The sequence below is a fragment of the Flavobacterium sp. R1_16 genome, assembly GCF_057652095.1.
On sequence record NZ_JBYFCG010000008.1, the window covers coordinates 1 to 57,671 of the forward strand.

Genomic DNA, 57,671 nt, shown 5'->3' on the forward strand with positions numbered 1-57,671 from the left:
TCCTAATCCATCAGTAACAAAACCAACTCCATTTCCTCCACTCTCAAAATCCCCATTTACAATAAGGTTTTGTGAATTTAAATTATGAGCCGAAAAAATGAAAGTAAAAACAAGCAGTAGTAAAAATTTTCTCATAATTCTGTTACACTTTTAATCCATAATTTATATTGTGCAATATAGTGTTTTTTTATTTTTTATAAAATATAAAAACTATTTGAAAAATATTTTGAATAACAGCACTGCCATTTTCAAGATGGAATAATTATTGAGTAACTAATTGGTAGTTTCTCCCATTATTTTAATATTAATTGTCCTGTAAATCATTAGATTTGCATACATTTAAGATTATGCTAGAAAAAGAAACTACAAAATTTGAAAAAACGGTTATTGTTGGAATAATCACTCAAAATCAATCAGAAGACAAACTGACTGAGTATCTTGATGAATTAGAATTCTTAACCTTTACCGCTGGTGGAGAAGTTATAAAACGGTTTTTTCAAAAAATGGAACGTCCAAATCCAAAAACTTTTTTAGGCACTGGAAAGATGGACGAAATTAACCACTATATCAAACAAAATAAGGTTTCCACTGTAATTTTTGATGATGAATTGTCTCCTTCTCAACAAAAAAACATTACTAAACTTTTAGATTGCAAAGTATTAGACAGAACCAATCTCATTCTAGATATCTTTGCTCAGAGAGCTGAATCCTCTTATGCCAAAACTCAGGTTGAACTGGCTCAATGTATCTATTTATTACCGAGACTTTCTGGAATGTGGACACACTTAGAGCGCCAAAAAGGAGGTATTGGAATGCGTGGACCAGGGGAAACAGAAATAGAAACCGACAGACGTATTGTTAGAGATAGAATCTCTTTATTGAAAGAAAAAATTAAAGTTATAGATAAACAAATGTCCGTTCAAAGAGGTAATCGTGGAGCAATGGTTCGTGTTGCGCTTGTGGGCTACACTAATGTTGGAAAATCTACTTTAATGAATGTCATCAGCAAGAGTGAAGTTTTTGTAGAAAACAAACTTTTTGCCACGTTAGACACTACAGTTAGAAAAGTAGTGATTAAAAACTTACCTTTCCTACTATCCGACACCGTTGGTTTTATCAGAAAATTACCTACTCAATTAGTAGATTCATTTAAAAGTACACTTGACGAAGTTCGCGAAGCTGATTTATTGCTACATGTTATAGATATTTCGCATCCTGATTTTGAAGATCACATTGCCTCTGTAAATCAAATTTTATTGGATATAAAAAGTAGTAATAAACCAACTATAATGGTTTTTAATAAAATTGATGCTTACAAACATCTCACTATTGATGATGACGATTTAATTACCGAAAAGACAAAAAGACACTACACTCTAGAAGAATGGAAATCAACTTGGATGAGTAATGTAGGCGAAGAAAATGCCCTTTTTATATCAGCCGTAAATAAAGAAAATATTGAAGAATTTAGAGAGCGAGTATATGAAGCGGTAAGACAAATTCATATCACGCGTTTCCCTTACAATAAATTTTTATATCCAGATTACAAAGATGCTGTAGATAAAGAGGAGTAAATAAATTAAAAATCAAATTTCAACTGCACAACTACAGTCTTCTTTATCTCTGTATTCAAATTATTTAATGAAATCCCTAGCAATCTAACAGAATCTTTCATTCGCTCTTGGTACAATAATTCTTTAGCCGTTTCAAAGAGCAATGCTTTATCAGAGATAAAATAAGGCAATGTTTTGCTACGAGTTTGCTGGGTGAAATCGCTGTACTTTATTTTCAACGTAACCGTTTTTCCAGCTATATCATACTTTTTTATTCGTTTTTCTAATTGTTGTGCTATAGTCTGTAACTTTTCTTCCATAAAAACCTCTGAAGTAAGATTTTCATTAAAAGTATGCTCGGCAGCAACTGATTTTGTTATTCTATCTGATTTGACTTCGCTGTTGTGAATTCCGCGAACCACATGATAATAGAATTTGCCTGATTTTCCAAAATGTTTTTCTAGAAATTCTTCTGATTTGTTTTTTAAATCCAAACCGGTAAAAATCCCCAATTGATACATTTTTTCGGTTGTGACTTTACCTACTCCATAAAATTTTCGTATGGGTAATTCTTCTAAAAAAGACAAAACCTCTTCAGGGCCAACCGTTTTTTGACCGTTGGGTTTATTATAATCACTAGCTACTTTGGCAATAAATTTATTGATAGAAATCCCTGCTGAGGCTGTTAACCCAATTTCATTCCATATCCTGTATCGAATCTCTTGCGCTATTAATGTTGCGCTTGGATTTCCTTTTTTGTTTTGAGTAACATCTAAATAGGCTTCGTCTAGTGAAAGCGGTTCAACTAAATCGGTATATTCATAAAATATTTTTCTAATTTTTTTAGAAATCTCTTTATATCTATCAAATCTGGGTTTTACAAAAATTAGTTCCGGACAATATTTCTTGGCTAAAACTCCACTCAAAGCACTTCGAACACCAAATTTTCTTGCTTCATAACTCGCTGCAGAAACAACACCTCTTGTTTCATTTCCTCCAACAGCAACTGGCTTTCCCCTCAAATTAGGATTATCCATTTGCTCTACAGAAGCATAAAATGCATCCATATCGATATGAATAATTTTTCTATTTGAATTGAATTCCTGCATCTCACAAATTTAAAAAGAGTACTCAAAACTATTTAATTTGCTTGAGATAAAATAATATCTTTGATAACAATCGAAATTAAAAAACTAATGGTCGAAATAGAACGAAAATTTCTAGTAACGTCTGAAAAATTTAAATTAGAAGCTACAACTAAGCATGAAATTGCTCAAGGTTATCTGAATTCTCATCCTGAAAGAACGGTTCGAATTCGCATTAAAGGAGAAAGTGGTTTTATAACCATTAAAGGCAAAAGTAATGAAACTGGAACAACGCGATTTGAATGGGAAACCGAAATTGCATTGTTTGAAGCAAAACCTTTACTATTATTATGTGAAAAAGGAATTATTCACAAAACGCGTTATGAAGTAGTTATTGGAGAACATGTTTTTGAAATCGACGAATTTCACGGAGAAAACGAAGGGCTTTTCATTGCAGAAATAGAACTTTCAAATGAAAATGAACACTTTAAAAAACCCGATTGGTTAGGGAAAGAAGTTACAAACGATATTCGTTATTATAATGCCTATTTAAGCCAAAATCCTTATAAAAATTGGTGATATTTATTCGGCAATTTCAATTTTAACTTTCATCGACCCACTATTCTTGTTGGAAGCAATATCCATAAAGGCTCTCCTAGATAAATCTATTTCTCTTCCTCTAGAAAAAGGGCCTCTATCTGTCACTTCCACTAACACAAATTTCCCATTAGCCTCGTTGGTAATTCTAAGTTTTGTTCCAAAAGGTAATTTTCTGTGTGCTGCAGAATATTTATTGTTGTCGAATTTTTTTCCGCTAGCCGTCCTTCTTCCGTTAAATTTATTAGCATAGTAGGAGGCTTGCACATCTTTCTTATACGGTTTGAACAAGCCTTTAATAGCAATTACAGAATCATTGAATATAACTCCTGGTTGAACTACTTTTTCATTTTTGACTGTGTCCTTTTGAACAGCTGCTTTTGGCTTCTCTTTTACAGCAATTTGACTGGTAACAATACCAATTATGGCAATTGAAAGAAATAATGTTATTGCTTTTTTCATTGGGTGTTTTTTAGTTGAATTCCATTCATTTTAAATTCTGAAAAATCGCAATGTGATTTCAACTCTAATTTAAAACCACAACGACCAAGGAATTCTACTTAAAATTAAAATTAAACCTAAACCATAAAAAAGAGCTATTGCTTTAAACTTTGCCGAAGATTCTACTGCCTTTTTATGTTTAGACCAACCGATTGTAATCAAAACAATAGCAATGATATTAATTAATGGGTGTTCTAATGAAGTTAATCGTAATGTTTTATCACTCATTAATCCAAATGATGCAGAACCGTAAGGTGAAACAAAATACAAAATAAATCCTACTAACAATTGAATATGAGCACCAATTAAAGCAAATAAGGCAATTTTTCTATCTTTAGCAGTAAATTCTTTCCCAGAAGATTTTCCTAAGAATGAATTTATAATTGCAAATACTAAAACTATTAATGCTAAATAAGCCCAACCAGAATGAAATTTTTGAATGAAAGTATACATGCTTTTATTTTTTTGAATTTCAAATATAAGAAAAAAGGATAAAAAAACCTCAAATAACTTTGAGGTTTAAAATATCGATGGGCATTTTTTATTTATTCTTCAAAAAATGCGACAACAAAAATGTTGTTGAACTATCATGCTGCTTTACTTCTCCTGAGTTGATTTCACTCAAAATGGAATTGGCTAATTGCTTCCCTAATTCCACTCCCCATTGGTCATAACTGAATATGTTCCAAATTATTCCTTGAACAAAAATTTTATGCTCGTATAACGCAATTAAAGAACCTAAGTTTTCAGGGGTTAGCTTTTGAATTAAAATAGTATTTGTGGGTTTGTTACCAGAAAACACTTTAAAAGGCAATAAAAATGCTGCTTTTTCTTTAGACAATCCTTGTTTATCAAACTCCGCCTGAACTTGAGCTTCAGTTTTCCCATTCAATAAAGCTTCTGTCTGTGCAAAAAAGTTTGACATCAATTTATCATGATGGTCTTCGTCTCCATACAAGGGGTTCACAAAGCCAATAAAATCAGTTGGTATAAGCTTTGTCCCTTGATGAATCAATTGAAAAAAGGCGTGTTGAGAATTAGTTCCTGGTTCGCCCCATATAATAGTTCCCGTTTGATAATTTACGGGTTTCCCATCGCGTCCAACACTTTTACCGTTACTTTCCATAATTCCTTGTTGCAAGTATGGCGCTAGTTTTTGTAAATATTGTGTGTATGGAATTAAAGCCTCACTTTCAGCACCAAAGAAATTGTTATACCAAATGCTTAATAATGCCAAGACTACTGGGATATTTTGGTCAAAATCGGCCGTTTTAAAATGATTGTCCATCTTGTTGGCACCACCAAGCAATTGGTCAAAATTGTCAAAACCAACTGCTAAACTAATTGATAATCCAACAGCACTCCACAATGAGAATCTTCCTCCAACCCAATCCCACATTGGGAAAACATTATTTTCATTGATACCAAATTCGGTCACGTTTTTGATATTAGTAGAAACCGCTACAAAATGTTTGGCTATATCTTCTTGACTTGTTCCAAAAGCTGGAGATAAAAACCATTTTCTGATGGTTTCTGAATTTGTCAAAGTTTCTTGAGTTGTAAATGTTTTAGAAACAATTACAAAAAGAGTTGTTTCAGGATTTAATTTCTTGATAATCTCATGTACATGGTCTCCATCGACATTTGAAACAAAATGAAGATTCAAATTATTTTTATAAAACTGCAACGCTTCCACAACCATAGCGGGCCCAAGGTCTGAACCTCCAATTCCTATGTTGACAACATCTGTAAATGCTTTTCCTGTGTATCCTTTTCTATTACCATTAATAATATCTGAAGTGAAATTTTTAATTTTATTCTTTACTTCAAAAATTTCAGGAATTACGTTTTCTCCTTCAACTTGCACTTCAGTATTTGATGGGGCTCTTAAAGCGGTATGTAAAACAGCTCTGTTTTCTGTTTGATTGATGCTATCTCCAGTGAAATATTTTGCAATAGCATCTTTCAATTCTAGTTCATTTGCCAATTCAAGCAACAAATTAATCGTTTCCTGATTGATTCTATTTTTTGAATAATCTACTAGAAAATCATTCCATTTTATATGAAATTTTGCTGTTCTGTCTTTATCTTCTTCAAACATTGCTGGCATAAATGCGTGTTGCATCTGATCATAATGCTTGTGGAGTTTTTGCCAAGTTGTTGTTGTTGTTGGGTTTGTATTCTTTAAAGCCATTTTTTAAAATTTTGCGCAAATTTACAATTTTAGTTTTTAAATTCTCTAAAGATTGTTTTAGTTAATCGTTTACTTTTTGAACTTTAAATTAGAAATGCTATCTAATTCTTGTTTCAGTGGTTTCATTTGGGTCATAAACCTTGGTAAGTTTCTTTTATCCATAGGTTCTGAATTGGGTAATTTAAGCTTAAGAGCATCCACCTGTTGCCCATTTTTCCAGAATCGATAACAAACATGTGGTCCAGTTGCTAATCCGGTGCTTCCTACTTTTCCAATAATATCTCCTTGATTAACATGTTGCCCTCTTCGTGCCAAAATTTTTGACATGTGCAAATACTGCGTAGAATAGGTTCTGTCGTGTTTTACTTTTACAAAATTCCCGTTTCCTGCTGTATAACCGGTTTGTTCAACGATACCTGAAGCGGTGGTCATAATAGGTGTGCCTGTTGGGGCAGCATAATCGGTTCCTTTGTGCGCCTTCCAAATTAATTGCACAGGATGAAATCTATTTTTTGCGAAATGAGAAGTAATATTAACGAATTTGAGTGGCGCTTTAAGAAAGAAATTTTTTAAAGCTTTTCCTTCTTCATCATAATAATCTACTTTTCCTGAAGCTTCATTTTGAGCAAATGGGAAAGCGTAAATTCTTTTACCTTTGTATTCGAAAAAGGCAGCTTTGAGGCTATCCACTCCGTCATAGATGGTGTCGTCGATGTATCTTTCGGTAAAAGTTATACCAAACTTATCGCCTTTTTTTAGTTTGAAGAAATCTATTGACCAAGCATATACCTTTGTCAATTTATTGGCTAGAGCATTATCTACTCCTTCTTTACTCAGAGCTTCTGACAGTGAACCATCTAAGCTTCCTGCTATTGTTCTTGTTTTGATTAAAATTGGTCTTGTTTTTTTGTAGACTGAAATAGAATCTCTAAAATCAATTACATAATAAGTTCCTCTGTCAGGCTGATAAATAAATGCTTGAAGTTTTTTGTACCTGTCTTTTGAACGCAATAGGGTAAAAGGTTTACCGATTCTGACTTTTCTTACATCAAAACTGTCTTTGACCTTATCAATTATGTCATAGACCTGATTGTCGCCAATATTTTGTTTTTCGATTAAACTCCCAAAAGTGTCCCCTTTTTGAATGGTATCATGATAAACATTGAAATCATTAAACTTGAATCCAAATTGTTCGACGATACGTTGAGGTTTTGCTTCAACTGCTGCTGTTCCATTTTCAGATTTGTTGCACGATAGCAATAAAACGAATGCGACAATAAGTACAACTGCTTTTTTCAAAAGTTTATTTTAGAATAATTAAACTACTTTTATTTTACAAATTATGGCTTAGCGCACCATTATTTAGAGTTTATCTTTAGTAAAATGCTATTTTACTTTAACTCTAAAGGAATATTTAAGCCCTTTAAAAGCATCTAAATCCGCTTTTATGGAACCAACGGCTAAACTCGCTTGAATCCTAACTGGAATTTTATTATCATCGTCTGAAATCCATACTGTTAGACTTTCTTTTTCTTTAAAAACTCTCCCAGATTGAACCAAAGGTCTAAAAATCATGGTTGGAACGACGCCAAATTTAGTTTCTAAATCTTCAGTACCAATGAATTTTAACTTAAACTTTGTAGTTTCATTATCAAAAAACATATCTACCGATACTGATTCACCCACTTTAAGCTTATCTATAGTGGGATAATTCCTCAAGTAGTAAAACGTTGACATTATATCCTGAGTGTTTTCAGGAATTAGAAAAGTGTTCTCTGATTTATTTTTATAATCTTTGACTAAAATCCTATTGGTAGATTGATTGAAAAAGCCCTCCTGATTTTTAGTATAGCCTCCTTCGTCAATTTTTCTAACAAATTGGTAAGGATTTCCTGTTTCTTTATCAAAATAACTCTCATAATTGTCATCCACCTTAAAAAAGAATCTAGACATTCCTGTTGTATATCCCTTGCCTATGGCATGATACACTTTTTTATTATTTCGAACTGCTTCCTGAACTTCCAGTGTGGCATAACCCGCATTGATCAGTCCATAATGTATTCTAAATTTAAACCATTCTCCGGTATCAAATGCTCTTTCTTTTTGAGAACTGAATCCCAAACTGGTACTAACCAAGACTAATATAATTAATTTTTTCATTATTTTTTTAGTTGATACACTACCAGATTACAATATTCATTCCAAAAGTATTAAAACAAAAAAACCCAGTCAAATTAATGACTGAGTTTTTATGCTATTAACCAACCAAAAAACTATAAATTATGAAAATTTATATAAAAATTAAAGGAAACCACTCCTTCATTTTTGATACTGCAAATATATAGCTTTTTTTGAATTTTTTTTAACGAAAATTGGACTTTAACACGTTTTAGCACACTTTAACATCACTATAACGATATATTTTGAAGATTATTTAAAAAAATTAACATTTTATTTAGAGTGTTTTTCTCTTACTTTTAACCTCAAAGTCATTTTATGTGTAACAAAAAGACATTTTGATGCTTGTAGTAATGAAATTCTATTATCGCAAAACCGTAACAAGAAACTCTTATTATGTTTGAAAAAAAAACACCACAATCTGAATCAATCAAATTGTGGTGTTTTTTCTTTTTTAAATGATGCTTATCTCACTTTTTTAAAACTGTAAGCGTATATTAAAGCATGAACTGCGGCAAACAACAAAGAAAAATAAAACAAGAAATGGTCGTCTATTGCGGGATCATTATGATGAATAAAAGCAATGATGATTAATGCTAAAACCATTACTAATCCTGAACCTGCCACTGTTTTATAATTATTTAAACTAAAATTACCTACATTTAAAATACTGTTTTTCATACCATAAAACAAATACAAATCAAATCCTATCATCATCCAAACTATCAAACGAATCCATGTGTCAAGAGGTAAAAACACCATCATGAACAAACAAACAAAGACACCTGCTAATGGCACAAACGGCACGAATGGTGTTCTAAAAGCTCTTGGTGCTTCTGGCATTTTATTTCTCATTATTAATACCCCAATACAAACCAAAATAAAAGCAAACAATGTTCCTATACTTGTCATCTCTCCTACTACCCTTGCAGGTACAAATGCAGCAAATAAGCTAACAATTAACATGAATAACAAATTGTTTTTTGCTGGAGTTCTAAATTTTGAGTGTACTTCTGAAAATACTTTTGGCATCAATCCGTCTTTACTCATAGAGAAAAACACTCTGCTTTGCCCCATCAACATTACTAAAATCACCGAAGCGTAACCTCCTAAAATTGCCAATAAAATTGCATTGTTCAACCATGGATAAGCAGGAGTTATCATTCCGTCAGAACCCATTTCGCCCATGGATTGAACAGCTATAGCCACGGGAGCAATTCCATCTTTTCCTGCAAATGCCTGATAGTTTACAACCCCAGTCATAACGTGAGCAAAGAGAATATATAAAATGGTACAAATTCCTAATGATAATAAGATTCCTATAGGCATATCTCTTTTAGGATTTTTAGCTTCTTGAGCGGCGGTCGATACCGCATCAAATCCAATGTAAGCGAAAAATACAATAGCAGCAGCTCTGATTATTCCCGAGAAACCAAATTCACCAAATTTTCCTGTATTTTCAGGAATGTATGGTGTATAATTTTCTGGTCGAATGTATTTCCATCCAACAACTATAAAAACTAAAACTACAGCAACTTTTAACAGTACTATAATTCCATTTACAAAAGCAGATTCTTTGGTGCCTCGAATTAAAATTAATGACATTATCATAACTATAATAACTGCTGGCACATTGATTAAGCCTCCTTCAAATGGAGATAACATATAGGCATCATCGATATGTATACCATAGCCTCCTAAAAATTTTCCAAAATACCTGGACCAACTTATGGATACAGTTGCTGCTCCAACGGCATATTCAAGAACCAAATCCCAACCAATAATCCAAGCAATAAACTCACCCATGGTTGCGAATGAATAGGTATAGGCGCTTCCTGCAACAGGAATCATTGAGGAAAATTCGGCATAACACAACCCCGCAAAAACACAACCTAAAGCGGCTACAAGAAATGAAATTGTTATAGCTGGACCAGCATTCATAGAGGCTGCCAATCCTGTTATAGAAAATAATCCTGCTCCAATAATTGCTCCAATTCCTAGTGCTACTAATCCTGGAGCGGTTAATGTTTTCTTTAATCCTTTTTCAGACTCTGAAGCTTCATTCAGTAATTGTGATAGTGGTTTTCTTTTCCAAATAGACATACTTTTCCTAGTTTAATTTATTTTTAAAAATCAAATATATTCTTTTTTCCATAATATCATGCAAAAATATCAAAACCAAAAACCTATGTTGAACCACACTAATCCTTTTCCTGTTTCTGGAGACCATGTATATTTTAATTCAATTGGTCCAATAATTGTTTCTAGTCCGTATCCCAATGCATAGCCAGTATATTTTGGTGTCGTAATCCATTTTGTAGATTCAAACAGGTTGTCTTCGATATTAGCATAGTTTGCCGATACGTTAAAATGATTCTTTTTTAAAAACTCATAATCGAAAGTAACCGTTGATTTAATGTAACTATCGCCTGCTAGACTTAAAAAATCATATCCATAAAAATGTCTAAGATTATTTATCGTGTTATATCCATATCCGCCAAGGACAAAATCAAAATAGGGTACACTTTTCTCCCCAATGGCAAATCCTGCCTCAGTTTGCAAGTTAATCGACAATTTCTTGAAAAAAGTTTTGGCAAATCCTACATCTCCTTTTACAATTGAGAAATTATTAAATTGTTTTGAGTAGTTCGTTGAATAGGGAAAATATTGAAAATCGCTGGTAAGATACCATCCTGTTTTAGGAAAATACTTATTGTCAAAAGAATCGTATTTAAGATACCCAAGCAAACTTATATAATCACTGTTTTCGAATACTGGTTTTATATTTTCTGTTGTTTTAGAATTTATTTTTAAATGCTTGTATTCGACACCTGCTCCAATCAAAAATTTTTGAACGAAAATTGTTTGTGCATAAAGTTGATTTGAAAAATCTGAAAAATCGATATTAATAGACTTTATACCTAGCTGTTGCAGTAAATCACCATCATTAAAATCAGTCGAGACGTTCTTATTAAACCTATTGAGTCGCGATTTAAATCCAAAACTCCAATAAAACCCATTATCGATGTAATAATCTAAATTGTATCTAATATTGTCGCCTAGAACCATATCAAAAGAAGTTACATCATTTTTTATAAAGGTTTTCTTTTGTGTAAAATTTACTAAGAGGCCACTTTTATATAAGTCATCATAATGCAGCCCAAATTTCAAATAGGTCTTTACTGGATTTTCTGTCAAACTCACTACAAGATCATCTTTTGCCTCATTCTTTTCTAAAGTGTAGCTTATTGAACTGAAATTTTGTGTTGCTGTAAGGTTATCAATTCCTTTTTTTAAATCATCATACGAAATTTTCGAATCTTGCTTGAATCTTAATTTACCTATAATGTAGGAACGGGTATAATTTTCTAATGGCTTAATTATAATATTTTTAATTTCTAGGCTATCAGAAGATATTGGCAATCCTTTCTTAGCTTGATTTGTAATGTCTCCAAAACTCTTTATTTTTTCATAAACTGCAAATGCCGCTTCTTCACCGCTTTTTATTAAATCCGTACCGTCTTCAAATGAAATAACTCCGTATTTTTCGACATTAGGTTTTATATAAATATCGGTTTGTTTCACCTTTTTTTTCATTTTTTCAATAGATTGCATGTTGGTGATTTGAACCAGTATTTTTGTAGCGCCTTTTAATTTATTTCTATCCAATAATTTGTCTTGAACGTCAACACCAATAACGATATCGGCACCCTTTTTACGAACAGCTTCTATTGGATAATTATTGGTTACACCTCCGTCAACAAGTAATTTATTATCAATTTCTACGGGGGAAAACAAGGTTGGGAAAGCTGCGCTTGCTAAAATTGCTTTGGCCAAATACCCTTCGTTCAAGAGCACTTCTTCGCCTGTTTCTATATTAGAACCAATACATATAAAAGGAGTTGGTAAATTGTTAAAATCTCTTACGTGCCTTACATTTTTAGTAAGTCTATTTAATAAATTGTAATTGTACAATCCTTTTGAAAGTGCTGTCGGAATTCCTATTCTAAATTTATTGAACGGTAGCACAAAAGCATACAGCTCATCGTTTTTCTTTTCGTAAAAATTCTTAGACGAACGAGGAATAAAGTCCTTTATTAACTCATCAAAATTGGTAGCTTTAAAAATAGAATCCAATTGATGAGCATTATATCCCGAAGCGTATAAACCGCCTACAACAGCTCCCATGCTTGTACCACCAATATAGTCAATTTTTACTCCTGCTTGTTCCAATACTTTTAAAACTCCAATATGAGCAAATCCTTTAGCTCCGCCACCGCTTAGTACCAAACCTATCTTAGGTTTCACCGGTTTTTGCTCCTGCGAAAAGGTAGTTGAAATAGCAAAAAATGCAATAAATAGTAAAGCAATTTTTTTCATTTATGACCTATGAATTAGTTGTTTTGTAAAAGTCGACAATTTTTTTGGCTTTAGACGCACCTACAACCTCAGATATTTCATTTTCTGTAGCTAATTTCAATCTTTTAACACTTTTGAAATGTTGAATTAGGGTAAGCATTGTCTTTTCGCCTATTCCAGGAATGCTTTCTATGGAAGATTGTAAAGAGGCTTTACTTCTTTTGTCCCTATGAAACGTAATACCAAAACGATGTGCTTCGTTTCTTAGTTGCTGAATTACTTTTAAAGTTTCCGATTTTTTATCTAAATATAACGGCACCGAATCACCTGGATAAAACAACTCTTCGAGGCGTTTTGCTATTCCTATTATCGCGATTTTCCCTCGAAGACCCAATTCATCAATACTTTTCAGTGCCGATGACAGCTGTCCTTTTCCTCCATCGATAATAATTAATTGAGGTAAAGGTTGATTTTCATCAAGCATGCGTTTGTATCGTCTGTATACCACCTCTTGCATGGAAGCAAAATCATTAGGTCCTTCTACGGTTTTGATATTAAAATGCCTGTAGTCATTCTTACTTGGTTTTCCATCTTTAAACACCACACAAGCCGCAACAGGATTCGTCCCTTGAATATTCGAATTATCGAAACATTCAATATGCCTTGGCTCAACCGTTAGTCGCAAATCCTTTTGCATTTGTGCCATAATTCGGTTCGTGTGCCTATCGGGGTCTACAATTTGCAGTTGTTTGAGTTGCTCTATTCTGTAAAACTTGGCATTTCTAATGGATAAATCTAAAATCTGTTTTTTATCGCCCAATTGCGGAACTGTTACTTTAATTGTTGGCCCTAGTTCAACAGGAAATGGGACTATGACTTCTTTGGACAATAAATGAAACCGTTCTCTAAGTTCGATTATCGCCAATGATAATAATTCTTCATCGGTTTCTTCTAATTTCTTTTTGATTTCTAAAGTGTGTGACCGAATAATCGACCCATGCGAAATTTGTAAAAAATTGACATAGACCGAACTCTCATCAGATTCTATCGAAAACACATCAACATTCGTAATTTTTGGATTTACAATAGTAGAACGTGACTGATATTGTTCAAGAGTTTCAATTTTTTCTTTCATTTTTTGAGCTTCTTCAAATTGCATTTTCGAAGCTAAATCGTTCATCAATCGTTTAAACTCTTTCATGCTTTCTTTAAAATTTCCTTTTAAAATTTCGCGAATAGCATCTATTTGTTTTTGATAATTGGCTAATGATTCCAATCCTTCGCATGGCCCTTTGCAATTTCCAATATGATATTCTAAACAAACTTTAAACTTATGATTTTCAATATTGTTTTGACTTAAATCAAGCGTACAACTGCGAAGCGGATACAACTCTTTTATCAAATCTAAAATGGTGGATACGGTTTTAAAATTGGTATACGGTCCAAAATATTCTGAACCGTCTTTAATCATTTTTCTGGTTGGGAAAATCCTTGAAAAAGGTTCTTTTTTAATACATATCCACGGATAAGATTTGTCATCACGTAGCAACACATTGTATCTGGGTTGTAGTGTTTTTATAAGATTATTTTCAAGCAACAAAGCATCTGTTTCGGTAGGAACAACAATGTGCTTTATGGTAACTATTTTCTTCACGAGCACATTGGTTTTTGCTGTGTCGTGAATTTTATTGAAATAGGATGAAACCCTTTTTTTTAGATTTTTTGCTTTTCCAACATATAAAATCTTATCCTCCTTATCGTAATATTGATACACCCCAGGACTATCTGGAAGTGTTTGTATTTGAAGTTCTAAAGATGGACGGCTCATGAACAAGTACTAAATCTAAAGCTATTTCTTGACTGTGCGATAACTCTTGTGATGATGTATTGAACAAATTTAACTTTAAATTCATCACAAAACAAATAGGCTCTTTTTATTACTTTTACTTCATGAAAAAAAGTGAGTTACGAATTAAATACAAAAAGTTACGTCAATCGCTCTCAGAAGAAGAAATAGAGGAAATGAGTGTGGCTATTGCCAATAATTTACTTGGTTTACCTACCTTGCCTGACGGCAGGCAGGTTTGGAATAAAACCTATTTTCATGTTTTTCTACCCATCACTGAGCAAAAAGAAGTCAATACCGAATGCATTTTACATTTGTTATCTGGAAAAGACAAAGAAATTATTGTCTCGAAATCTGATTTTACCACCCGAAATATGACTCATTTTTTGTTAACTGATGGCACTAAAATCAAGAAAAATTGCTACAATATTCCCGAACCAGTTGACGGCATTGAAGTACCTGTAACTAAAATTGATGTGGTTTTTGTTCCACTTTTAGCCTATGATACTAAAGGAAATCGTGTGGGTTATGGGAAAGGATTTTATGATAAATTTTTATTGAATTGTAAACCCGAAACTATTAAAATTGGTCTTTCTTTTTTTGAAGCCGAAGAAGTAATTGATGATGTTTTTGAGAATGATGTCAAGCTAGATTATTGCGTCACACCTAAAAAAGTCTATGCGTTTTTGTGAAACGCTTTTTTATTAAAAACAATTAAAATCCCTACTCCAGTGGAAATTGCCATATCGGCAACATTGAAAATAGCGTTGAAAAATTTAAAATCATTTCCACCCCAGATAGGCACCCAACTTGGGAAAGTACCATCAATTAAAGGGAAATATAACATATCTACCACCTTGCCATGAAATAATTTTCCATAAGGTTGTTCAGAAAATAAGGTTGCTAAGTGATTGTGACTGTCGTCAAAAATTACCCCATAAAAAACAGAATCAATAATATTTCCGAATGCACCTGCAAGGATTAAGGCAATCGCTACAATTAAATAATTGGAGGCGTTTTTATGTACGGAATCCCATAACCAATAGCCTATGGCAGTAACGGCTATTAATCTAAAAACGGTTAAAAATAATTTGCCATAAGCACCCGGAATCTCTGTCCCCCATGCCATTCCTTCATTTTCAATGAATAAAATTTTAAACCAACTAAAAACATTAACTTCTTCACCAAGAACAAAATTGGTTTTGATGAAAATTTTAGAGGCTTGATCGACAAGCAATATGATGAAAATGAGAAAATAGGCGTTTCTTAATGACATTATGTTTGATTTTTTTAAGGCGCAAAAATACTATTATTTTCTAAAAAAAACGCCCCTATTGGAGCGTTAATTATATACTTAAAATTGATTATCGTTGTAAATTCTTAGCTTCAATACTCATTGTAGCATGAGGAACAATTAGCAATCGTTCTTTGCTAATCAATTTACCTGTAACTTTACAAATTCCGTAGGTTTTGTTTTCTACACGGAATAAAGCGTTCTTTAAATCACGAATAAATTTCTCCTGACGGATAGCCAACTGTGAATTAGCTTCTTTAGACATGGTTTCACTTCCTTCTTCAAAAGCCTTGAAAGTTGGCGAAGTATCGTCTGTACCGTTATTTAAGTCATTCATATAGGCACTTTTTATTAAATCTAAGTCTGCCTGTGCTTTACTAATTTTTTTAAGGATAAGCTCTTTGAATTCCGCTAAATCAGCGTCTGAGTATCTTGCAATTTCATCTACCATGTTCTTATTATTTTGTTATTGTTATTTTAGTTTTTATATCATCAAATTCAATTTCTATCCCATTATTCACATTCTCTTCAAAAAACAAAGATTCTGTCAATGTTTCCGATTTGATGTACTCTTCATTTGCTTGAACTGCTTTTTGTAGCGTTTCATTGCTTTGCAGATGCACTTGTATTTTGTCGGTTACTTCAAATCCTGAATCTTTTCTGATATTTTGAATTCGGTTTACTAATTCTCTTGCTATCCCTTCTTGTTTCAATTCTTCGGTTATGGTAATATCCAAAGCCACTGTTATTCCGTTTGAATTAGCAACCAACCATCCTTCTATATCTTGGGACGAAATCTCGACATCATCTTGTGATAAAGTTATAGTATTTCCTGAAATATCAATACTTAAGAAGCCTAAACGCTCTAATTGATTGATTTGTTCTGGAGAGAACTCCTGTATCTTCTTGGAAATCAATCCCATATCTTTACCAAATCGAGGGCCTAACGTCTTGAAATTCGGTTTGATTTGTTTGACTAAAATTCCAGAAGCATCGTCTAAAAGTACGATTTCTTTTACATTAACTTCAGCTTTAACTAAGTCAGAAACAGCCTCAATTTCAACACGTTGATTCTCGTCAAGTATAGGAATCATAACCTTTTGCAACGGTTGACGTACTTTTATCATTTCCTTTTTTCGCAGTGATAAAACTAGTGAAGAAATAGTTTGTGCTTTTAGCATTTTACTCTCTAATGATTTATTAACAAAGTTTTCAACGAATTTTGGAAATTCTGCCAAATGCACGCTTTCCTCTTTTTTGGTATTTGTTGCTTGTGTTAAATCTCTGTAGAGCCTATCCATAAAGAAAGGAGCTACTGGAGCGCTTAATTTACTTACGGTCAACAAACAAGTATACAACGTTTGGTAAGCCGCTATTTTATCTTGTGCATATTCTCCTTTCCAAAAACGACGTCGACACAAACGAACATACCAATTGCTCAAATTTTCCTGAACAAAATCAGATATGGCACGAGTCGCTTTAGTTGGTTCATAATCAGCATAAGCCTCATCCACCACTTTTATAAGCGTGTTTAATTCTGATATAATCCATTGATCAATTTCGGGTCTTTCGTTTAATGGAATTTCTGCTTCTGAATAGTTGAATCCGTCAATATTAGCATATAAACTAAAAAACGAATACGTATTGTACAACGTTCCGAAGAATTTACGACGCACCTCAGCAACGCCTTCAATATCAAATTTCAAATTATCCCACGGATTCGCATTGGATATCATGTACCAACGCGTGGCATCTGGACCGTATTCTTTTAATGTTTCAAAAGGATCTACAGCATTACCCAAACGTTTGGACATTTTTTGTCCGTTTTTGTCTAAAACCAAACCATTAGACACAACGTTTTTGTAGGCAATTTTGTCAAAAACCAAGGTTCCGATAGCATGTAACGTATAAAACCAACCACGTGTTTGATCGACACCTTCTGCAATAAAATCGGCTGGAAACGCTTTATTTTCGTCGATCAATTCTTTGTTTTCAAATGGGTAATGCCATTGCGCATAAGGCATAGCGCCCGAATCAAACCAAACGTCAATCAAGTCACTTTCGCGTTTCATAGGTTTTCCTGATGGCGAAACTAGAATGATGTTGTCGACCACATTTTTGTGTAAATCGACTAAATCGTAATTTTCTTCGCTCATATTTCCAACTACAAAACCTTGGAACGGATTTACTGATTGGAAACCAGCTGCGATTGATTTTTCGATTTCATTGTAAAGTTCTTCAACAGAACCAATCAATACCTCTTCTGTTTTATCCTCGGTACGCCAAATTGGCAATGGAATTCCCCAATAACGCGAACGCGATAAGTTCCAATCGTTGGCATTTTTCAACCAATTTCCAAAACGACCTTCACCGGTTGCTTTGGGTTTCCAATTGATGGTTTCGTTCAAATCGAACATTCGGTCTTTGATTTCGGTTACTTTGATGAACCAAGAATCTAACGGATAATATAAAATTGGTTTATCCGTTCTCCAACAATGTGGATAACTGTGAACGTATTTCTCGACTTTAAAAGCTTTATTTTCTTCTTTTAATTGAATGGCGATTTCTACATCGGCAGAGCGTTCTGGCGCTTCACCATCATTGTAATATTCGTTTTTAACGTATTTTCCAGAATAGCTTCCTAAACCTTGAATGAATTTACCTTGTAAATCCACCAAAGGAACAGGATTCCCATTTTCGTCTAAAACCAACATTGGTGGTACTTCTGGCGTTGCTGCTGCCGCAACTTTAGCATCATCTGCACCAAAAGTTGGAGCTGTGTGTACAATACCAGTTCCATCTTCAGTTGTTACGAAATCACCAGAAATTACTCTAAAAGCATTTTCAGGATTTTGATAAGGCAAAGCCAATGGCATCAATTGCTCGTAACGAATTCCGACTAAATCGGCACCTTTACATTCGGCTAGAACTTGAAATGGAATTTTTTTGTCTCCTTCTTTGAAATTTTCAAAATCAGAAGCTTCTGCAGATTCAAAAAACGTTTTTCCAAATTGTTTTCCGACTAAATTTTTAGCCAAAATGACTTTCACTGGTCGGAATGTATATTGATTGAAGGTTTCCACCAAAACATAATCAATTTTTGGACCAACGGTCAAAGCGGTATTGGATGGCAACGTCCATGGAGTGGTCGTCCAAGCCAAAATATGAACTTCTCCAAAACCTTGCAAAAAGCTCGGTAAGGTTTCAGGTTTTGTTTTAAATTGTGCGACAACCGTTGTATCCGTAACATCGCGGTAACTTCCGGGTTGATTTACTTCGTGCGAAGACAAACCGGTACCTGCTTTGGGCGAATATGGCTGGATGGTGTAGCCTTTATAGAGTAAATCTTTGTTGTAAATTTGTTTCAACAACCACCAAACCGATTCCATGTATTTGGATTTGTAGGTCACATACGGATCTTCCATATCTACCCAATATCCCATTTTTTCAGTCAAGTCGTTCCACACATCAGTGTAGCGCATTACGGTACGTTTACACGCTTCGTTGTATTCTTCTACAGAAATGGTTTTGCCGATATCTTCTTTGGTGATTCCTAATTCTTTTTCAGTCCCCAATTCAACTGGTAAACCGTGAGTATCCCAACCCGCTTTACGCTTAACTTGAAATCCTTTTTGAGTTTTATAACGGCAAAAAATATCCTTAATCGCACGAGCCATTACGTGGTGAATTCCAGGTAAACCATTAGCTGATGGTGGACCTTCAAAAAACACATATGGTGTGGCTCCTTCGCGCGAAGTTACACTTTGCTCAAAGATGTTATTTTTTTTCCAAAAATCAAGAACTTCTGAAGCCACTTTTGGCAAGTCAAGTCCTTTGTATTCAGTAAACTTAGTACTCATTTTTGTCGTTTTCTTAAATCAGTCTGCGAAAGTAAGGAATTTTGATAAAAGAGAATAGAAAATAGATAAAAGAGAGTAGACTTTTACCAAAAAATTTAGGATAACAATAGCTTTTTTGAATTTCTAGGAAAAAACTTCTTTTAAAACGTCTAGAGATTTTGGTTTTTTGAAGCCATCAAGGTGAATCGTATAGTAGTCTAAAAGTATTTTAAGTAAAATTTGTCGTTCTACTCCAGCAAATGTTTTTTGATTGTCATCAAATTTTAAATCGATGAGTTTTTTAAACAAATGTGTCTCGTGTTCAGTGAGACAACTTGTTCCTAAAAAAAGAGTAAAAACACCTTCTTTAGTTTCAAAGTAAGGGTAGTTCATTTCGGAAATATCAGGATAAAATCCAAGAAATTTTGTGATTTCTAACAATAAAATTAAATGAAAATTAGACGCTTCATTGTGAGTATCTAACCAAAGCAAGGCCGATTCTAAAAAAACAAATAGGTCTTCATTTTTTTCTTCTTCGTGTATGCTATGATGAAGGATTTCTGACAAGAAAATAATGATGGTACTTTTAACAATATCTGTATTTATGGATTGGTAGGCATGAGCCAATTTAATTTCTTTAAAATGTTCAAGAGTACCATTGTTTTTGTGTTTAGCCTCAATTTCAAGAATTGTCAAAGGCTGGAAATAAGCTATTTTTTGATTGTTTTTTCTGCCCGAAAAAGCACTTTGAACAAAATACGATTTTAATCCATCAGATAATGTAAAGCATTTTACTATCAAGCTTTTTTCTTGATATTTCAAGGATGAAAGAACTATGGCTTTGGTTTTGACTAACAATTTTGACCTATGAATTTTAAATTTTTAGTACTCTTCTCTGAAACTATTTTTATCGAATAACCATTACTTTTTTTACTTTAGTATCTAAACCATCTTCGGAAGAAATAAAAATGATGTACACTCCAGATGCTACTTTATATTTTCCAAAAGCGGTAGTATCCCATTCTATGGTTCCTCCTTCAGAGGTGGTTTCGTGAACTAGATTCCCTTCAATATCTGTAATTTTAACAGTTGCTCGGTCTATTAATCCGCTAATTTTTACTGTTCCTGAGTATTCAGGACGAACTGGGTTAGGGTAAACGTATACATTAGCTAAATTTTCATTGGCATCTGTAGCAATTCCTTTAAAAGAAACCATTCCTCGTGAGGTTGCTATAAAAACCTCACCTGTAACTCCATTAATATCAATGTCATTAATAGAGTTGCTAGGTAAAGGAGAATTTTTTATGGTGAAATGATAAATGGTCTTTTGTCCATCAGAAGAAACCAAAAACACCCCTGAATCTGCAGTTGCAATCCATTTATTATTAGCCCCATCAACAACTATATCCGTTATTAATTGTTGGTATAAAAGCTCCTGAGCTAAATTTTCTTCTATGATAATTATGGGCTGTGTTGTCAATTGTTCCGAAGAATTAAAACTATCCACACTAGGTAAAACTCGTAATCCATTTCTAGTTCCAATCCACATTTGATTCCGATTATCTATAGCGACTGCACTTGCATAATTATTGGGGAGATTACCAACATCAGAACCTTCTTTAATAGTTTTAAAGAGATTATTGTAATTTTCATTGAAACCTATAATACCGTCATTTTGAGATGTCAACCATTTGGTACCATTCCTATCAATAACCATTCTTCCAAAATTTAAAACCCCTAACCTTTGATATACTTTAGACATATCATAGGACTGCCACTGTCCATTTGCTTTTAACACTTTCAATCCCTTTGGATCTATACTACTAGTAAGCCATAAATTTCCTGATTTATCAAATGCAGTTCCATTAACCCTTATATCGTCTGGAACTTGATTTGGAATGGACTTCAAACCATCTGATCCAGTATTTGAAGCATTATAAAGTGTTTTTAATTCATCATTTTCAAACTCTAAAAGTCCAGAATAATATGAACTTACAAAAACTTGATTTTCATTATTTGGATTGACTATTATTCTTGATAATGCTTTTGCTTCTAAAAGATTTTTATATGGAATGTTTAGCCACCCTCCTTCTGAGTATTTACTGATTCCAAATTTTGCTGGAAGTCCTTGATAAAACGCATATGGATTGTAAAAGAAATTATACCCTCCATATACTGCCCACAAATCTTTTGATGTTGTGGCTATTGCGAAAATATTGTTCCTAAGTGGACCGCTGGGCGTGCTGTCTTCAATCACTGATGAATTAATTCCTCTTGTATAAACCCCATTTTCTAGAGTTCCCATTACAATTCTTTCATTAGTTACAGTAGCACAAGTGAACTGTGCTGAAACGTCAGGAATTTGATTGCTATTTACGTCAATTATTTGATTTAAAGATGTGTTGTAAACTAATACATGATTTGCCGTTGTAATTATTAAATACGGATTACTACTCCTCAAATCCAATGCAGGTTGTGCTAAGGTTGCTATCGACACAAAGGATTCCCCAACTATTTTCTGCAAATTTCCAACTGTAGTAATGGCTACTAATTCGGTTCCAAAAGCCTCGATTGCAGACCATCCTGAAGGAGCAATTGTAGTCCATTGATTATAGTCATTCAAATTTGGATTGGTTATATCAGCTCTTCGGATACCATTATTAAGAGTTGCTGCATATATTTTGCCGTTATAAATTGCCGTTTGATTAACCGCAATTTGAGCCCCTGAATCGCCTATAAAATAAGTATCACCAAATTGTAGTGTTTTTAAATTATATTGAACAATCCCAAAATCGCAAGAAATGTATACTATACCTTCGTATTCCATGAAGTGATTGATTCTCTTCATATTTGATGGTAATGCCTTATTAATAATATCGACTACATTTAACATCTTTCCATCATTTTCATCAATTACAATCATCAATCCATTTTCATGGCCTACTATCGTTTTTTTAAAAATTGGACTATGATAAATGGAACTTATTGTTTGTCCAGAAAGGCCATCGATAGTATTCGTGGTCTTAATTTGTCCCGTAATTACATTTTTTGAAAACAATGCATTCTCTGAAGCGGCAAAAAATGTTGCTGTAGACTGTGATAGATCTTTTATCTCGTTATAAGAAAAATAGCCTTTCCATAAAAAACTATTTTGAGAAAAAGTAACCTGAAAAGCAAATAAAAAAAGAAAAACGATATTGGATTTTTTCATTTTGTTTTGAAAAATTGTGAGACAAATATACTATAAAACGATATTATTTAATTTTTAATATAGTTATCAAAAAAAACGCCCTCAAAATGAAGGCGTCTTTCTAAATTAATAATACCATTTCCCTTTTATACCACTCCTTGAGCTAACATTGCATCTGCCACTTTCACAAAACCTGCAATATTGGCTCCTTTCACATAATTAACATATCCATCATCCTCAACACCGTATTTTTTACATTGGTTATGAATTCCAAGCATAATATCTTTCAATCTTGCATCCACTTCTTCGCTAGACCAGTTTAAACGAATAGAGTTTTGAGTCATCTCTAAACCTGAAGCCGCGACACCGCCTGCATTAGCAGCTTTACCCGGTGCATAAAGAACTTTATGATGTAAAAATTGTTTTATAGCATCTAAAGTGCAAGGCATGTTAGCCGCTTCTGTAACACAGATAACTCCATTAGCTATCAATTTTTTCGCATCTTCTTCATTCAACTCATTTTGGGTTGCACAAGGAATAGCAATATCTACTTTTACTTCCCAAACTCTTTTCCCTTTGTGGAAAACTGCATTTGGATATTTTTCAACATACATTTCAGCTCTGTTATCTCCACTTGCTCTCATCTCAAGCATGTACTCGATTTTCTCTCCTGATATTCCTTCCTCATCATACACGTAACCATCTGGTCCAGAAATTGTTAAAATCTTTCCTCCCAATTCATTTACTTTCAAAGCGACTCCCCAAGCTACATTTCCAAATCCCGAAATAGCAACTGTTTTACCTTTAATTTCATGACCTATAGTTCTTAGCATTTGCTCTGTAAAATAAACCACTCCATATCCCGTTGCCTCTGGACGAATTAATGAACCTCCGTAGGCAATTCCTTTTCCAGTTAAAACTCCCGTAAATTCGTTTCTGATTCTTTTATATTGTCCAAATAAATATCCTATCTCTCTGGCTCCAACTCCTATATCTCCCGCTGGGACATCTACATCAGGACCTATGTGTCTACACAATTCGGTCATAAACGATTGACAAAAACGCATTACCTCAGAATCTGATTTTCCTTGTGGATCAAAATCAGATCCTCCTTTTCCTCCTCCCATAGGAAGCGTTGTTAAACTATTCTTGAATACTTGTTCAAATGCAAGAAATTTAAGTACCGATAAATTAACAGAATGATGAAATCGAATACCTCCTTTGTATGGTCCTATGGCTGAATTCATTTGAATTCTAAAACCTCTATTTACTTGGATTTCTCCTTTATCATCAACCCAAGGAACGCGAAAAATTATTGATCTCTCAGGTTCAGCAATTCGTAGAAGTAAATTTTTTCCATCGTATTTTTTCTTGGTAGCGATAAAAGGGATTACCGTTTCTGCAAACTCTCTTACTGCTTGAATAAATTCAGGTTCGTTTGGGTTTTTTGACTCTACAAGAGCCATAAATTGATTTATTTTGTGTTCCATTATGAAATAAATTTTTCAATTAAATTAATAAAACTGTTTCCAAAACGCTTACTCATTAGCTTGTTTTTTGATTTTAAGAAAACGTTTTCGTTGGCTGATACAAATATACATTTAATAAGAATATTGAGTCGCTTTTTTTATCGAACTTCAAGAGAATTATCATTTTATTAATCTATTTTCAAGAAATCTGTAATTACAATATTATCTAACACGAAAACGTTATAGTTTTCGTAAATAAATTAGAAATAGACTACTATTCTTTTAATTTTTAATTTTTTTAAATAAATGAATGATGTTTTTATATATTTGTCGTTAATTGATTTTATTTAAATGCGAATCCCTAAATGCTTTTCAATAATCTTCCTACTTTTATTGGGCTTTTCCAATGAGATTATTGCACAATTTGGTTTTTCACATGAAGTTGGTCTTATAACTGGACCTGTTGCATTTCAATCCGATTATGGCGAAAGACACGATTTTTCTACAAATGCTGGAAATACAGGATACGGCATTGGTATTATCCATTATTTGAATTTTTCATATAAAGCCGATTGTAATTGTTATACTCCTGAAACGTATTTTAATGACCATTTTAAATTAAGAAGTGAATTATCTTATAATAAAACGGAATTGAAACACTTTGGAGAATGGGTACGCCCTGAAAGAAAAAAATTGTTCAACGAACAATTAAGAGGTATGAGAGGAAGTACAGCTGTAACCAACATTGGGATGCAATTGGAATTTTTTCCTATGAGTATTCGAGATTTTACAGCCACTATAGGCTCTTGGGGACCTTATTTAAGTCTAGGTGGTCAATTCAGTTTTTATGATCCAGTAGCTTATTCTACTCTCGGGAAACTGAATACTCCAGCAACAACACCCATTAAATATTACAATGCAACCGATAATGCTGGAGGAACGGTTTGGTCAATTGTAAGTAGCGTTGGAACTCGTTATAAAATGTCACCTCTATCTGATTTGATGGTCGATTTGCGTTTTCAATATTACTTTTCCAACTGGGTCGACGGGTTAAATCCTGACCCAAAGATTTATACTGAAAACCGCTCGAACGATTGGTTGGTTTGGTTTAATTTTGGTTATATTTATTACATACAATAGAAAAAACTACTAAAAAAGTCGAAATCTATTTTTTTTTAGTTCTATAACAGCGCCTGTTCCAAATCTTCTATTAAGTCTTCAATGTCTTCAACTCCTATGCTGAGTCGAACCATGTCATCAGTTATTCCTATTTCTTTTCTTTTATCCTCTGGAATAGAAGCATGAGTCATCAATGCTGGGTGATTGGCTAGAGATTCTACTCCACCTAAAGATTCCGCTAGAGTAAACACTTTCAACTTTTTCAAGAAACTGATAGCCTCTTCTTTTTTACCTGATGCAAAAGTAAATGAGACCATTCCTCCAAATCCATTCATTTGTTTTTTTGCTATTTCATGAAAGGGATGACTGACTAATCTAGGATAATATACCGTATTTATTTTTGGATGATGACTTAAAAATTCAGCTATTTTTTCACCATTTTCACAATGTCTTTGCATTCTCAGGTGTAAGGTTTTAATTCCTCTCAAAACCAAGAAACTGTCCATGGGGCCCAGTGTAGCCCCAGTAGCAAACTGCTGAAAATGTAATTGTTCTCCTAAAGCTTCATCTTTAACAATTAATGCTCCCGCAATCACATCAGAATGGCCACTCAAATATTTTGTTGCAGAATGCATAACAATATCAGCTCCTAAGTCTAGTGGCTTTTGTAAATAGGGCGTTGCAAACGTATTGTCAACTGCAAAAAGAATATTTTTTTGCTTCGTAATTTTAGCTATCTCCTGAATATCAGCTAACTTCATCAAAGGATTCGTTGGTGTTTCTACCCAAATTAATTTTGTGTTTTCATTGATTAAGGACTTGAATTTCTCTATGTCATTCATATCAACAAAATGAAACTTTATTCCAGAATCCTTGTAAATACGTGTAAACATTCTGTAAGTTCCTCCATACAAATCGTCCATGGCGACAACCTCATCACCTGCTTTGAATGATCGTAAAATACAATCTGTAGCTGCCAGTCCTGACGAAAAAGCTAAAGCTCTCTTTCCGTTTTCTATACTTGCTAAAGCATTTTCTAAGGCTGTTCGTGTAGGGTTTGAAGCACGACTGTATTCATAATCACCCACTGGCTGACCAGGGCTTGTTTGAGCAAATGTTGATGTTTGGTATATGGGAGGCATCACAGCTCCTGTAGTTGGATCGTGATGTTGACCTCCGTGAATGGTTTTGGTATTAAATTTCATTCTTTATTTAATTTATTTTTTAAACAAACTTCCTAATGTTCATCATAAACCCCAGATGAATCGCTTCGTGATAATTATTAAATTCCATCGCATCTTTTAGTGATGCTAAATGAAATCCTGTACTCGTAGTAAATTCAGTATAGGTTTTAAATTTTCCGCTAGCGAAGTCCTCTTTAGTTTTCTCAATCAAGGTTATTAGCAAACCTTTCAATTGGTCAACTTCGGCTTGTGTGGTTACTCCCGTTGGCTTCGAACCATTTTTGTACACATTTGTCAATTCATCAGTTACATAAGTTGACAATCCTGATAGACGATAAACTAGACTTTGTTGCACCACAATAACGTGTCCGATATTCCAAATTAAATTATTGCTAAATCCTTCGGGTATTTTGTTTAGCTGTTCGAGAGTATACGCATCGAAAAACTTTAAATAATGATTTCTACTGGTTTCCCATATTTTGAATGTGGCTTCCATCTTTTCGAAATTTTTTATAAAAATACATATTATAAGTTGCAAATGATTTTCCTTTGCAAAAAGAAATTTCATGACAAATAAAATATATTACCTCGCTTCCTGCGACAGTTGTCGAAAAATTATAAAAGCCCTACCAGAAAACAACAACTTAGTTTTTCACGACATCAAGCAAAATCCTATTTCAGTTGAAGAATTAGAAGAAATGCATCAGCTTTCTGGAAGTTATGAAGCATTGTTCAGCAAAAAAGCGCAGCTCTATAAATCATTGGATTTAAAAAACAAATCATTAACTGAAAACGATTATAAAAAATACATTCTTGAACATTACACCTTTTTAAGTCGCCCTGTTTTTATAATCAATAACGCTATTTATATTGGCAATAGCCCAAAAAACATTCTTGAAGTAATGAAAGCTTTAGCCTAATGTCAAAAAGAAATCTTGCATTACTTGGTGCAACCCTAGTTTCTATCATTTACGGCGTTACTTTTACCATTGCAAAAGATGTTATGCCTCAATACATAGACGCTTATGGGTTCATCCTGATGCGAGTTGGAGGCTCTGTAGTATTGTTTTGGCTGTCGTGGTTATTTGTTCCTAAAGAGAAAATTGATTTGGCAGATTTCCCTCGTATCATCGCCTCAGCTTTCTTTGGTGTGGCTTTTAATATGCTCACTTTATTCAAAGGGTTGAGCCTAACTTCTCCGATTGCTGCAGCAGTAATTATGGTTACAACACCCATGATTGTGTTGATACTTTCGGCATTGCTAATAAAGGAACGATTACAAAAATCGAAAGTATTAGGAATCATTTTAGGATTAGTAGGAACAGCTTTTCTCATTCTCTACGGAAAATCAATTGGCAATGCAACAAACGGAAGTTTGGGAAATTTTCTAGTTTTTATCAATGCGGTCTCCTATGGTTTTTACCTCATCATTGTAAAAAGTTTAATGGATAAATACAATGCTTTTACCTTTGTAAAATGGATTTATCTTTTTGGTTTTTTGATGGTTTTACCTTTTGGCTGGAGCCAATTTACAGTTGTTGATTGGTCTGTAGTTCCCGTATCGATTTTGTGGAAAATTGGTTTTGTCGTTGTCTTCTCGACCTTTGTAACCTATTTGTTAAATTTACTTTCTATGAAAGAACTAAAGCCAACAACCGTAGCGGTTTTCATTTATTTACAACCCTTATTTGCAACTGTTTTCGCCATCGGATTGGGAAAAGACAACTTAAATTGGGTGAAAATAAGCGCCGCCATTTTAATTTTTAGCGGAGTTTACTTAGTCATCCTCAAAGGTAAAAAATCGTAATTTCTTTATCTTTTTAAAGTGAAAATTGAAACTTAGCACTGAAAACTTTTTCCTTATCTTTGAATTCTTTTACAAAAGTATATGATACAATCAATGACTGGATTTGGCAAAGCGACTTTGCAATTGCCAACCAAAAAAATAACCGTCGAAGTAAAATCTTTAAACAGCAAAGGTTTAGATTTAAATGTGAGAATGCCCTCTGTATATCGTGAAATGGAATTGGGTTTACGAAATCAAATTTCGACCGTTTTAGAACGCGGAAAAATCGACTTTTCCATTTATGTTGAAACATCTGCTGAACAAACCACCTCAAAAGTTAATGTCCCTGTAATTAAATCCTACATCAATCAATTGAGAGAGATACATGCTGATGCTAATGAAACCGAATTGATGAAAATGGCAATAAGAATGCCTGATGCCTTAAAAACAGAACGTGAAGAAATCGATGAAAATGATTGGACTCAAATTCAAATCGTAATTGATGAAAGTTTGGCGAATATCATCAATTTTCGAAAAGATGAAGGTATTTCTTTAGAAAAAGAATTTCTGTTGCGCATTGGAAATATTCTTTCTTTAATGAACGAAGCAGTAAGTTATGATGCAGAAAGAGTAGAAACTGTCAAAACAAGATTAAAAACCGCTCTTGACGAACTGAAAGTTACTGTTGATGAAAATCGCTTTGAGCAAGAATTGATTTTCTATTTGGAAAAATATGATATTACCGAAGAGAAAGTGCGCTTAGAAAATCATCTCAACTATTTTATTGAAACTCTTGCTGGAACTGAAGCCAATGGGCGAAAATTGGGTTTCATAACTCAAGAAATGGGTAGAGAAATCAACACAATGGGTTCAAAATCCAATCATGCACAAATGCAAAAATTAGTAGTGATGATGAAAGATGAATTAGAAAAAATTAAAGAACAAGTTTTGAATGTTTTATAAGTAATTGGTAAATAGTAACTGGTCAAAAGCGCTAATTACTAATCACTAATCACTAATCACTAAAAATAATGAAAAAAGGAAAATTATTAGTGTTTTCAGCACCATCTGGATCAGGAAAAACCACTATAGTTAGGCATTTGCTTAGCAAAGAAGATTTAAATTTAGAATTTTCGATTTCAGCGGCAACCCGTGAAGCTCGAAGTGAAGAAGTAAATGGAAAAGATTACTATTTCATGTCTATCGAAGAATTTAAAAAACACATTAAAGCAGATGATTTTGTTGAATGGGAAGAAGTGTACCGAGATAATTTCTACGGAACCTTAAAAACCGAAATAGAACGCATTTGGGCTAATGGTAAAAACGTGATTTTCGATATTGATGTGGCGGGTGGATTACGTATCAAAAAGAAATTTCCAGAAGAAACTTTGGCTGTTTTTGTAAAACCACCAAGTATCGATGAGCTAAAAATTAGACTAAAAAAACGTTCTACAGAAAGCGAAGACAAAATAAACATGCGAATTGCAAAAGCATCTGTTGAGTTGGCTACTGCGCCTCAATTTGATAAAATCATTAAAAATTACGACTTGGATATCGCAAAAGAAGAAGCCTATCAATTGGTTAAAGAATTTGTTCAAGATTATAGTAATTAGTGAATAGTAATTACTCTGACTATGAAAATCGGTCTCTATTTCGGCACCTTTAATCCCATTCATGTTGGGCATCTCATTATTGCCAATCACATGGCTGAATATTCTGGATTGGACCAAATTTGGATGATGGTTACACCTCATAATCCATTAAAAAAGAAAGACACTTTGCTGGATGATTACCAACGTTTACATTTGGTTTTCCTGGCAACAGAAGATTATCCAAAAATTAAACCCTCTGATTTTGAGTTCAAATTACCTCAACCCAATTATACGGTAAATACCTTAGCGCATTTGCAGGATAAATTTCCAAAGCATGAATTTTCATTGATTATGGGTGAAGACAATTTAAAAACCTTTCACAAATGGAAAAACTACGAGGTGATTTTGCAAAACCACGACATTTATGTTTATCCGCGAATTTCTTCTGAGGCTGAAAATCATGAATTTAAAAATCATCCCAAAATTCATCTTGTTAGTGCTCCAATAGTAGAAATTTCATCCACTTTCATCAGAGAAAACATCAAAAACAAAAAGAATATTCAACCGCTTTTACCTGCCAAAGTCTGGGAATATATTGACCACAATAATTTTTATAAAAAATAAAAAGCGCTCTCTTATTGATTTAAAGAACGCTTTTATAACTAACCAAAAACAAAACTAACACACTTAATTCATAAACAAACTAACCCTTAAATTCATGAATTATGACAACTATAACGAAGTTTTGTTTATCCATATTGTATTGAAAATCATAATTTTAAGTTAATTTTGGCCTTTGCAATACAATTGGTTTTTCTATCATTTTCAATCTTGCCGGATTTACTATTCGGTTTTGTCATTTTTTAGTTACTTTTGAAAAGTTAATCTTTTTAAGAAACTATTATTTAATTTATCATTTTTAACTCATTCTATTTTTAACAATCTTCGAAAGAAAGATTAAGAAAATAAAATAATTATGACAAACCATCCCAAATTTGCTGTTATAGGAGGAGGAAGTTGGGCGACAGCAATTGCAAAAATGCTATGTGCTAATCTTCCAGAAATTGCTTGGTATATGCGAAATGAAGATGCTATAGAACATATCAAAGAACAGCATCACAACCCAAATTATTTGAGTTCTGTTGAATTTCATGTTGAAAAATTGAAACTCACCAACGACATCAATGAGGCAGTAGCGTATGCAGATTATATTATCTTTTCGATTCCTTCTGCTTTTTTAAGCTCAGAATTAACAAAATTGACTGAAGGCCTTGACGGCAAAATTATTTTTTCGGCTATCAAAGGGATTGTGCCTGAAACGAGTTTAATTGTTGGTGAACATTTCAATAAAACATACAACATTCCCTTCGAAAATATTGGTGTAATAACTGGTCCTTGTCATGCTGAAGAAGTGGCACTAGAGCGATTGTCGTATCTTACGATTGCTTGTGGAGATGCTGAAAAAGCAAAAATAGTTGCTAAATGCCTATCCAGTAATTACATCAAAACAAAAATAACCGATGATATCATTGGCACAGAATACGCTGCCATGCTTAAAAATATTTATGCTATAGCAGCAGGTATCGCTCACGGATTAGGTTATGGTGATAATTTTCAATCGGTTTTGATGAGCAATGGCATTCGCGAGATGAAAAAATTCATCCGGAAAGTGCATAAAATGAAACGCAACATTAACGATTCGGCCTATTTGGGGGATTTATTGGTAACGGGTTATTCTGTGTTTTCTCGCAATAGAATGTTCGGAAATATGATAGGAAAAGGCTATACCGTAAAAAGTGCCATGATGGAAATGAGTATGGTTGCCGAAGGCTACTACGCTGCTAAAAGTGCTTGGGAATTGAATCAAAAATACGAAGCAAAAACCCCAATTATTGATGCCGTTCATGCGATTTTATATGAAGGAAAAGACGCGAAAAAAATCTTTAAAAAACTAACTGAAAAATTGGATTAGTTATGAGTAAACGATGGCAACACCAGATTTTTATAGGGCTCTTTTTTACACTTTTTATGACTTTTGGTTTTGCCTTATTGGAAATCTATAACACATCTTTAAAAGAAGTCTTGTTGTCAAAAACTATTTATATTAGATTCTTTACCTTTTTAACGTTTGGAATTTTTATTTTGGGTTATTTCAGTTGGAAAACGATTGTTGACAAAAAGAAAGATAAATTATTATCTAAATCTCAACGAAATTCTCCAGAATTTAGAAGAAGTAAACGATGGAAATATCAGATTAGCTCTGGATTTCTTTTTGCTATATATTTAACATTTATAACTTCGTTTATAAATAACAAAGAACCTTTTTTAGAACAAATAAAAAGTCTTAGGTTCTATTATCAGTTTTTTGGTAACTTATTATTAGGAATATTTATTATTGGATATTTAGCATGGAAGGGGAATGATGAAAAAAGTGATTGGAATAGTTGGTCAGCATTATTTAAAAGAATTGGGTTGAAAAAAAATACCTGAAATTAGTTTGGTTTATGAACTTTAATTGGAAAAATAGTGCTAAATGGGGAGCTTGCGTCGGTTTTGGATTCCTTCTAGTTAATACTTTAGGCGATTATATGCTGGTAGGAAATTCTATTTATAAAGATTTTTTGATATTAAATTTTTACAAAAAATTGGTTTTTACTATTGTTGCTTTTAGTTTATGTTGTGTTTTTTTTGACTGGTTAAGAAATTTGTTCTCAAATAAAAGAGGTGTTCACAAAAAAAGCCTGTAAATTATTTACAGGCTTTTTATTATATTGTACGTTTCTTATCCTAATACCCACTTCCTGCTCCACCAATTTGTTCAATAGGATGCCAAGTAGTTTTGGTTTCTTGAAAATCATAGATGTAATGTAGGTTCTCGTGTTTTTCATCAACATAATCGCTATTCTCACGAATAATAACTCGTTTAATATTATCAACTGCCAAATCTTGAATCGTTTTAATCACCGCTGCATCAGAGCCACAATACAATAGTGCATTTACATTCATATGAGAAGCAAATACAGCATTCAACTCCGCTATTTTACCTGTCAATATATTTACCACTCCATTAGGCACATCCGATGTAGCAATAACTTCTGAAAACGAAATGGCACACAATGGCAAATGCTCTGAAGCTAAGACAACACATGTATTTCCTCCAGCAATAATACTACATATTTGAGTTACTAATCCCAATAGACCGCTGTCTTCTGGTGCAAAAACTCCAATAACACCCATTGGCTCTGGTACAGAAAAATTAAAGTAACTTCCTGAAACTGGATTTACACTACTGTGCATTTGAGTGTATTTATCACACCATCCCGCATAATAAATCAAGCGATCAATACTTAATTCAACTTCTTGTGTCGCTTTATTTTTATTGACACCTTGTGTTTCTAATTCGCTTACAAACTGCGCCTTTCTTCCTTCTAAAACTTCTGCAATTCGATATAAAATCTGACTTCTGTTATAGGCTGTTTTGTTTGCCCAAGCACCTTGAGCAGATCGAGCAGCAACCACCGCATTTCTAAAATCTTTCACAGAGGATAAACACATGTTTGCAATTATTTTATTATTGTTTTTTAATGGATAAAAACGACCTGACTCCGTTCTAGGGAATTTTCCACCAATAAAAATTTTATACGTTTTTAAAACTTCAATTCTCGACATAGCTTATCTTTTTTAAACAAATTTTAAATATTCATTCAAACCGTGAACTCCACCTTCTCTTCCAAAACCGCTTTCTTTATACCCTCCAAATGGCGATGCAGGGTCAAATTTATTAAAGGTATTTGCCCAAACTACTCCTGCACGCAATTGCGAAGTCATATTGAAAATTTTCGAACCCTTATCGGTCCAAACTCCCGCTGATAAACCATAAGGTGAATTATTCGCTTTGTCAATAACCTCATCAATCGTTCTAAACGTTTGAATAGCTAATACAGGCCCAAATATTTCTTCTTGCGCAATTCGGTTGGATTGTGAAACCTTAGTAAACAAAGTTGGCTTACACCAGAAACCTTTATCAGGAACAGAACAAACAGGTTGATACATTTCTGCTCCTTCTTGCAAACCAATTTCAATATATTTTTGAATGGTTGTTAACTGTTTCTTCGAATTAATGGCGCCAATATCCGTGTTTTTATCTATTGGGTCGCCAATGGTCAAGGCTTGCATTCTATCTTTTAATTTTTGAACCACCTTGCTGTAAACCGATTCCTGAACATACAAACGAGAACCCGCACAGCAAACATGACCTTGATTAAAGAAGATTCCGTTTATAATTCCCTCTACCGCCTGATCTAAAGCTGCATCTTCAAAAATAATATTAGCCGCTTTTCCACCTAATTCCATTGAGGATTTCTTGTTGGTGCCAGCAATCGCTTTCATGATAATTTTTCCAACCGCTGTAGAGCCCGTAAAGGCTATTTTATCGACATCAGGATGGTTGACAATGAAGGAACCTGTTTGCCCTGCACCAGAAACAATATTTACAACTCCAGCTGGCAATTCCGCTTCCTGAAGTACTTCAGCTAATAAATAGAGTGTTAATGGAGTCGTTTCTGAGGATTTAATTACTACGGTATTACCTGCTGCTAAAGCGGGTGCAATTTTCCAAGCAGCCATTAATAATGGGAAATTCCATGGAATAATTTGACCAGCAACACCTAAAGGTTTTATTTTTCGATTAGGAAAAGCGTATTCTAATTTATCTGCCCAGCCTGCATAATAGAAAAAATGTGCTGCTGCTAAAGGAACATCTACATCACGCGATTCACGAATGGCTTTTCCTCCGTTTAATGTTTCAACTACAGCAAATTCTCTAGAACGTTCTTGAATAATTCTTGCTATTCTGTATAAATATTTTCCTCTTTCTTTTCCTGAAAGTTTCGACCAAGTCGAATTATAGGCTTTTCTAGCTGATTTTACTGCCAAGTCAATGTCATCTTCATTTGCTTCGGCCACTTTGGCCAACACTTTTTCATTTGCTGGATTGATGGTATCAAAATACTTTCCTGATTTTGGCTTTACAAATTTACCATTGATGAACAAATCATAGGTTTCTTTTAACTTAATTGTAGCTGTGCTTTCTGGAGCTGGAACTAAATTCCAATCAGAACTAAAATCTATATTATGTTGTTTTTTCATACGTAGCTTTTTATTTTTTTTAATGGTCAGTAGTTGCTTCGCCAATTCGCTAAAGCTCGGGTCGCATTTCACTTAATCGATGTTCTAATTCTTTAAAAGAATGCTCATTTCATTTCGCTTAAACTTTAGAAAAATAATCTCCTGATTGATAAACACCTGATTTTTGTTTCGCAATTTGCATTAAAACATCATTGGCCAAACTACTTGCTCCAAAACGGAAATACTCATTTGTAAGCCATTTTCCGCCAAGTGTTTCTTTAACCATTAGTAAGTATTGAAGTGCTAGTTTTGAATTAGAAATTCCACCTGCTGGTTTCATTCCTATCATAATACCCGTTTCATAATAGTAATCTCTAATGGCTTCAAGCATTACTAAAGTAACTGGTAAAGTAGCGGCTGGGCTTATTTTTCCGGTTGATGTTTTTATAAAATCTGCACCTGCATGCATGGCAATATCACTTGCACGGCGTACTTTATCTAATTCACCTAATTCGCCTGTTTCAAGAATTACTTTTAGTCGCACATCTTTTCCGCAAGCTTCTTTTATCATAGCTATTTCATCAAAGACGAAATTGTAATCACCACTATGAAATTTACCACGACTAATGACCATGTCTACTTCATGTGCGCCATTATCGACTGCTATTTTTGTATCTAACAATTTTACCTCAGCACTCGACTGTCCGCTTGGAAAGGCAGTAGCAACAGAGGCCACTTTTACATTGGTACCCTTTAGTTCATTAACTGCTGTTTTGACAAAATTAGGATACACACAAACTGCAGCAGTTGTTGGCAATCCTGGAATAGAATCATGAAGGTGATGTGCTTTATAGCAAAGTTGTTTCACTTTTTCTTCGGTATCTGCGCCTTCTAATGTGGTAAGGTCTATCATGTTAAGAGCCATCATAAGCCCCTGCATTTTAGCTTCCTTTTTTATACTTCTTGCTGTAATCCTACTAATTCTATCATCAACTCCAACTTGATCGATTACAGGAGAATTTAAATAATTATATTGTTTCATTACTATTGCTTTTTTAAGGATTTTAATTCCAAAATATCAAAGTTTAATTACAAAAATATAGTATTCTATCAAATAATTGATAAATTAATTTTTATTTTGATAAATTCAAGAAATAAATTAACACTATTTTATTTCACTATGACTCCGTCTACAAATAAAATAGGCACTTCTTCCACAAAGTCTTCATTTATGGAATGCGATTTAAAAATATATTTTTTGTCGTAAAGGGTATTTCCAATAAAAAAAGTAACCATAAATTCATTATTCAAAGCCAAAACGCTTTTTTCTACCATCTCAATTTTCACAACGGATACTGGAGGAATTTCAATAAAAGCATGACGCAACAAAGACGTCTTTTTCATATCTCCATCTATAGTTCCAAATGCTTTTGAAACGACCATGACACTGTCTAATTGAAAATCACTATCGTTTACAAGATAAACATACCAAACCTTTTCCATGAAATCGTCTTTCCATTCTTGGACTGCGGCAAGGAAAACATTTTCTACTTCTGGAATTTGAATGTCTTTTTTCACAAGATATTTCTATGGCTCAAAATAACTATATACTCGATTTAAATTGCTCCAAGAAACGAACATCGTTTTCATAAAACATCCTAATGTCGCCTATTTGGTATAACAACATAGCAATTCTTTCGATTCCCATACCAAAAGCAAAACCATTGTATTCATTTGGATTGATTCCGCAATTTTGCAAAACATTTGGGTCAACCATTCCGCAACCCATAATTTCTAGCCAACCGGTTCCTTTGGTAATACGATAATCGGTTTCTGTTTTTAATCCCCAATAAATATCAACTTCTGCACTTGGCTCCGTAAACGGAAAATAAGAAGGTCTCAAACGAATTTTGGACTTGCCAAACATCTCTTTTGTAAAGTATAATAGCGTTTGTTTTAAATCAGCAAATGAAACCTCTTTATCAATATACAATCCTTCTACTTGGTGAAAGATGCAGTGAGAACGAGAAGATACTGCCTCATTACGGAAAACTCTTCCTGGAGAAATGGTTCTAATAGGTGGTTTATTGTTTTCCATATAACGCACCTGAACCGATGAAGTATGTGTTCTAAGCAAGATATCTGGATTGGTTTGAATAAAAAAAGTATCCTGCATATCACGTGCAGGGTGGTATTCGGGTAAATTTAAAGCGGTAAAATTATGCCAATCATCTTCAATTTCTGGACCTTCAGAAACATTGAACCCAATTGAGGAAAAGATATCAATAATTTGATTTTTTACCAGTGAAATAGGGTGACGAGAACCAATGACAATAGGCTCAGAGGAACGTGTTAAATCTCCATAAAACCCTTTTATTTCCTCTTTACTTTCTAAAAAATCTTGAATCGATTTTACTTTTTCTTCGGCAGTAGTTTTTAGTAAATTAATGACTTGTCCAAATTCCTTCTTTTGGTCATTTGGCACACTTTTAAACTCAGCAAAAAATTCTTTCAAAAGTCCTTTGCTTCCTAAAAACTTAATTCGAAATGCTTCAAGTTCAGATGCATTTTGAGTCGAAAAATTGTTGGCTTCGTTTATGTATTCTTTAATCTTATCTATCATTTTGATACCCTAATTGAAAGTGCGAATTTAGGAAAAAGTTTTCAGTTTTCAGTCGCAGTTTTCAGTAGATTCATTCTGAAAACTGTCACTGCGAGTGCAAACTATGAAATAAGTTCTTTTTCTAAAAAATAATTCACAATAGCTTCTTTCATTAAAACCGATTGCTCGCCTGCTTTTAATGGAGGTAATGCTTCTTTTATCTTATAATGAGGCCAACCGTCTTCATCAAAATACTCAAATTCATAGAATCCATAAGGCTCTAATAATCTGCAAATAGCTATATGCATCAAATTCAATTTCTCTTCTTTTTTAAAAGACTGGTGTACTTTTCCAAGCTCCTGAACACCGATTAGATAAATAATAGCATCTAAATCTAAATCTTCTCCTTTAGAAAATTGATTGGAAAGTATAGTCACCAGCTGTTCCCAGCGTTCTTTAAGTTGTATATCTCTGGACATTCTTTGTTTGTGTGCGATGAATGGTGTGTATTTACAATTCATAAAATTAGAATACAAAGATAAGAACTTGGTGATTGACAATAACTAACCTGAGATATACTTTTGAATGTTTTTAACTTGTATTTATTATTTTCTTACATTCACGGTAAATTTTTAAAACAGAACAAATACATTAAATCTCCATTAATATAATATGAATAAAAAAGATTTTGATGCAATAATAGTAGGCTCTGGTCCAAATGGTTTAGCAGCTGCGATAACGTTGCAAAAAGCAGGTCTTTCCGTTTTAGTTATTGAAGGAAAAGATACTATTGGTGGTGGTATGCGGACTCTTGAACTAACTTTACCAGGTTTTAAACACGATGTATGTTCAGCCATACATCCTATGGCTATGGGGTCTCCTTTTTTTGCTAATATTCCTCTAGATAAGCATGGATTAGAATTTATTCATGCTCCATTAGCGGCTGCACATCCTCTTGACAATAGCGAGACTGCAATTTTATCAAAATCAATAAAAGAAACAGCCATTTCTTTAGGAATTGATCAGGATGCCTATCTAAGTCTTATAGAACCATTAGTGGAATCATGGCCAAAAATAGCCGCTGATGTAATGAGTCCTTTGCGTTTTCCTAAACATCCCTTTCTTATGGCTCAATTCGGATTAAATGCCATGAAATCAGCTAGTTGGATTGCCAATCGTTTTTCTACTGAAAAGGCCAAAGGTTTATGGGCATGAATGGCTGCCCATTCTATCCAACCATTAACCAATTATTCTACGGCCGCTATTGGTATGGTACTCTCCGCAGTGGGCCATATTCATGGATGGCCCATTCCTAAGGGCGGTTCACAATCCATTGCCAATGCTTTGGCTTCCTATTTTATGTCATTGGGTGGAAAAATAGAAACTGGCTTTATGGTTCAATCATTAAATCAATTACCTTCTTCAAATTCAGTTCTATTTGATGTTACCCCTAAACAACTACTGCAAATTGCTGGCGATAGCTTTTCACCTTTATACAAGTGGCAATTAGAAAGATATCGATACGGTATGGGCGTTTTTAAAATAGATTGGGCATTGAGCGAACCTATTCCTTTTGCTTCCCCTGAATGCAGAATGGCTGGAACTGTTCATCTTGGCAATACATTTAGCGAAATAGCTGCTGGAGAACAATTGTCATCGTCTGGAGGTCATCCAGAAAAACCTTTTGTTTTATTGGCACAACAAAGTTTATTTGATTCCACGCGTGCTCCAGAAGGCAAACAAACCGCTTGGGCATATTGTCATGTACCAAATGGTTCCACTGCAGATATGACAAAAGCTATTGAAAATCAAGTGGAACGTTTTGCACCTGGTTTTAAAGATATAATTTTGGAACGAAATATTATAAATTCCATGCAAATGGAGGCTTATAATCCAAATTATATTGGTGGTGATATCAATGGAGGTATCATAGATATTGGTCAATTATTTACTAGACCTGCCTTGCGCACTTCTCCATATAGAACCTCTGCAAAAGGAATGTATATTTGCTCTTCTTCGACACCACCGGGTGGAGGAGTACATGGAATGTGTGGTTTTCATGCAGCAAAAACTGCTTTAGACGATGTTTTTAAAATAAAATTGTAATAGTATTGATGTCTTTTATTGTTTTACTTCTCGGATAGCACTTTCTTCAATCCATCCTTCGGAACCATCGGTCAATTGTATTTTTTTCCAATTCTCCAGAGTTTCTTTCACAAAAACTTTGGTTCCTTCGTGAAGTATGAAGACTTCTGAACCAGACGCTCTTGGCTCATTTTTTACCGAAACTGCTTCAGCAAAAATAATTGCTGGTCTTTCATTCTCGTAATGGTTTTTTTCGAAAATTGCCGATAAAATACTGATTAAAAGCAAAAACACAAGAACAAACATTCCTATAAAGAAAACTCTTTTGAATACTGTAGTTTGAGAAAAATAGTATCCAATAAAAAACAATACAACTAAAAAAACAAAAGCTACAGCTATCCATGCCCAAGTATTGTAATGAAAGGTTCCTGTGAAATCTCTAATTAACTTTTCAAAACCAACTTTTGGCACTTCTTTAATCTCATCTATCTGTAATTTATGTGCAAATTTTAAATTGTTTTGGACTTCTTTATCATTGGGTTCCAGCACCAATGCTTTTTCATAATTATAAATCGCAGGGGCTACTTTGTTCATTTTATAATAACAATTCCCAATATTGAAATACAATTCTGCAGATTGCTTGTTCTCTTTTACAACACTTTCATAGGCCTTAATTGCTTGCGAGTAATTGCCTTTTTGGTACAGTTCATTTCCTCTATCAAATCCATTTTTGGAAAAGAGAAGTTGTGTTACTAATAAGAATATATAAACTGTTTTTTTCATTTTCTATTTGCCTTTTAGAATTTACATTACACGATTTGTTTTTCTAATTCTGAAAGTATTGTAACTGCCTTATCATAATCCTGCTGAATAGTAACACTTGATGATGGCGCATATCGAGCCAATTCACAATTTTCAGTTAAATCGATAAACGACTGAACGGTTTCTAAGCTCACATTTTTAGAGGTCAAAATTTCTTTTATTTTGTCCTTGCTCATTTCAGAAGTTTCAATGTAGAGTTTGGCTTTCAAAAAGTTGTGCATCGCTTTTTCCAAAGCAATATAAAACGGTTCTTTGTTATTGATTTGCTGTTTGGCTTCTGATAAATATTTTTTAGCCAATCGATTATTCATTTTTATTTTATTGCCATAAACGTCTGCATCAATGGCTTCTTTTTTCCTCTTAAACAAGACTATCATAGGGATAGCTAAAAAGGGCAAAATCATCAAAGCGTCGAATAAGGTTGAGCCAAAGAAATCATCTTTTTTGATATCCGTTAGACTTGTTTTTAATTTGATAAAATGAAATTGTTCTCCAGCTGAAACTCTCATCTTTGAAACACCAGAGTTAGTCACAACCGCGTTTTCAGAGGCAGAAGGCCCGTCTAAAACGTTAATCATAATTTCTGGTGAAGTTATCGTTTTGTATCTTCCCAATCCTAAATCAAAATAGGAAAACGACATGGGTTTGATGGGATATTTACCTTTAAACTGCGGAATAATCGTATACAAATCTGAAATTTGCCCATTCATTCCAGAAAGCGGAGTTTGTATTTTTTCGTTATGAACAGGGTCATACAACTCTATAGAACTTGGAACAACGGGTTTGGGTAAGGTAAATAATTTTAGATTTCCAGTCCCCGAAACCGCCACTTTCAAATCTAAAGATTCTCCATTTTTAAGATTCGTTTTTGATGGTGTGACGGTAAAATTAAATCTCCCTACTGCACCAGAAAAATCCTCAGGTTTACCCGTTTCTGGTAATGGCTTCACGGTAATAGTTTTGCTTCCTGCGGAAACTCTTTTGTTATCTTCTACAACTTGAACTTGTCCAAAAATATTTCTTCTGTTTGTTGGAACTTGAACATCGATGTCTAAAGATAACGGCTCAATTTCTAGCTTACCTGATTTTTGAGGATATAAAACGGTTTTTCTTAAAACAACATATCTATATTTTTCACCATTGTATCTTCCTTCCTCAGCCACCAATTGTTTGATGTCAATATTTTGACTCCAAAAATCATTGTATTTTGGTTTGTTGAGTTCTCGCCAATCGGTAATTCCAATATTATAACTGAAATACAATTTATAAACCACTGTTATTGGTTCGTTTACATAAGGATTCCCTTTTGAAATATCAGCTACAAGGTGGATGGCGTCGTCAGCAGAAATTTGAGGTTCATCATTGGGGTCTCTTGGTTGCTCTACAGCTGCGGTAACATTAATTCGTATTGGATTTGTTTTATAGATTTGTCCGTTAATCTCTACCGTAGCTTGTCGTATTGTTAAAGTCCCTTTTTGTGTTGGTAATAAAAAATAAGAATAGGATTTGTTGAATGAACTTCTACCATTAATCCACGATTGACTCACTTGTTGACTAGGTCCGCCAACGATTCTAAACCCTTCGAAGGAAGGCGGAGAAAAATTATCTCCATCAGCATTCATAGTAAAATCTATTCGGAGTCTTTCGTTGAGTCCAAGAGTGTTTTTACTGACCTTTGCTTCAAATTGTATCTGAGCAAAAAGTCCTTGAAAACTTATCATTAAAAGAAAAATATACTTTTTCATTGTTCTGTAATCATTTGTGAATGGTTCTTATACCTTTTACCAATCTTTTTCCGTTTGTACTGGTTTTCCCTTTACTTTTTGAGCGTTTACTTTATCTTGTATTTTCTTTTCTTCGTTGTTTACAGCATCGAGCAAATTTTGCAGACGTTCTTTAGAAATTCCACCTGGTTTAGGTTGTGGTTGTTGTGGCTGATCGTCTTTGCCTTTATCGTCTTTTTTATCTTTATCGCCCTGATTCTTATCTTTTTTATCCTTATCTCCGTCTTTTTTATCGTCCTTTTTATCTTTATTATCCTTGTCGCTGTCTTTCTTGTCCTCTTTTTTATTTTTATCCTTCTTATCCTTGTCTTTTTTATCATCGTTCTTAGGAGGATTTTCTTTCAACATCTTTTTTGCTAAAGCATAATTATAGCGTGTTTCTTCATCATTAGGGTTGTTTCTCAATGCATTTTTGTAGGCTTCGACCGCTTGTGAATAATTTTTTTCTTTCATAAACACATTGCCTAAATTATGAAATGCCTTATGTTTTTCAGACTGAGACATGGTATTCTCAATGGCTTTCAGATATGAAAACTTGGCCTCACTTGGCTGATTTTGTCTATAAATTGCATTTCCTAAATTGTAAGAAGCAGTACTGTTTTTAGCTTTTTTTGATTGCGATATTCTATAATTCGCTTCGGCATCGGCATACTTCTTTGCCTCAAATTCTTCGTTGCCTTTGGGTAAATTTTTATCTTTTTCCTGCGCAAATGTAACAAAGGAAATAAATAACAAACTATATATAATTAGATTTTTCATTATTCCTTTTCATTAAATAAATTCAACTTCTTAATCCAATTAGTGACTCTTTCTGATAGAAAAATGTCTAAAAACAATATGAAGAAAGCAATTCCCAAAAACCATTGAAACTGAGATTGAAAATCGGCCATTTGTGTCGCCTCAAATTCGGTCTTCTGAATATTTTCTAATGCTTTTTTTATATACTCTAGAACTTCTTTTGTGTTATTCCCGTTTACATACCCTCCATTAGTAGCCTTTGCTATTGTAGTGAGACTCTCTTGATTTAGCTTCGTAATAACTACTTCATTATTATTATCCCTTTTAAAGCTTTCTACAACTCCATTTCTTTTTATTGGAATTGGACCTCCTTTTTCGGTTCCTACTCCAATAGTAATAATTTTCATGCCATTTTTATTGGCTTCAGCCGCAGCGTCTTCTGCCCCTTCAGAATGATCTTCACCATCAGAGATTAAAATCAATAATTTACTGGTTTTATTTCCTTTGTCAAAATAGGTAGAAGATAATTTTATCGCTTCATCAAGTGAGGTTCCTTGCGAAGAAACCATGGTTGTATTCATGCTTTGCAAAAACATTTTTGCGACACCATAATCTGTAGTAATGGGTAAAACTGGAAACGCACTACCAGCATAGGCCACAATTCCAATTCTATCATTACCCAATTGATTGATGATTTGCGAAACAATTTGTTTGCTTTTTTCTAATCGGCTTGGAGCCACATCTTCGGCTAGCATACTTTTAGAAACATCCATCGCAAAGACAATATCGATACCTTCACGCTTTACAGTTTCCATTTTGGTGCCAATTTTAGGATTTACCAATCCAAAAACCAACGCAGCCAATGCCAAGAGAAAAATAATAAATTTTAAAACTGGTTTAAAAACAGATTTATCAGGACTCAATTTTCTGAGTAATTCTAAATCGCCAAATTCCCGTTGCTTTTTTCTTTTCCAAAATTGAATATACAAGAAAACACCAACTAAAATTGGAATGATAAACAAGAGATACAAATAACTTTTTTCTTCTAACTCGTACATTTTTCTTTATATAAAACTTCTGAAAATGGTATTTCTCAAACTAATTTCTGCTAAAAGCAATATTCCAGCAATCCAAACAAAAGGTCGGTATTTTTCGTCGTAATCATAGAATTTTAATTCTTCTATTTCTGTGGTTTCTAACTTATTAATTTCCTTATAAATTTGAGCTAATTTGTCATTACCCGTCGCTCTAAAATATTTTCCTCCTGTTTTTTGGGCAATGCTTTGCAACAATTTCACATCGATTTCCACCTGCATCATTCTAAAAAGAAATTGTCCATTTGGTGCTATTGCATAAGGAAATTCAGCCATTCCGTTGGTTCCAATTCCTATGGTATACACTTTTATTCCATATTGTTGAGCAATATCCGAAGCTGTTTCGGGCTCAATAAATCCTGCATTGTTTACACCATCTGTTAAAAGTATAATTACTTTACTTTTGGCTTTACTTTCTTTTAAACGATTTATTGCAGTTGTCAATCCCATGCCAATTCCTGTTCCGTCTTGCAAAACATTATCATACTTTATACTACTAATAGCATCCAATATTACTGCTTTATCACTAGTAACTGGTGTTTTTGTATAAGCTTCGGCGGCATAAACTACTAATCCTATTCGGTCGTTAGGTCTCTGTTGAACAAAGTCGGAAGCTACTCTTTTAAGTGCTTCCATTCGATTGGGTTTCAAGTCCTTGGCAAGCATACTTCCCGAAACGTCAACAGCCATAACAATATCAATTCCTTTAGTTGTTTTAGTTTTGTTACTTATATCTACAGTTCTAGGTCTAGCCATTGCTACAATTAACGAACTTAGCGCTAATAATCGCAAAACATGTAAAAACGGATACACCTTAGCTAAAATTGAATTTGTACCTTGAAAACCTTTTAGCGAACTTACTTTTAATGTTGGCGTTTGCTTATTTCTTCTCCTAAATAACCAAGCAATCGCTATTGGAATTAAAAGAAAGAGCCAAAAAAACTCAGGATTTAAAAAGGTAACGTTTTTCATTATTCGCTTGCTTTTTTAAGTTCGACAGAGTTTAAAATACGTTCTGATATTTCATTGGCATATTTATCGCCTTCTTTATGCATGGTTATAATTTGCTGTAAGCCTCCTTCTTGACTGAATAAAAGAATTTCATAATAGATTTTAGTGCTACTTTTATTAATCCCATCAATTTTAGAAAAAGTTCCGTATCCTTTTATTCCGTTCACACCTTCTTTTGTGTCAAACTCATCTTGCTTTACAATCATGTTTTGTCCTCCTTGCGATTCTATCATTTTTATAGAACCTTCTAATGATTTTGATAAGTCTATTTCGGATTCTTGTTTGAATTTAAAAGTCGAAACCATAACGAAAAAGTCATCTGTAAAGGTTCCAAAAGCGAATGATTGCATCTCCTTTATCAATGCCATTCCTTCTTTTGGCAAAAATTGGGTTAAATCCATTCTTTTGAGCACTTTTGGCGTCTCAATTCTAATACTTGGGTTGCCATATTCACTGTAAATCCATTCGCCTTCTAACAATTCTTTCGATTGATTTCCAAGAATAGTATCTTTTACAAAATCAAAGCCTTTAGTAACAACAAAGAAAATGAATAAGCCAACTATAGCTCCAACAACAATTCCAACAGAAGTGATGATTCTGTCTTTTCGTTTTTTCTGTAATTGTTTCTTTATTTGTTCTTGTCGTTGCAGTTCGTTTAGGAGTAATTCATCTTCTGATTCTACGACAACAGGAATCGATTTATCAAGTGTTATGATTGATTTTTCTATCTTTTTTCGATCTTCCGTAATTTCAAAGTCAAGCGGTTTTGATTTTGCAAATTTTACTAAATCTGCTTGTCGTAATACTTGTTCTAAATTTTCGATAGTTTCCTTAGAAAGTACCATTTTCTTTTTTAAAGAAGCTTGTCGAAGTCCATCTATTAACTCTGATGTTGTGCTTTCCATAGCAGGAATTTGTATAGCCTCTTCAATATAATTCCTAGCAATATCGGTTAGTTCACTATAATAAGCTTTGACTTCTCCTTTTTGCCACAACTCTTTTTTCTCGAGATTATTCAATAAAACCGTGGCTCTTTCTATTGGAGTTTTATATACTTCTTCTTCTATTACTTTCTTTTGTCTGATTTTAATCCACCAATAAACAAAAGCTCCTACTGCAGCAATCAGAATTAATACTAGTAATACTTTCCAAATCCAACTATTGCCTGATGAAGATTCGACAATAGGTTTGATGTCGTACATTTTTTGTTTCAACGTATCTACTGCCACATTGGCGACTTCCACTCGGATACTATCTGAAAAATAAGGTTTGTTATTAATCAATACTTTAATACTTGGAATGGTATATTTTCCACTATCAAACTGAGTCAAACCGTATTTTTTGATTAATTCATAGGTAGCTCCATTTTTGACAGTATCAATCTTGTAAGAACGAATAACTTCTAAAGGTCCGATGTTTTTAATACTTGGAAATACCACCTTAGATGTAGTGTCTACAGCTGTTTTCAAAGTGAGCTTAAACTCGGCGCCAATCTTATTTTTAGTAGTATCAATACTCGTAATGACTTGCTTTTGCTGAGCAAAGACAATGGTACAAAACAGCAAGAATAGTATGTAAAAGAAATTTTTCATTTTTATATTTTCGATTGAAGATTAACGATTTTTGATTTCAGATGTTCATATCTGATATTGTTAATCTTTTCATTCAAGAATTATTTTTTGATGTTTTTATACTTGAAACAAAAATTGATATTAATTCATTAGCTTCTTTTTTTGCTAAGATTAAATTTTCTAAATCTGATGATAAATTTGATTTTTCAATTATCCTTAAACAAACAAATGTTTCTCTTAATTCTTTTAGGCAAATTCCCATTTTATGAATAAAATCCTTTTTACTTTCAGCACTTTGAGCTTCACCATAATTTAAAGCTGGTGAAGTTCCTGATCGAATTATTTGTCCCGCGAGATGATTACCCGCATAGTTTTTTTCGAACTTATTTGCGACGGTAATTACAGTTGCAGCAAAATCTATCAATCTGTCTTCAAGCTCTTGTTTATTCATTTTAAATTTTTTCTATCAAAATTAACTCTCTTTACAACCAAATCTGAAATCAAAAATCGTTAATCCACAATCACCAATCCTTATCTTGATTTAAAATAACCTAATAATTTTGTCACATAACTTTCGTCAACTCGAGTATTTACAACTCCTGAGCCAGACTTACTAAACGTTTCTTTAAAATACTGTACTCTATCATGATAGTATTTTTCATAATTCAGTCGAACCGATTTAGAACTTGTATCGATTAATTGTGTTGCTCCTGTTTCTGCATCCAGCATCGCAACCATTCCCAAATTGGGCATTTTTTCTTCTCGAATATCATACACTCGAATTCCCGTAATGTCATGTTTTTTTGAAGCTATTTTCAAAGTATGTTCGTACTCATCAGACATAAAATCAGAGATGACAAATACAATAGCTTTCTTTTTTTGTGTTCCCGACAAAAATTTTAATGCCTGAGAAATATCTGTTTTATGACTTTGAGGCTGAAATTCTATAAGCTCACGAATAATCCTCAACACGTGTGAGCGTCCTTTTTTGGGAGGAATGTATAATTCTATTTGGTCAGAAAACAAAATCAAACCAATTTTATCATTATTTTGAGTTGCCGAAAAAGCCATTGTAGCTGCGATTTCAATAATGATGTCTTTTTTAAATTGATTCTTGGTTCCAAAACTTTCTGAACCCGAAATATCTACCATTAGCATCATGGTGAGTTCGCGCTCTTCTTCAAAAACTTTTACATGCGCTTCGTTGTAACGAGCAGTAACATTCCAATCAATAGCTCGAATATCATCGCCATATTGATAGGGACGTACCTCAGAAAAAGTCATTCCTCGTCCTTTAAATGATGTATGGTACTCTCCCGAAAAGATATGATCACTCAATCTACGGGTTTTAATTTCAATCTTACGTACTTTTTTGAGTAAGTCTTTTGTTTCCATTTTTCTTTTGTTTGTAGTTTTTGGTTTGCCGTTTATGGTTAACCACAAACTAAAAACAATAAACTATAAACATTAAGGCACTTCGATTTCGTTAACAATTTTATTTATGATGTCAACAGAAGTAATATTTTCCGCCTCTGCTTCATAAGTAATACCTATTCTATGACGCAACACATCGTGTACAACAGCTCGAACATCTTCTGGAATCACATAACCTCTACGTTTGATAAAAGCGTAACATTTTGCAGCATTAGCAAGATTGATACTTCCACGAGGTGAAGCTCCAAAACTGATTAATGGTTTTAAATTTTCTAATTTATATTTTTCAGGGAAACGGGTAGCAAAAACAATATCAAGTATATATTTTTCAATTTTTTCGTCCATGTATACTTCACGAACAGCCTCTTGAGCTCTAAGGATTTGGTCAACGGAAACAACGGGATTTACTTTGTCATAGCTTCCTTTAAGATTTTGACGAATAACTAAACGTTCTTCATCAATTTTTGGATATTCTATTACTGTTTTCAACATAAAACGGTCTACCTGAGCCTCTGGCAAAGGGTAAGTTCCTTCTTGTTCGATAGGGTTTTGTGTTGCTAAAACTAAAAATGGTTTGTCTAATTTGAATGTCGTATCGCCAATGGTAACTTGTTTTTCTTGCATGGCTTCTAACAATGCCGATTGTACTTTGGCAGGAGCTCTGTTAATCTCATCGGCTAGGACAAAATTGGCGAAAATCGGTCCTTTTTTTATTGAAAATTCATTGGCCTTAATATTGTAAATCATTGTTCCAATTACGTCAGCTGGCAATAAATCAGGTGTGAATTGAATTCTGCTAAATGAGCCTTGAACAGCTTGTGATAAGGTATTTATAGCTAATGTTTTTGCTAAACCTGGAACACCTTCTAATAAAATATGCCCTTGCCCTAAAAGTCCAATCAACAAACGTTCCACCATGTGTTTTTGACCCACAATTACCTTATTCATTTCCATGGTAAGTAAATCAATAAAAGCACTTTCTCTTTCTATTTTTTCATTAATTGCTCTAATGTCTAGAGTCGTTGCATTTTCTTCCATTTGTTTTATTTATTGTTTCGAATTGAATAGACTAATTTTAACAGTGCAAATTGAAATTTTTTTTAGTTGAAAGATGTTAAAAAATGGTTAAAACTTATCTTAATCCTTGAATTTTAAGGATGATTTGTGAAACAATTTTCATATTTTTAAGAACTAAAAAAATCTTCTTAAAAACTAGAGATACGCTACATTTATTAAAAGATAAGAACTATGAGTAAAACATCATTATCACCTATTGTTGCTGGAACAATGAGTTGGGGAATTTGGGATAAAAACCTCAATCAAAAAGACATGGAAAATATGATTCATATTTGTCTAGAAAACAAAATTACCACCTTTGACCATGCAGACATTTATGGTTCTTACACGACTGAAGCTGCTTTTGGAAAAGCATTTGCTTCAAGCAAAATTTCGAGAGAAAAAATGCAACTTATTTCTAAATTTGGTATTCAACTTATTTCAGAAAACAGAACCAATTCAATCAAGCATTATAATTACTCCAAAGAGTATATTATTTGGTCAGTTGAAAATTCATTAAAAAACCTTCAAACTGATTTTTTAGATGTGCTTTTACTTCATCGACCAAGTCCTTTGATGCAGGCAGATGAAATTGCAGAAGCGGTTTCAAAATTAAAAGCCGAAGGAAAAATCATCGATTTTGGTCTCTCAAATTTTACTTCTTCACAAACTGAATTGATTCGTCAAAAAACAGAAATAAGCTACAATCAAGTTCAATTTTCAGCAACTCACCATGAAGCAATGCTTGATGGTAGTTTTGATTATATGCAAATTCACAACATAAAACCCATGTCTTGGAATCCGCTTGGAACGGTGTTTAGAGAAGATATAGAACAAACAAGGAGATTAAAAAGAATTTTAGTCAAATTAGTTGAAAAATATCATGTTGGCTCAGACACGATACTGCTTTCTTGGATTCTACAACATCCTGCAAAAGTAATTCCTATAGCTGGGACTGTAAATGTAGCTCGCATTCAATCTCTTATGAAAGCTGTTGATTTACAACTCGAAAATGAAGATTGGTTTGCTATTTGGGCAGAAAGTATGGGGGTAGACGTGCCTTAAAAAAGTGTTCTGTGTTCAGTAATTAGTTGGCAGTAACTGAACACTAAACACTGAATACTTAATTTAACATGATAAATAAGCGTCTTCTAATAAAAAACCTTTTAGCTCACAACGACGAATGTAGTTTTTATGACAAAAAACGGCAGTTGAATTTACATACCCGTGAGGGAAAAGCAAAATTTTTAAAACACATTTGCGCGTTGTCAAATTCAAATCCTTCTAATAATTCCTATATTGTTGTAGGTGTCGAAGACCATGACAATGAAATTGTGGGTGATGATTTTTTTGATGATAGTCGGATACAGAATTTGGTAAATGCTTTTCTTGAAAACCCGCCAAAAATTCAGTATGAAAATGTGCCCTTCCCAAATTTACCAAAAGATAAAGTAATAGGTTTAGTGACTATTAAGCCCAAAAAAAGAACTTCTTTTTTTAAAAAGGGGATACACACTATTCTTCCTAACAGTGTTTTTATGAGAAGAGGGAGTAATACTGTTCCTGTTGAAAATGAATTCGAAAAAAATTATCAAAATACCGAAACAGTCATTGGTATCGAAAATAATTCAAGAAACAGTATTGCCTATACCCTTGATGGAGTAATTGATTTTATGAATTTCCGGCATAAAGACATGTCGCCAAAATACAAGGTTTTTAAAGAGTTATTTGTGATTTGCTGGGCTGGAATTCCCAAGAAAATTCACGACAAAACATTCCTGTCAAGAGTAGACATTGAATTGATTAACGAACAAATTAAGCTGTTTTATTCTGCATTAGACGAAGTGACAATTATTTTTGATGACGACAGCTTCACAATAACTGAATATGTGCCCTTGGGTTTAAACGATAAAACCACTTATTATCCTTTAGAAAAAAAAAACATTCGTTTTTTTGAAAATGGATACTACAAAATAGATCAAGAAATGCTGTTTCAGCCACCTGAATTCAATAAAAAAATGCTATTTCATATTTACAATTCCAACTTGATTTTGATAAATAAATTGCAAAGTGGTGTTGAACTTACCGAAAGAGAGCATCGAGATTTAATAAATTTGCCTTCTACATTTATGATTTGTTATCTAAATGGTTTTGATGAAGCCAAACAAAAACTAATTGATGCCAAAGATCTTTTAAAACCATTTACTCAAGTATATTTGTCGTTCAAAGAAGCGCTTCGAATTTTAAGAAAAATGAAATACAATGCCGAATAAAAAATACAACTTTAAATGAGAACACTCGTTATAGGAGATATTCATGGCGGTTTAAGAGCACTACACCAAATTATGGAAAGAGCTAAGGTGAGTCATGAAGATCAATTGATTTTTCTGGGAGACTATGTTGATGGATGGAGTCAATCTCCTGATGTTTTAGATTTTTTAATAGAATTGAATAATCGTCAAAACTGTGTTTTTATTCGAGGCAATCATGACGACCTTTTATTGTCTTGGCTCAACGAAAACAAGGATAATGTAATGTGGTACAAACACGGTGGTGAGGCAACGGTCTTGGCCTACGCAAAAGTAACCGAATCGATTAAGAAAAAACATATCGAGTTTTTAAAATCATTATCTAATTATTATTTAGACGAAGAAAACCGTTTGTTCATTCATGCCGGATTTACCAATATGAACGGAATTGATTTTGAGTACTCTCCGGAAATGTTTTATTGGGATAGAACCCTATGGGAAACCGCTTTAGGATTAAATAAAAACATAAAACCTACTGATTATAACTACCCCAAACGATTTACATTGTATAGAGAAATATTCATAGGCCATACTCCGCTAACAAGAATTGGAAAAACAGTTCCTTTACAAATGGCTAATGTTTGGAATGTTGATACAGGTGCAGCATTTACTGGTCCATTAACGATTATGGATGTTGATTCTAAAGAGTTCTGGCAAAGTGAACCGTTACCGCATTTATATCCCAATGAAAAAGGTCGAAATTAAATTTATTCAACTATTTTTGCGCAATAATTACTAACACATATACAATCATGAAAAAAATTATTACCCTATCATTACTTTTGTCAATTGGACTTATTAATGCACAAGCCTTCAAGGGCAAAGGTGATATTAAAGCACAAGTTGGAGCTAATATTCAAAATGGTGGAACAGGAATTCAACTATCGACTGATTTTGGTATTGGCGAAAATATGTCTTATGGTTTTACGGCATCGTATTTATTGTCAGTTGAAGAAAAATCAGGTGTTAAGCCTGAATTTGGCGATAGAATTGATGTAAAAGCGCGTTTTAATGCTAATTTAGGCAATGTTATCGGATTAGATAAAAAGATGGATGTTTATCCTGGATTAGACTTAGGTTTACGAAATTTTGGTGCGCATTTAGGATTCCGTTATTTCTTTTCAGAAGGTTTTGGGTTGTATACTGAAGCTGGAATTCCTATTGCAAAATACGACACTAACATAAATGATTTTGATAATTATAACAATCAGTTTACTGTTACTATTGGTGCTTCTTTTAATTTATAGAAAAACGTACCATTTCATAAAACAAAAGCCTTCAAAATTTGAAGGCTTTTGTGTTTTTAGTAATAAATTGTTTAGAATCCAAAGTTTATTCCTAAGCCCAACACTTGTCTAGTTTGTAACCCTCGAAAAGCATTGTCATCATATATGGCTTGAAAAGCTAAATTGGTTGACAAATATCTATTAATTCTCATTACAATTGCCAAGGAATAATCAATATCAACATTTTCAGGCTTATCTAAATAGTTAGTGTACATATTTAAAGTGTTTTCTGCTGAAACATTTGTCATTAAATTCAATTTATAATACAAGGATGCGTAAAAACCAAGTTCATATCGGTAACTCTTATTCGCATCTACACCAAAATAAGTTCCGTCAACATATCCATCCATAGAAGTGTTTGCTTTGTCTACGAACGTTATTTTTGACGTTAATGGCGCAAAGTTTAGTTTGAGATTATCACTTTTCTTCCAAAACATCCCTGGACCAAAAGTTAAATACCCTGGAGAAAACACGTTTGTATATTCTGTTCTTATCTCTTTTCCAAGGTCATCTTTACTATATATATAACCTTTAGTAAACTGAGTTCTGAAATTTAAAAACAAGGAATAATACCAATTCCCAAATGCCTTTTTCCCAAGAACAGAATTATATTCGAAACGGTCATCTGTTTTCTTTTCGAAATCAGCATTTTTAGTCTGTAATAAACCATAAGAAGCCAAAACTTTGTTGTCCCAGGTTAAATCATTTTTTTTGTAATTAAAGTCATAATTGATACTCAAATTACCAGATAAATTATCTTCACCACCAGCAACCCAGTTATTAAAATTAGATTGATTGAAAAGAAAAGAAAAATTACCTTTCCTCTTCCAGCCATTTCCTGAAGTGTCCACTAATATTTTAACAGCTTTCTCTGTATTTTGAATTAATTCCTTTTCTGAATTTTGTGCCTTAACCGAAATAATCGAGCAAAAAAGAGTTACTAATAATAGAATTTTTTTCATTTTCTTGTTTTAAAATTTACTCCACAAAGATACTAAAACAATTAAACTGTTAAATTTCTAGAGAAACAAACTCACTTCTTTGGAGATTTGTACAAGGGAACTGCTGAGCAAGCTTCGCCATACATAATACTTTTTGCAAAAGGCTGTAACTTTTGAGCGGCTATTATATAAGCACTTTTTGGAACAGGTTTCTTTGAACATCCTTTAATTATGACCGATTGATTTTTGTAAGGAGTGTAGTCTAGACGTTCTAAAATATCTTGATACATTACAATATCAATATCTTCTAAATTTCCGTTAACTATTTTTTTTGCAAAAGGGGCTAAATAAATAGTAACCAATACCGATGCCCAAGCAGGAAGTATCGCATCTGTGGAGCAATTAATAGCAACTAAATGATTTTGGTATTGTTCCCAGTTATGGTGTTTCAATGCTTCTCGAAATTCTTTTTCTTTTAACAAAAAACCTTCGATGAGCCATTGCGAAATATCTATTTGAGAGCGTATTTCTTTTGGATAATAATCTTCCAAATCGAAAACCTCAAGGCTTGAATTGGCAACTCTATTTATAATCTCATCCATTGTGATTATTATCTAAATATTATTTAGAGCATTCCTAATTCTAATTTTGCTTCTTCGCTCATCAAATCTTTACTCCAAGGTGGATCGAATGTAATTTCTACATCAGCATCTTTTACATTCTCTATCGATTTGATTTTTTCTTCAACTTCTAGAGGTAAGGTTTCTGCAACTGGGCAATTTGGAGAAGTCAATGTCATTAGAATTTTTACTTCATAATCCTCATTGACCATTACATCATAAATCAACCCCAATTCGTATATGTCTACAGGAATTTCTGGGTCGTATATGGTTTTCAATTTTTTTACGATTTCTTCTCCTAGTAAATTTGTGTCTATTTCTTGTTCCATATTTTTATTTTTTTGTGTTGAATGCTAAAGCATACATTTTAATGTTTTTTATCATCGATACCAAACCATTGGCACGAGTTGGTGACAAATGCTCTTTTAAACCAATTTTATCAATAAAACTCATATCGGCATCCAAAATATCACTTGCTTTCTGATTGGAAAAAGTGCGTATTAAAATGGCTATAATGCCTTTGGTTAATATCGCATCACTATCAGCTGTAAAAATAATTTTATCGTCTGCTTGTTCTCCTTTCAACCAAACTTTAGATTGGCATCCTTTGATTAAATTATCATCTGTTTTGAACTCTTCTTGAATAAGCGGAAGGCTTTTTCCTAACTCAATGATGTATTCGTATCGCTGCATCCAATCATCAAACATCGAAAACTCATCGACAATTTCGTCTTGTATTTCTTTTATATTCATTCTTTTTCCTTAACTAATGCATTTATTGTATCGACTAATTTCTTGATTTCAGAGGGCGGATTGCCATGGTCAAAAGAAGCCGATTCATAAACTTTATCTTTGTATGTAATTTTTAAATTGGCGATTGCTGCTCCATCATAAAACCGTTTTTTTGAAGGTGCTTCTAGATTTGGAAGTTTCTCTAAATCAACTTTCTGGAAAGCTTCAATAATTTTTTGCCAATCAGCATCCGCAATCTTTACAGGTGCAGGATTATCATCTCCTCTTCTGTCTTTAGAAACAGTAACTGTTTTATTTTGAACCACTATTTTTTTATAAAAGCCCCTTGTATTGGCTACATATTCAACCACAGTAGTTTCCAAATCTTCGTTCTTCTGAGCCTCGCATCCTTTTCCTAAAAAAAGAGTTAAAAACAATAGAGATAGTATTTTCATAAGATATAGTTTGTTTTTATGACAACATTAATTTTGCTTTTTTAACGGCTTCGACCATTATATCAATCTCTTCCTTGGTATTGTAGAAAGCAAATGATGCTCTTATCGTTCCAGGAATATTAAAGAAATTCATCACTGGTTGCGCACAATGGTGTCCTGTTCTGACCGCTATACCTAACTTGTCAATTATTGTACCAATATCATACGGATGAATGCCTTCTATGTTAAACGAAATTACGGAAGTTTTTTTTGATGCGGTTCCAAAAATTTTTAAACCTTCTATTTCGAGCAATCTTTTAGTTCCATATTCTAATAATTCCTTTTCTTGCTCTTGAATGTTTTCAATACCAATTGAATTGATGTAATCCACAGCTGTACCTAAAACAATTCCACCAGCAATATTAGGTGTTCCTGCCTCAAATTTATGCGGTAAATCGGCATAAGTCGTTTTTTCGAAAGTAACTTCTTTAATCATTTCTCCACCACCTTGATAAGGCGGAAGTGCATTCAGCCACGATTCTTTTCCATATAAAATTCCCGTTCCTGTTGGGCCAAACATTTTGTGTCCTGAAAAAACATAAAAATCACAATCCAACTCTTGAACATCGGGTTTCAAATGCGAAACGGCTTGCGCTCCATCAATCAAAACGGCTGCGCCCACTTTATGTGCGCTATCAATAATAGATTTAATAGGATTGATAGTTCCTAAAGCATTCGAAATATGATTAACAGTGACCATTCTAGTTCTATCTGAAAGTAATTTTTCAAATTCTGAAAGAAGTAACTCGCCGTTTTCATTCATTGGAATCACTCTTAACGTTGCGCCCGTTTTTTCACACAACATTTGCCAAGGCACAATATTGCTGTGATGTTCCATGGCAGAAACTAAAATCTCATCTCCTGATTTTAAAATAGAAGCAAAACCATTAGCAATAGCATTAATTCCATGAGTTGTTCCGGACGTAAAAATCACTTCGTGTGCAAACTTGGCATTGATATGATTTTGAATGGTATTTCGAGAAGCTTCATAAGCATCTGTTGCCAATTGGCTTAAGGTGTGAACCCCTCGATGAATATTGGCATTAATTTCTTGATAATATTTTGAAATCGCATCGATTACCACTTGTGGTTTTTGCGATGTAGCTCCATTATCGAAATAAACTAAAGGCTTTCCATTTACTTTTTGTGACAGAATAGGAAAATCAGCTCTTACTTTTTGAATGTCTAACATTGTTTATTTAGAATTTTTCTAAATACAAAAGTAATAAAATTGAAACTGAAACTTGTGAAACAGCTGTTAATAATTACTTTATTTTTCTACATTTACTACTATTCAATCTTTACCTCTTTTGTAATGAAAAAAATCATCAAACTTCTAGGAATAGCCTTATTAGCTTTTGTTATTTATTATGGTTTTACGACCTATCCAAAACTGGATTTAATATCTGGTTTTTCGGCAAAAAGTATTGCCTCTGGTCATTTTATCGACCATCGTTCTCAGGAAATGATTGAAAAAGGAGACAATGACATTCCAATGATTGATCTTGCAAAGAACAAAATTGACGACATCGGAAAATTTGCAACTGCTTCCGTTTACGGGCTAAAAGAGCGCAAAGCAATTTATCGTGAAGGGCTTGGTGCTACTTTAATCAATGATGATTTTGATGTTACAAAACGGTATGAAGTTCCTCAACGAAACAAATTAAACAACAACTTGCCTTATCCTTTTGGGAATTTAGAACCCAAAGACACGATTTTTGCAAACATAAATTATGACAAATTACAAAAAGCGGTTGCGGATGCTTTTGATAAAAAGGGAGAGAAAAACAAAAGAACTCGTTCACTTATTATTATTTATAAAGACAAAATTATAGCCGAAAAATATACCGAGGGTTTCGATAAAAACTCGAAAATTCTAGGTTGGTCTATGACCAAAAGTATTACTGGAACCTTGTTTGGAATTCTCGAAAAACAAGGAAAAATCAACATTATGAAACCTGCCCCTATTACAGAATGGCAAAATGATGAGCGTTCTAAAATCACCATCAACGATTTATTGCACATGAATTCTGGTTTAGAATGGGAAGAGGATTACACCAAAATTTCTGATGTGACTAAAATGTTGTTTCAAGCAGAAGACATGTCACAATCTCAAATCAATAAACCCTTAGTTGGAAAACCAAATGCCACTTGGAATTACTCTTCAGGAACCACCAAT

At 33.4% G+C, this 57,671-nt stretch carries 56 protein-coding genes (1 of these 56 running past the window's edge); 18 read left to right on the top strand and 38 right to left on the bottom strand.

The window, feature by feature from the left end:
• Positions 1 to 347 precede the first annotated feature (347 nt).
• Positions 348 to 1,574: a GTPase HflX gene (gene hflX, locus AC23L6_RS11600; protein ID WP_487562704.1), complete on the top strand. Its 1,227-nt coding sequence runs from the start codon at positions 348 to 350 to the stop codon at positions 1,572 to 1,574.
• A gap of 5 nt (positions 1,575 to 1,579) precedes the next feature.
• Here hflX and dinB read toward each other — a convergent pair whose 3' ends face one another.
• Positions 1,580 to 2,662, bottom strand: a complete 1,083-nt coding sequence (dinB, locus tag AC23L6_RS11605; protein WP_487562703.1) for a DNA polymerase IV — start codon at positions 2,660 to 2,662, stop codon at positions 1,580 to 1,582.
• An 87-nt stretch (positions 2,663 to 2,749) separates the two neighbouring features.
• Between dinB and AC23L6_RS11610 the strand changes: the two genes are divergently transcribed.
• On the top strand, positions 2,750 to 3,217 hold the full coding sequence (locus tag AC23L6_RS11610) for a CYTH domain-containing protein (RefSeq protein WP_487562708.1): 468 nt from the start codon (positions 2,750 to 2,752) through the stop codon (positions 3,215 to 3,217).
• Between the two features lie 3 nt (positions 3,218 to 3,220).
• Here AC23L6_RS11610 and AC23L6_RS11615 read toward each other — a convergent pair whose 3' ends face one another.
• The 8 genes from AC23L6_RS11615 to uvrC form a co-directional block, all read right to left on the bottom strand.
• Positions 3,221 to 3,697 carry a septal ring lytic transglycosylase RlpA family protein gene (locus tag AC23L6_RS11615; RefSeq protein ID WP_487562702.1) on the bottom strand — a complete coding sequence of 159 codons (477 nt, stop codon included), beginning with the start codon at positions 3,695 to 3,697 and terminating at the stop codon, positions 3,221 to 3,223.
• Between the two features lie 69 nt (positions 3,698 to 3,766).
• Complete coding sequence (locus AC23L6_RS11620; RefSeq protein WP_487562701.1) at positions 3,767 to 4,189, bottom strand: hypothetical protein; 423 nt, start codon at positions 4,187 to 4,189, stop codon at positions 3,767 to 3,769.
• Positions 4,190 to 4,277: 88 nt separating this feature from the next.
• A complete protein-coding gene (gene pgi / locus AC23L6_RS11625) occupies positions 4,278 to 5,930 on the bottom strand; it encodes a glucose-6-phosphate isomerase (RefSeq protein ID WP_487562700.1) in 1,653 nt (550 codons plus the stop codon).
• A 69-nt stretch (positions 5,931 to 5,999) separates the two neighbouring features.
• Entirely contained in the window at positions 6,000 to 7,229 is a 1,230-nt protein-coding gene (locus tag AC23L6_RS11630) for a peptidoglycan DD-metalloendopeptidase family protein (RefSeq protein ID WP_487562699.1), read from the bottom strand.
• A gap of 87 nt (positions 7,230 to 7,316) precedes the next feature.
• Positions 7,317 to 8,090, bottom strand: coding sequence for a DUF3108 domain-containing protein (locus AC23L6_RS11635; RefSeq protein ID WP_487562698.1), 774 nt, complete (start codon positions 8,088 to 8,090; stop codon positions 7,317 to 7,319).
• A gap of 483 nt (positions 8,091 to 8,573) precedes the next feature.
• Positions 8,574 to 10,211 carry an amino acid permease gene (locus AC23L6_RS11640; protein WP_487562697.1) on the bottom strand — a complete coding sequence of 546 codons (1,638 nt, stop codon included), beginning with the start codon at positions 10,209 to 10,211 and terminating at the stop codon, positions 8,574 to 8,576.
• A 69-nt stretch (positions 10,212 to 10,280) separates the two neighbouring features.
• Positions 10,281 to 12,488 carry a patatin-like phospholipase family protein gene (locus AC23L6_RS11645; RefSeq protein ID WP_487562696.1) on the bottom strand — a complete coding sequence of 736 codons (2,208 nt, stop codon included), beginning with the start codon at positions 12,486 to 12,488 and terminating at the stop codon, positions 10,281 to 10,283.
• Between the two features lie 7 nt (positions 12,489 to 12,495).
• Positions 12,496 to 14,295, bottom strand: a complete 1,800-nt coding sequence (uvrC, locus tag AC23L6_RS11650) for an excinuclease ABC subunit UvrC (RefSeq protein ID WP_487562695.1) — start codon at positions 14,293 to 14,295, stop codon at positions 12,496 to 12,498.
• Positions 14,296 to 14,417: 122 nt separating this feature from the next.
• Between uvrC and AC23L6_RS11655 the strand changes: the two genes are divergently transcribed.
• The gene (locus AC23L6_RS11655) at positions 14,418 to 15,005 is read left to right on the top strand and encodes a 5-formyltetrahydrofolate cyclo-ligase (RefSeq protein ID WP_487562694.1); all 588 of its coding nucleotides are present in this window, start codon (positions 14,418 to 14,420) and stop codon (positions 15,003 to 15,005) included.
• Here the strand turns inward: AC23L6_RS11655 and AC23L6_RS11660 are convergent.
• The 6 genes from AC23L6_RS11660 to gdhA form a co-directional block, all read right to left on the bottom strand.
• Positions 14,990 to 15,589, bottom strand: coding sequence for a lipoprotein signal peptidase (locus AC23L6_RS11660; protein WP_487562693.1), 600 nt, complete (start codon positions 15,587 to 15,589; stop codon positions 14,990 to 14,992). The genes AC23L6_RS11655 and AC23L6_RS11660 overlap by 16 nt on opposite strands.
• Positions 15,590 to 15,677: 88 nt before the next feature.
• Positions 15,678 to 16,058 (bottom strand): TraR/DksA family transcriptional regulator, encoded by a 381-nt coding sequence (locus tag AC23L6_RS11665; protein ID WP_487562692.1) that lies wholly within the window; start codon positions 16,056 to 16,058, stop codon positions 15,678 to 15,680.
• Positions 16,059 to 16,065: 7 nt separating this feature from the next.
• The gene (gene ileS / locus AC23L6_RS11670) at positions 16,066 to 19,467 is read right to left on the bottom strand and encodes an isoleucine--tRNA ligase (protein ID WP_487562691.1); all 3,402 of its coding nucleotides are present in this window, start codon (positions 19,465 to 19,467) and stop codon (positions 16,066 to 16,068) included.
• Between the two features lie 123 nt (positions 19,468 to 19,590).
• A complete protein-coding gene (gene recO / locus AC23L6_RS11675; protein WP_487562690.1) occupies positions 19,591 to 20,304 on the bottom strand; it encodes a DNA repair protein RecO in 714 nt (237 codons plus the stop codon).
• A gap of 49 nt (positions 20,305 to 20,353) precedes the next feature.
• On the bottom strand, positions 20,354 to 22,657 hold the full coding sequence (gene porZ / locus AC23L6_RS11680; protein ID WP_487562689.1) for a type IX secretion system anionic LPS delivery protein PorZ: 2,304 nt from the start codon (positions 22,655 to 22,657) through the stop codon (positions 20,354 to 20,356).
• A gap of 125 nt (positions 22,658 to 22,782) precedes the next feature.
• Positions 22,783 to 24,126, bottom strand: coding sequence for an NADP-specific glutamate dehydrogenase (gdhA, locus tag AC23L6_RS11685; RefSeq protein ID WP_487562688.1), 1,344 nt, complete (start codon positions 24,124 to 24,126; stop codon positions 22,783 to 22,785).
• Positions 24,127 to 24,456: 330 nt separating this feature from the next.
• On the opposite strand from gdhA, the gene AC23L6_RS11690 reads away from it, so the two are divergent.
• Positions 24,457 to 25,245 carry a THC0290_0291 family protein gene (locus AC23L6_RS11690; RefSeq protein WP_487562687.1) on the top strand — a complete coding sequence of 263 codons (789 nt, stop codon included), beginning with the start codon at positions 24,457 to 24,459 and terminating at the stop codon, positions 25,243 to 25,245.
• Between the two features lie 41 nt (positions 25,246 to 25,286).
• On the opposite strand, the gene AC23L6_RS11695 is transcribed toward AC23L6_RS11690, so the two are convergent.
• Both AC23L6_RS11695 and AC23L6_RS11700 read right to left on the bottom strand, forming a co-directional pair.
• Positions 25,287 to 26,429: a cystathionine gamma-synthase gene (locus AC23L6_RS11695; RefSeq protein WP_487562686.1), complete on the bottom strand. Its 1,143-nt coding sequence runs from the start codon at positions 26,427 to 26,429 to the stop codon at positions 25,287 to 25,289.
• Between the two features lie 19 nt (positions 26,430 to 26,448).
• A complete protein-coding gene (locus AC23L6_RS11700; RefSeq protein WP_487562685.1) occupies positions 26,449 to 26,904 on the bottom strand; it encodes a DinB family protein in 456 nt (151 codons plus the stop codon).
• A gap of 70 nt (positions 26,905 to 26,974) precedes the next feature.
• Here AC23L6_RS11700 and AC23L6_RS11705 point away from each other — a divergent pair, with 70 nt between their 5' ends.
• The 7 genes from AC23L6_RS11705 to AC23L6_RS11735 all read left to right on the top strand — a co-directional run bounded on the left by AC23L6_RS11705 (position 26,975) and on the right by AC23L6_RS11735 (position 32,276).
• Positions 26,975 to 27,328 (top strand): arsenate reductase family protein, encoded by a 354-nt coding sequence (locus AC23L6_RS11705; RefSeq protein WP_487562684.1) that lies wholly within the window; start codon positions 26,975 to 26,977, stop codon positions 27,326 to 27,328.
• A complete protein-coding gene (locus AC23L6_RS11710) occupies positions 27,328 to 28,215 on the top strand; it encodes a DMT family transporter (protein ID WP_487562683.1) in 888 nt (295 codons plus the stop codon). Before AC23L6_RS11705 ends, AC23L6_RS11710 begins: the two co-directional genes overlap by 1 nt.
• An 81-nt stretch (positions 28,216 to 28,296) precedes the next feature.
• On the top strand, positions 28,297 to 29,157 hold the full coding sequence (locus AC23L6_RS11715; protein WP_487562682.1) for a YicC/YloC family endoribonuclease: 861 nt from the start codon (positions 28,297 to 28,299) through the stop codon (positions 29,155 to 29,157).
• 68 nt (positions 29,158 to 29,225) lie between these two features.
• Positions 29,226 to 29,807: a guanylate kinase gene (gene gmk / locus AC23L6_RS11720; RefSeq protein WP_487562681.1), complete on the top strand. Its 582-nt coding sequence runs from the start codon at positions 29,226 to 29,228 to the stop codon at positions 29,805 to 29,807.
• 21 nt (positions 29,808 to 29,828) lie between these two features.
• Entirely contained in the window at positions 29,829 to 30,410 is a 582-nt protein-coding gene (gene nadD / locus AC23L6_RS11725; RefSeq protein ID WP_487562680.1) for a nicotinate (nicotinamide) nucleotide adenylyltransferase, read from the top strand.
• 352 nt (positions 30,411 to 30,762) lie between these two features.
• Complete coding sequence (locus AC23L6_RS11730; RefSeq protein ID WP_487562679.1) at positions 30,763 to 31,758, top strand: NAD(P)H-dependent glycerol-3-phosphate dehydrogenase; 996 nt, start codon at positions 30,763 to 30,765, stop codon at positions 31,756 to 31,758.
• 2 nt (positions 31,759 to 31,760) lie between these two features.
• On the top strand, positions 31,761 to 32,276 hold the full coding sequence (locus AC23L6_RS11735; RefSeq protein WP_487562678.1) for a hypothetical protein: 516 nt from the start codon (positions 31,761 to 31,763) through the stop codon (positions 32,274 to 32,276).
• A gap of 297 nt (positions 32,277 to 32,573) precedes the next feature.
• On the opposite strand, the gene AC23L6_RS11740 is transcribed toward AC23L6_RS11735, so the two are convergent.
• From AC23L6_RS11740 to AC23L6_RS11765, 6 genes are all read right to left on the bottom strand, one after another.
• Positions 32,574 to 33,455, bottom strand: coding sequence for an aldehyde dehydrogenase family protein (locus AC23L6_RS11740; RefSeq protein ID WP_487562677.1), 882 nt, complete (start codon positions 33,453 to 33,455; stop codon positions 32,574 to 32,576).
• Between the two features lie 12 nt (positions 33,456 to 33,467).
• On the bottom strand, positions 33,468 to 34,934 hold the full coding sequence (locus AC23L6_RS11745) for an aldehyde dehydrogenase family protein (RefSeq protein WP_487562676.1): 1,467 nt from the start codon (positions 34,932 to 34,934) through the stop codon (positions 33,468 to 33,470).
• Between the two features lie 118 nt (positions 34,935 to 35,052).
• Positions 35,053 to 35,955, bottom strand: coding sequence for a deoxyribose-phosphate aldolase (deoC, locus tag AC23L6_RS11750; protein WP_487562675.1), 903 nt, complete (start codon positions 35,953 to 35,955; stop codon positions 35,053 to 35,055).
• Between the two features lie 128 nt (positions 35,956 to 36,083).
• Positions 36,084 to 36,491: a hypothetical protein gene (locus AC23L6_RS11755; protein WP_487562674.1), complete on the bottom strand. Its 408-nt coding sequence runs from the start codon at positions 36,489 to 36,491 to the stop codon at positions 36,084 to 36,086.
• 25 nt (positions 36,492 to 36,516) lie between these two features.
• Positions 36,517 to 37,536: a phenylalanine--tRNA ligase subunit alpha gene (pheS, locus tag AC23L6_RS11760; protein WP_487562673.1), complete on the bottom strand. Its 1,020-nt coding sequence runs from the start codon at positions 37,534 to 37,536 to the stop codon at positions 36,517 to 36,519.
• A gap of 101 nt (positions 37,537 to 37,637) precedes the next feature.
• Positions 37,638 to 37,994: a hypothetical protein gene (locus AC23L6_RS11765; protein ID WP_487562707.1), complete on the bottom strand. Its 357-nt coding sequence runs from the start codon at positions 37,992 to 37,994 to the stop codon at positions 37,638 to 37,640.
• 193 nt (positions 37,995 to 38,187) lie between these two features.
• On the opposite strand from AC23L6_RS11765, the gene AC23L6_RS11770 reads away from it, so the two are divergent.
• Both AC23L6_RS11770 and AC23L6_RS11775 read left to right on the top strand, forming a co-directional pair.
• Positions 38,188 to 38,730, top strand: coding sequence for a phytoene desaturase family protein (locus AC23L6_RS11770; RefSeq protein ID WP_487562672.1), 543 nt, complete (start codon positions 38,188 to 38,190; stop codon positions 38,728 to 38,730).
• Positions 38,731 to 39,621, top strand: a complete 891-nt coding sequence (locus AC23L6_RS11775) for a phytoene desaturase family protein (RefSeq protein ID WP_487562671.1) — start codon at positions 38,731 to 38,733, stop codon at positions 39,619 to 39,621.
• 15 nt (positions 39,622 to 39,636) lie between these two features.
• On the opposite strand, the gene AC23L6_RS11780 is transcribed toward AC23L6_RS11775, so the two are convergent.
• The 9 genes from AC23L6_RS11780 to AC23L6_RS11820 form a co-directional block, all read right to left on the bottom strand.
• Complete coding sequence (locus AC23L6_RS11780; protein ID WP_487562670.1) at positions 39,637 to 40,383, bottom strand: tetratricopeptide repeat protein; 747 nt, start codon at positions 40,381 to 40,383, stop codon at positions 39,637 to 39,639.
• 26 nt (positions 40,384 to 40,409) lie between these two features.
• Positions 40,410 to 42,167, bottom strand: coding sequence for a BatD family protein (locus AC23L6_RS11785; protein WP_487562669.1), 1,758 nt, complete (start codon positions 42,165 to 42,167; stop codon positions 40,410 to 40,412).
• Between the two features lie 36 nt (positions 42,168 to 42,203).
• Positions 42,204 to 42,965, bottom strand: coding sequence for a tetratricopeptide repeat protein (locus AC23L6_RS11790; RefSeq protein ID WP_487562668.1), 762 nt, complete (start codon positions 42,963 to 42,965; stop codon positions 42,204 to 42,206).
• Positions 42,965 to 44,002: a VWA domain-containing protein gene (locus AC23L6_RS11795; RefSeq protein ID WP_487562667.1), complete on the bottom strand. Its 1,038-nt coding sequence runs from the start codon at positions 44,000 to 44,002 to the stop codon at positions 42,965 to 42,967. Before AC23L6_RS11795 ends, AC23L6_RS11790 begins: the two co-directional genes overlap by 1 nt.
• A gap of 6 nt (positions 44,003 to 44,008) precedes the next feature.
• Positions 44,009 to 45,010 (bottom strand): vWA domain-containing protein, encoded by a 1,002-nt coding sequence (locus AC23L6_RS11800; protein ID WP_487562666.1) that lies wholly within the window; start codon positions 45,008 to 45,010, stop codon positions 44,009 to 44,011.
• Entirely contained in the window at positions 45,010 to 46,641 is a 1,632-nt protein-coding gene (locus AC23L6_RS11805; protein WP_487562665.1) for a hypothetical protein, read from the bottom strand. Before AC23L6_RS11805 ends, AC23L6_RS11800 begins: the two co-directional genes overlap by 1 nt.
• A 73-nt stretch (positions 46,642 to 46,714) precedes the next feature.
• Positions 46,715 to 47,071, bottom strand: coding sequence for a four helix bundle protein (locus AC23L6_RS11810; protein WP_487562664.1), 357 nt, complete (start codon positions 47,069 to 47,071; stop codon positions 46,715 to 46,717).
• 80 nt (positions 47,072 to 47,151) lie between these two features.
• Positions 47,152 to 48,015, bottom strand: coding sequence for a DUF58 domain-containing protein (locus AC23L6_RS11815; RefSeq protein ID WP_487562663.1), 864 nt, complete (start codon positions 48,013 to 48,015; stop codon positions 47,152 to 47,154).
• 72 nt (positions 48,016 to 48,087) lie between these two features.
• The gene (locus tag AC23L6_RS11820) at positions 48,088 to 49,092 is read right to left on the bottom strand and encodes an AAA family ATPase (RefSeq protein WP_487562662.1); all 1,005 of its coding nucleotides are present in this window, start codon (positions 49,090 to 49,092) and stop codon (positions 48,088 to 48,090) included.
• Positions 49,093 to 49,302: 210 nt separating this feature from the next.
• On the opposite strand from AC23L6_RS11820, the gene AC23L6_RS11825 reads away from it, so the two are divergent.
• The 4 genes from AC23L6_RS11825 (at position 49,303) to AC23L6_RS11840 (ending at position 52,666) form a co-directional block, all read left to right on the top strand.
• Positions 49,303 to 50,175, top strand: coding sequence for an aldo/keto reductase (locus AC23L6_RS11825; protein ID WP_487562661.1), 873 nt, complete (start codon positions 49,303 to 49,305; stop codon positions 50,173 to 50,175).
• Positions 50,176 to 50,243: 68 nt separating this feature from the next.
• Positions 50,244 to 51,383, top strand: coding sequence for a DUF5929 domain-containing protein (locus tag AC23L6_RS11830; protein WP_487562660.1), 1,140 nt, complete (start codon positions 50,244 to 50,246; stop codon positions 51,381 to 51,383).
• Positions 51,384 to 51,398: 15 nt separating this feature from the next.
• A complete protein-coding gene (locus tag AC23L6_RS11835; RefSeq protein ID WP_487562659.1) occupies positions 51,399 to 52,124 on the top strand; it encodes a metallophosphoesterase family protein in 726 nt (241 codons plus the stop codon).
• A 47-nt stretch (positions 52,125 to 52,171) separates the two neighbouring features.
• Positions 52,172 to 52,666: a DUF6646 family protein gene (locus AC23L6_RS11840; RefSeq protein WP_487562658.1), complete on the top strand. Its 495-nt coding sequence runs from the start codon at positions 52,172 to 52,174 to the stop codon at positions 52,664 to 52,666.
• A gap of 71 nt (positions 52,667 to 52,737) precedes the next feature.
• Here the strand turns inward: AC23L6_RS11840 and AC23L6_RS11845 are convergent, their stop codons facing one another.
• From AC23L6_RS11845 to AC23L6_RS11870, 6 genes are all read right to left on the bottom strand, one after another.
• On the bottom strand, positions 52,738 to 53,667 hold the full coding sequence (locus AC23L6_RS11845) for a DUF3078 domain-containing protein (protein WP_487562657.1): 930 nt from the start codon (positions 53,665 to 53,667) through the stop codon (positions 52,738 to 52,740).
• A gap of 71 nt (positions 53,668 to 53,738) precedes the next feature.
• Positions 53,739 to 54,248, bottom strand: coding sequence for a DUF2480 family protein (locus AC23L6_RS11850; RefSeq protein WP_487562656.1), 510 nt, complete (start codon positions 54,246 to 54,248; stop codon positions 53,739 to 53,741).
• 23 nt (positions 54,249 to 54,271) lie between these two features.
• Positions 54,272 to 54,595, bottom strand: a complete 324-nt coding sequence (locus AC23L6_RS11855; protein WP_487562655.1) for an SUF system Fe-S cluster assembly protein — start codon at positions 54,593 to 54,595, stop codon at positions 54,272 to 54,274.
• A gap of 4 nt (positions 54,596 to 54,599) precedes the next feature.
• Positions 54,600 to 55,019, bottom strand: a complete 420-nt coding sequence (locus AC23L6_RS11860) for a SufE family protein (protein WP_487562654.1) — start codon at positions 55,017 to 55,019, stop codon at positions 54,600 to 54,602.
• Positions 55,016 to 55,453 (bottom strand): hypothetical protein, encoded by a 438-nt coding sequence (locus tag AC23L6_RS11865; protein WP_487562653.1) that lies wholly within the window; start codon positions 55,451 to 55,453, stop codon positions 55,016 to 55,018. The genes AC23L6_RS11860 and AC23L6_RS11865 overlap by 4 nt, the downstream gene beginning before the upstream one ends.
• 16 nt (positions 55,454 to 55,469) lie before the next feature.
• Complete coding sequence (locus AC23L6_RS11870; RefSeq protein ID WP_487562652.1) at positions 55,470 to 56,684, bottom strand: aminotransferase class V-fold PLP-dependent enzyme; 1,215 nt, start codon at positions 56,682 to 56,684, stop codon at positions 55,470 to 55,472.
• A 123-nt stretch (positions 56,685 to 56,807) separates the two neighbouring features.
• On the opposite strand from AC23L6_RS11870, the gene AC23L6_RS11875 reads away from it, so the two are divergent.
• A protein-coding gene (locus AC23L6_RS11875) for a serine hydrolase domain-containing protein (RefSeq protein WP_487562651.1) crosses the window boundary here: on the top strand, positions 56,808 to 57,671 show its 5' portion. Its footprint extends 477 nt past the window's final position; 864 of the gene's 1,341 nt are visible here — the first part of the coding sequence; it begins with the start codon at positions 56,808 to 56,810; its stop codon lies beyond the right edge, outside the window.

Bases quoted from the DNA above. Each gene is read 5' to 3' on its own strand.
- hflX (WP_487562704.1), top strand. From the start codon at position 348: ATGCTAGAAAAAGAAACTACAAAATTTGAAAAAACGGTTATTGTTGGA.
- dinB (WP_487562703.1), bottom strand. From the start codon at position 2,662: ATGCAGGAATTCAATTCAAATAGAAAAATTATTCATATCGATATGGAT.
- AC23L6_RS11610 (WP_487562708.1), top strand. From the start codon at position 2,750: ATGGTCGAAATAGAACGAAAATTTCTAGTAACGTCTGAAAAATTTAAA.
- AC23L6_RS11615 (WP_487562702.1), bottom strand. From the start codon at position 3,697: ATGAAAAAAGCAATAACATTATTTCTTTCAATTGCCATAATTGGTATT.
- AC23L6_RS11620 (WP_487562701.1), bottom strand. From the start codon at position 4,189: ATGTATACTTTCATTCAAAAATTTCATTCTGGTTGGGCTTATTTAGCA.
- pgi (WP_487562700.1), bottom strand. From the start codon at position 5,930: ATGGCTTTAAAGAATACAAACCCAACAACAACAACAACTTGGCAAAAA.
- AC23L6_RS11635 (WP_487562698.1), bottom strand. From the start codon at position 8,090: ATGAAAAAATTAATTATATTAGTCTTGGTTAGTACCAGTTTGGGATTC.
- AC23L6_RS11640 (WP_487562697.1), bottom strand. From the start codon at position 10,211: ATGTCTATTTGGAAAAGAAAACCACTATCACAATTACTGAATGAAGCT.
- AC23L6_RS11645 (WP_487562696.1), bottom strand. From the start codon at position 12,488: ATGAAAAAAATTGCTTTACTATTTATTGCATTTTTTGCTATTTCAACT.
- uvrC (WP_487562695.1), bottom strand. From the start codon at position 14,295: ATGAGCCGTCCATCTTTAGAACTTCAAATACAAACACTTCCAGATAGT.
- AC23L6_RS11655 (WP_487562694.1), top strand. From the start codon at position 14,418: ATGAAAAAAAGTGAGTTACGAATTAAATACAAAAAGTTACGTCAATCG.
- AC23L6_RS11660 (WP_487562693.1), bottom strand. From the start codon at position 15,589: ATGTCATTAAGAAACGCCTATTTTCTCATTTTCATCATATTGCTTGTC.
- AC23L6_RS11665 (WP_487562692.1), bottom strand. From the start codon at position 16,058: ATGGTAGATGAAATTGCAAGATACTCAGACGCTGATTTAGCGGAATTC.
- ileS (WP_487562691.1), bottom strand. From the start codon at position 19,467: ATGAGTACTAAGTTTACTGAATACAAAGGACTTGACTTGCCAAAAGTG.
- porZ (WP_487562689.1), bottom strand. From the start codon at position 22,657: ATGAAAAAATCCAATATCGTTTTTCTTTTTTTATTTGCTTTTCAGGTT.
- gdhA (WP_487562688.1), bottom strand. From the start codon at position 24,126: ATGGAACACAAAATAAATCAATTTATGGCTCTTGTAGAGTCAAAAAAC.
- AC23L6_RS11690 (WP_487562687.1), top strand. From the start codon at position 24,457: ATGCGAATCCCTAAATGCTTTTCAATAATCTTCCTACTTTTATTGGGC.
- AC23L6_RS11695 (WP_487562686.1), bottom strand. From the start codon at position 26,429: ATGAAATTTAATACCAAAACCATTCACGGAGGTCAACATCACGATCCA.
- AC23L6_RS11700 (WP_487562685.1), bottom strand. From the start codon at position 26,904: ATGGAAGCCACATTCAAAATATGGGAAACCAGTAGAAATCATTATTTA.
- AC23L6_RS11705 (WP_487562684.1), top strand. From the start codon at position 26,975: ATGACAAATAAAATATATTACCTCGCTTCCTGCGACAGTTGTCGAAAA.
- AC23L6_RS11710 (WP_487562683.1), top strand. From the start codon at position 27,328: ATGTCAAAAAGAAATCTTGCATTACTTGGTGCAACCCTAGTTTCTATC.
- AC23L6_RS11715 (WP_487562682.1), top strand. From the start codon at position 28,297: ATGATACAATCAATGACTGGATTTGGCAAAGCGACTTTGCAATTGCCA.
- gmk (WP_487562681.1), top strand. From the start codon at position 29,226: ATGAAAAAAGGAAAATTATTAGTGTTTTCAGCACCATCTGGATCAGGA.
- nadD (WP_487562680.1), top strand. From the start codon at position 29,829: ATGAAAATCGGTCTCTATTTCGGCACCTTTAATCCCATTCATGTTGGG.
- AC23L6_RS11730 (WP_487562679.1), top strand. From the start codon at position 30,763: ATGACAAACCATCCCAAATTTGCTGTTATAGGAGGAGGAAGTTGGGCG.
- AC23L6_RS11735 (WP_487562678.1), top strand. From the start codon at position 31,761: ATGAGTAAACGATGGCAACACCAGATTTTTATAGGGCTCTTTTTTACA.
- AC23L6_RS11740 (WP_487562677.1), bottom strand. From the start codon at position 33,455: ATGTCGAGAATTGAAGTTTTAAAAACGTATAAAATTTTTATTGGTGGA.
- AC23L6_RS11745 (WP_487562676.1), bottom strand. From the start codon at position 34,934: ATGAAAAAACAACATAATATAGATTTTAGTTCTGATTGGAATTTAGTT.
- deoC (WP_487562675.1), bottom strand. From the start codon at position 35,955: ATGAAACAATATAATTATTTAAATTCTCCTGTAATCGATCAAGTTGGA.
- pheS (WP_487562673.1), bottom strand. From the start codon at position 37,536: ATGATAGATAAGATTAAAGAATACATAAACGAAGCCAACAATTTTTCG.
- AC23L6_RS11765 (WP_487562707.1), bottom strand. From the start codon at position 37,994: ATGTCCAGAGATATACAACTTAAAGAACGCTGGGAACAGCTGGTGACT.
- AC23L6_RS11770 (WP_487562672.1), top strand. From the start codon at position 38,188: ATGAATAAAAAAGATTTTGATGCAATAATAGTAGGCTCTGGTCCAAAT.
- AC23L6_RS11775 (WP_487562671.1), top strand. From the start codon at position 38,731: ATGGCTGCCCATTCTATCCAACCATTAACCAATTATTCTACGGCCGCT.
- AC23L6_RS11780 (WP_487562670.1), bottom strand. From the start codon at position 40,383: ATGAAAAAAACAGTTTATATATTCTTATTAGTAACACAACTTCTCTTT.
- AC23L6_RS11785 (WP_487562669.1), bottom strand. From the start codon at position 42,167: ATGAAAAAGTATATTTTTCTTTTAATGATAAGTTTTCAAGGACTTTTT.
- AC23L6_RS11790 (WP_487562668.1), bottom strand. From the start codon at position 42,965: ATGAAAAATCTAATTATATATAGTTTGTTATTTATTTCCTTTGTTACA.
- AC23L6_RS11795 (WP_487562667.1), bottom strand. From the start codon at position 44,002: ATGTACGAGTTAGAAGAAAAAAGTTATTTGTATCTCTTGTTTATCATT.
- AC23L6_RS11800 (WP_487562666.1), bottom strand. From the start codon at position 45,010: ATGAAAAACGTTACCTTTTTAAATCCTGAGTTTTTTTGGCTCTTTCTT.
- AC23L6_RS11805 (WP_487562665.1), bottom strand. From the start codon at position 46,641: ATGAAAAATTTCTTTTACATACTATTCTTGCTGTTTTGTACCATTGTC.
- AC23L6_RS11810 (WP_487562664.1), bottom strand. From the start codon at position 47,071: ATGAATAAACAAGAGCTTGAAGACAGATTGATAGATTTTGCTGCAACT.
- AC23L6_RS11815 (WP_487562663.1), bottom strand. From the start codon at position 48,015: ATGGAAACAAAAGACTTACTCAAAAAAGTACGTAAGATTGAAATTAAA.
- AC23L6_RS11820 (WP_487562662.1), bottom strand. From the start codon at position 49,092: ATGGAAGAAAATGCAACGACTCTAGACATTAGAGCAATTAATGAAAAA.
- AC23L6_RS11825 (WP_487562661.1), top strand. From the start codon at position 49,303: ATGAGTAAAACATCATTATCACCTATTGTTGCTGGAACAATGAGTTGG.
- AC23L6_RS11830 (WP_487562660.1), top strand. From the start codon at position 50,244: ATGATAAATAAGCGTCTTCTAATAAAAAACCTTTTAGCTCACAACGAC.
- AC23L6_RS11835 (WP_487562659.1), top strand. From the start codon at position 51,399: ATGAGAACACTCGTTATAGGAGATATTCATGGCGGTTTAAGAGCACTA.
- AC23L6_RS11840 (WP_487562658.1), top strand. From the start codon at position 52,172: ATGAAAAAAATTATTACCCTATCATTACTTTTGTCAATTGGACTTATT.
- AC23L6_RS11845 (WP_487562657.1), bottom strand. From the start codon at position 53,667: ATGAAAAAAATTCTATTATTAGTAACTCTTTTTTGCTCGATTATTTCG.
- AC23L6_RS11850 (WP_487562656.1), bottom strand. From the start codon at position 54,248: ATGGATGAGATTATAAATAGAGTTGCCAATTCAAGCCTTGAGGTTTTC.
- AC23L6_RS11855 (WP_487562655.1), bottom strand. From the start codon at position 54,595: ATGGAACAAGAAATAGACACAAATTTACTAGGAGAAGAAATCGTAAAA.
- AC23L6_RS11860 (WP_487562654.1), bottom strand. From the start codon at position 55,019: ATGAATATAAAAGAAATACAAGACGAAATTGTCGATGAGTTTTCGATG.
- AC23L6_RS11865 (WP_487562653.1), bottom strand. From the start codon at position 55,453: ATGAAAATACTATCTCTATTGTTTTTAACTCTTTTTTTAGGAAAAGGA.
- AC23L6_RS11870 (WP_487562652.1), bottom strand. From the start codon at position 56,684: ATGTTAGACATTCAAAAAGTAAGAGCTGATTTTCCTATTCTGTCACAA.